At 71.8% G+C, this 57449-nt stretch carries 52 protein-coding genes and 4 pseudogenes (1 of these 56 running past the window's edge); 39 read left to right on the top strand and 17 right to left on the bottom strand.

The features are described 5' to 3' along the window. Both E4N62_RS18225 and E4N62_RS18220 read right to left on the bottom strand, forming a co-directional pair. Positions 1-621, bottom strand: the 5' portion of a protein-coding gene (locus E4N62_RS18225; protein ID WP_230215646.1) for a Clp protease N-terminal domain-containing protein. It extends 138 nt beyond the left edge of the window; 621 of the gene's 759 nt are visible here — the first part of the coding sequence; the start codon lies at positions 619-621; its stop codon lies beyond the left edge, outside the window. A gap of 185 nt (positions 622-806) precedes the next feature. After that, a complete protein-coding gene (locus E4N62_RS18220) occupies positions 807-1556 on the bottom strand; it encodes an ABC transporter ATP-binding protein (RefSeq protein WP_230215644.1) in 750 nt (249 codons plus the stop codon). Between the two features lie 301 nt (positions 1557-1857). Here E4N62_RS18220 and E4N62_RS18215 point away from each other — a divergent pair. After that, positions 1858-3095: pseudogene (locus E4N62_RS18215) on the top strand (DUF2786 domain-containing protein). A gap of 226 nt (positions 3096-3321) precedes the next feature. On the opposite strand, the gene E4N62_RS18210 reads toward E4N62_RS18215, so the two are convergent. The 4 genes and pseudogenes from E4N62_RS18210 to rpmB all read right to left on the bottom strand — a co-directional run bounded on the left by E4N62_RS18210 (position 3322) and on the right by rpmB (position 5448). Beyond that, a complete protein-coding gene (locus E4N62_RS18210; protein ID WP_230215642.1) occupies positions 3322-3885 on the bottom strand; it encodes a DUF4232 domain-containing protein in 564 nt (187 codons plus the stop codon). 270 nt (positions 3886-4155) lie between these two features. Further along, complete coding sequence (locus tag E4N62_RS18205; RefSeq protein WP_230215640.1) at positions 4156-4701, bottom strand: hypothetical protein; 546 nt, start codon at positions 4699-4701, stop codon at positions 4156-4158. Between the two features lie 191 nt (positions 4702-4892). Then, a pseudogene (gene rpsN, locus E4N62_RS18200) lies at positions 4893-5196 on the bottom strand (30S ribosomal protein S14). Between the two features lie 15 nt (positions 5197-5211). Further along, the gene (rpmB, locus tag E4N62_RS18195; protein ID WP_184905144.1) at positions 5212-5448 is read right to left on the bottom strand and encodes a 50S ribosomal protein L28; all 237 of its coding nucleotides are present in this window, start codon (positions 5446-5448) and stop codon (positions 5212-5214) included. Between the two features lie 61 nt (positions 5449-5509). Here rpmB and rpmG point away from each other — a divergent pair, with 61 nt between their 5' ends. The 5 genes and pseudogenes from rpmG to E4N62_RS18170 all read left to right on the top strand — a co-directional run bounded on the left by rpmG (position 5510) and on the right by E4N62_RS18170 (position 8317). Further along, on the top strand, positions 5510-5674 hold the full coding sequence (rpmG, locus tag E4N62_RS18190) for a 50S ribosomal protein L33 (RefSeq protein ID WP_033524681.1): 165 nt from the start codon (positions 5510-5512) through the stop codon (positions 5672-5674). Positions 5675-5681: 7 nt separating this feature from the next. After that, positions 5682-5924 (top strand): annotated as a pseudogene (locus E4N62_RS18185) (type B 50S ribosomal protein L31); the annotation flags it as partial. Positions 5925-6061: 137 nt separating this feature from the next. Beyond that, a complete protein-coding gene (locus tag E4N62_RS18180; protein WP_230215638.1) occupies positions 6062-7300 on the top strand; it encodes a GTP-binding protein in 1239 nt (412 codons plus the stop codon). A gap of 6 nt (positions 7301-7306) precedes the next feature. Then, positions 7307-7540 (top strand): 30S ribosomal protein S18, encoded by a 234-nt coding sequence (rpsR, locus tag E4N62_RS18175; RefSeq protein ID WP_184905141.1) that lies wholly within the window; start codon positions 7307-7309, stop codon positions 7538-7540. Positions 7541-8050: 510 nt separating this feature from the next. Next, positions 8051-8317: a DUF397 domain-containing protein gene (locus tag E4N62_RS18170; protein WP_193382079.1), complete on the top strand. Its 267-nt coding sequence runs from the start codon at positions 8051-8053 to the stop codon at positions 8315-8317. Between the two features lie 78 nt (positions 8318-8395). Here E4N62_RS18170 and E4N62_RS18165 read toward each other — a convergent pair whose 3' ends face one another. Further along, complete coding sequence (locus E4N62_RS18165) at positions 8396-8893, bottom strand: ATP-binding protein (RefSeq protein ID WP_230215636.1); 498 nt, start codon at positions 8891-8893, stop codon at positions 8396-8398. A 406-nt stretch (positions 8894-9299) separates the two neighbouring features. Between E4N62_RS18165 and E4N62_RS18160 the strand changes: the two genes are divergently transcribed. The 6 genes from E4N62_RS18160 (at position 9300) to E4N62_RS18135 (ending at position 15048) form a co-directional block, all read left to right on the top strand. Then, positions 9300-10163: a helix-turn-helix transcriptional regulator gene (locus E4N62_RS18160; RefSeq protein WP_230215635.1), complete on the top strand. Its 864-nt coding sequence runs from the start codon at positions 9300-9302 to the stop codon at positions 10161-10163. Between the two features lie 162 nt (positions 10164-10325). Further along, entirely contained in the window at positions 10326-11786 is a 1461-nt protein-coding gene (locus E4N62_RS18155) for an aldehyde dehydrogenase family protein (protein WP_230215634.1), read from the top strand. 124 nt (positions 11787-11910) lie between these two features. Further along, positions 11911-12459, top strand: coding sequence for a DinB family protein (locus E4N62_RS18150; protein WP_230215633.1), 549 nt, complete (start codon positions 11911-11913; stop codon positions 12457-12459). 25 nt (positions 12460-12484) lie between these two features. Beyond that, positions 12485-13126: a PadR family transcriptional regulator gene (locus E4N62_RS18145; protein ID WP_230215632.1), complete on the top strand. Its 642-nt coding sequence runs from the start codon at positions 12485-12487 to the stop codon at positions 13124-13126. 111 nt (positions 13127-13237) lie between these two features. Continuing rightward, positions 13238-14245, top strand: coding sequence for an ATP-binding cassette domain-containing protein (locus tag E4N62_RS18140; protein ID WP_230215631.1), 1008 nt, complete (start codon positions 13238-13240; stop codon positions 14243-14245). Continuing rightward, a complete protein-coding gene (locus E4N62_RS18135) occupies positions 14242-15048 on the top strand; it encodes an ABC transporter permease (protein ID WP_230215630.1) in 807 nt (268 codons plus the stop codon). The genes E4N62_RS18140 and E4N62_RS18135 overlap by 4 nt, the downstream gene beginning before the upstream one ends. 394 nt (positions 15049-15442) lie before the next feature. Here E4N62_RS18135 and E4N62_RS18130 read toward each other — a convergent pair whose 3' ends face one another. Then, positions 15443-16882, bottom strand: coding sequence for a glutamate decarboxylase (locus tag E4N62_RS18130; protein WP_230215628.1), 1440 nt, complete (start codon positions 16880-16882; stop codon positions 15443-15445). A gap of 228 nt (positions 16883-17110) precedes the next feature. Here E4N62_RS18130 and E4N62_RS18125 point away from each other — a divergent pair, with 228 nt between their 5' ends. Next, positions 17111-19165 carry a helix-turn-helix domain-containing protein gene (locus E4N62_RS18125; protein WP_230215626.1) on the top strand — a complete coding sequence of 685 codons (2055 nt, stop codon included), beginning with the start codon at positions 17111-17113 and terminating at the stop codon, positions 19163-19165. An 84-nt stretch (positions 19166-19249) separates the two neighbouring features. Here E4N62_RS18125 and E4N62_RS18120 read toward each other — a convergent pair whose 3' ends face one another. After that, complete coding sequence (locus tag E4N62_RS18120; RefSeq protein ID WP_230215624.1) at positions 19250-19591, bottom strand: hypothetical protein; 342 nt, start codon at positions 19589-19591, stop codon at positions 19250-19252. Between the two features lie 445 nt (positions 19592-20036). On the opposite strand from E4N62_RS18120, the gene E4N62_RS18115 reads away from it, so the two are divergent. After that, the gene (locus E4N62_RS18115; RefSeq protein ID WP_230215622.1) at positions 20037-20798 is read left to right on the top strand and encodes a MerR family transcriptional regulator; all 762 of its coding nucleotides are present in this window, start codon (positions 20037-20039) and stop codon (positions 20796-20798) included. 205 nt (positions 20799-21003) lie between these two features. Next, the gene (locus E4N62_RS18110) at positions 21004-21951 is read left to right on the top strand and encodes a DedA family protein (protein WP_230215620.1); all 948 of its coding nucleotides are present in this window, start codon (positions 21004-21006) and stop codon (positions 21949-21951) included. Positions 21952-22200: 249 nt separating this feature from the next. Here E4N62_RS18110 and E4N62_RS18105 read toward each other — a convergent pair whose 3' ends face one another. Beyond that, a complete protein-coding gene (locus E4N62_RS18105) occupies positions 22201-23922 on the bottom strand; it encodes a threonine/serine exporter ThrE family protein (protein ID WP_230215619.1) in 1722 nt (573 codons plus the stop codon). A 154-nt stretch (positions 23923-24076) separates the two neighbouring features. After that, positions 24077-24568, bottom strand: a complete 492-nt coding sequence (locus E4N62_RS18100) for an inorganic diphosphatase (protein WP_045562613.1) — start codon at positions 24566-24568, stop codon at positions 24077-24079. A gap of 85 nt (positions 24569-24653) precedes the next feature. On the opposite strand from E4N62_RS18100, the gene dacB reads away from it, so the two are divergent. The 11 genes and pseudogenes from dacB to E4N62_RS18045 form a co-directional block, all read left to right on the top strand. Further along, positions 24654-26297, top strand: coding sequence for a D-alanyl-D-alanine carboxypeptidase/D-alanyl-D-alanine-endopeptidase (gene dacB, locus E4N62_RS18095; protein WP_374117013.1), 1644 nt, complete (start codon positions 24654-24656; stop codon positions 26295-26297). A gap of 175 nt (positions 26298-26472) precedes the next feature. After that, a complete protein-coding gene (locus tag E4N62_RS18090; RefSeq protein WP_230215617.1) occupies positions 26473-27597 on the top strand; it encodes a zinc-dependent metalloprotease in 1125 nt (374 codons plus the stop codon). Between the two features lie 190 nt (positions 27598-27787). Further along, the gene (gene tilS / locus E4N62_RS18085; RefSeq protein ID WP_230215616.1) at positions 27788-28954 is read left to right on the top strand and encodes a tRNA lysidine(34) synthetase TilS; all 1167 of its coding nucleotides are present in this window, start codon (positions 27788-27790) and stop codon (positions 28952-28954) included. Positions 28955-29045: 91 nt separating this feature from the next. Then, positions 29046-29606, top strand: a complete 561-nt coding sequence (gene hpt / locus E4N62_RS18080; protein ID WP_215448309.1) for a hypoxanthine phosphoribosyltransferase — start codon at positions 29046-29048, stop codon at positions 29604-29606. A gap of 190 nt (positions 29607-29796) precedes the next feature. Continuing rightward, entirely contained in the window at positions 29797-31812 is a 2016-nt protein-coding gene (gene ftsH, locus E4N62_RS18075) for an ATP-dependent zinc metalloprotease FtsH (RefSeq protein WP_230215615.1), read from the top strand. A 200-nt stretch (positions 31813-32012) separates the two neighbouring features. After that, positions 32013-32618, top strand: coding sequence for a GTP cyclohydrolase I FolE (gene folE, locus E4N62_RS18070; protein ID WP_230215613.1), 606 nt, complete (start codon positions 32013-32015; stop codon positions 32616-32618). A 94-nt stretch (positions 32619-32712) separates the two neighbouring features. Then, on the top strand, positions 32713-33579 hold the full coding sequence (folP, locus tag E4N62_RS18065) for a dihydropteroate synthase (protein WP_184905105.1): 867 nt from the start codon (positions 32713-32715) through the stop codon (positions 33577-33579). Next, on the top strand, positions 33576-34079 hold the full coding sequence (locus tag E4N62_RS18060) for a nuclear transport factor 2 family protein (RefSeq protein WP_230215611.1): 504 nt from the start codon (positions 33576-33578) through the stop codon (positions 34077-34079). The genes folP and E4N62_RS18060 overlap by 4 nt, the downstream gene beginning before the upstream one ends. Positions 34080-34355: 276 nt before the next feature. After that, the gene (folB, locus tag E4N62_RS18055; protein WP_215448312.1) at positions 34356-34715 is read left to right on the top strand and encodes a dihydroneopterin aldolase; all 360 of its coding nucleotides are present in this window, start codon (positions 34356-34358) and stop codon (positions 34713-34715) included. Beyond that, positions 34712-35323, top strand: a complete 612-nt coding sequence (folK, locus tag E4N62_RS18050) for a 2-amino-4-hydroxy-6-hydroxymethyldihydropteridine diphosphokinase (RefSeq protein WP_230215610.1) — start codon at positions 34712-34714, stop codon at positions 35321-35323. The genes folB and folK overlap by 4 nt, the downstream gene beginning before the upstream one ends. Positions 35324-35442: 119 nt before the next feature. Continuing rightward, positions 35443-35910, top strand: a pseudogene (locus E4N62_RS18045) (DUF3180 domain-containing protein); the annotation flags it as partial. Between the two features lie 75 nt (positions 35911-35985). On the opposite strand, the gene E4N62_RS18040 reads toward E4N62_RS18045, so the two are convergent. Further along, positions 35986-37896 (bottom strand): phosphatidylglycerol lysyltransferase domain-containing protein, encoded by a 1911-nt coding sequence (locus E4N62_RS18040; protein WP_230215609.1) that lies wholly within the window; start codon positions 37894-37896, stop codon positions 35986-35988. 193 nt (positions 37897-38089) lie between these two features. On the opposite strand from E4N62_RS18040, the gene E4N62_RS18035 reads away from it, so the two are divergent. The 3 genes from E4N62_RS18035 to E4N62_RS18025 all read left to right on the top strand — a co-directional run bounded on the left by E4N62_RS18035 (position 38090) and on the right by E4N62_RS18025 (position 41311). Further along, complete coding sequence (locus E4N62_RS18035) at positions 38090-39214, top strand: esterase family protein (RefSeq protein ID WP_230215608.1); 1125 nt, start codon at positions 38090-38092, stop codon at positions 39212-39214. A gap of 328 nt (positions 39215-39542) precedes the next feature. Beyond that, positions 39543-40379 carry a hypothetical protein gene (locus tag E4N62_RS49475; RefSeq protein ID WP_374117012.1) on the top strand — a complete coding sequence of 279 codons (837 nt, stop codon included), beginning with the start codon at positions 39543-39545 and terminating at the stop codon, positions 40377-40379. After that, positions 40277-41311 (top strand): hypothetical protein, encoded by a 1035-nt coding sequence (locus E4N62_RS18025; protein WP_230215607.1) that lies wholly within the window; start codon positions 40277-40279, stop codon positions 41309-41311. The genes E4N62_RS49475 and E4N62_RS18025 overlap by 103 nt, the downstream gene beginning before the upstream one ends. A gap of 307 nt (positions 41312-41618) precedes the next feature. On the opposite strand, the gene E4N62_RS18020 is transcribed toward E4N62_RS18025, so the two are convergent. Continuing rightward, positions 41619-42956 (bottom strand): PH domain-containing protein, encoded by a 1338-nt coding sequence (locus E4N62_RS18020; protein WP_230215606.1) that lies wholly within the window; start codon positions 42954-42956, stop codon positions 41619-41621. 66 nt (positions 42957-43022) lie between these two features. After that, positions 43023-43538, bottom strand: coding sequence for a PH domain-containing protein (locus E4N62_RS18015; RefSeq protein WP_230215605.1), 516 nt, complete (start codon positions 43536-43538; stop codon positions 43023-43025). Between the two features lie 31 nt (positions 43539-43569). Here E4N62_RS18015 and E4N62_RS18010 point away from each other — a divergent pair, with 31 nt between their 5' ends. After that, entirely contained in the window at positions 43570-44730 is a 1161-nt protein-coding gene (locus E4N62_RS18010) for an NADH-quinone oxidoreductase subunit D (RefSeq protein ID WP_230215603.1), read from the top strand. A 37-nt stretch (positions 44731-44767) separates the two neighbouring features. Here the strand turns inward: E4N62_RS18010 and E4N62_RS18005 are convergent, their stop codons facing one another. After that, entirely contained in the window at positions 44768-45769 is a 1002-nt protein-coding gene (locus E4N62_RS18005) for an SAM-dependent methyltransferase (protein ID WP_230215601.1), read from the bottom strand. Between the two features lie 118 nt (positions 45770-45887). On the opposite strand from E4N62_RS18005, the gene E4N62_RS18000 reads away from it, so the two are divergent. Next, positions 45888-47090: a sensor histidine kinase gene (locus E4N62_RS18000; protein ID WP_230215599.1), complete on the top strand. Its 1203-nt coding sequence runs from the start codon at positions 45888-45890 to the stop codon at positions 47088-47090. Positions 47091-47165: 75 nt separating this feature from the next. Beyond that, on the top strand, positions 47166-47837 hold the full coding sequence (locus tag E4N62_RS17995; RefSeq protein WP_184905083.1) for a response regulator transcription factor: 672 nt from the start codon (positions 47166-47168) through the stop codon (positions 47835-47837). A 49-nt stretch (positions 47838-47886) separates the two neighbouring features. Here E4N62_RS17995 and E4N62_RS17990 read toward each other — a convergent pair whose 3' ends face one another. After that, positions 47887-49089 carry a DUF5937 family protein gene (locus tag E4N62_RS17990; protein ID WP_230215597.1) on the bottom strand — a complete coding sequence of 401 codons (1203 nt, stop codon included), beginning with the start codon at positions 49087-49089 and terminating at the stop codon, positions 47887-47889. A gap of 73 nt (positions 49090-49162) precedes the next feature. After that, positions 49163-50311 (bottom strand): low specificity L-threonine aldolase, encoded by a 1149-nt coding sequence (locus E4N62_RS17985; protein WP_230215595.1) that lies wholly within the window; start codon positions 50309-50311, stop codon positions 49163-49165. Positions 50312-50521: 210 nt separating this feature from the next. On the opposite strand from E4N62_RS17985, the gene E4N62_RS17980 reads away from it, so the two are divergent. The 7 genes from E4N62_RS17980 to E4N62_RS17950 all read left to right on the top strand — a co-directional run. Continuing rightward, complete coding sequence (locus E4N62_RS17980) at positions 50522-51478, top strand: Rossmann-like and DUF2520 domain-containing protein (protein ID WP_230215594.1); 957 nt, start codon at positions 50522-50524, stop codon at positions 51476-51478. Further along, complete coding sequence (panC, locus tag E4N62_RS17975) at positions 51475-52467, top strand: pantoate--beta-alanine ligase (protein WP_230215593.1); 993 nt, start codon at positions 51475-51477, stop codon at positions 52465-52467. The genes E4N62_RS17980 and panC overlap by 4 nt, the downstream gene beginning before the upstream one ends. A gap of 11 nt (positions 52468-52478) precedes the next feature. Beyond that, positions 52479-54233 carry an L-aspartate oxidase gene (locus E4N62_RS17970; protein WP_230216289.1) on the top strand — a complete coding sequence of 585 codons (1755 nt, stop codon included), beginning with the start codon at positions 52479-52481 and terminating at the stop codon, positions 54231-54233. A 5-nt stretch (positions 54234-54238) separates the two neighbouring features. After that, positions 54239-55222 carry a carboxylating nicotinate-nucleotide diphosphorylase gene (gene nadC, locus E4N62_RS17965; protein ID WP_230215592.1) on the top strand — a complete coding sequence of 328 codons (984 nt, stop codon included), beginning with the start codon at positions 54239-54241 and terminating at the stop codon, positions 55220-55222. A gap of 15 nt (positions 55223-55237) precedes the next feature. Beyond that, entirely contained in the window at positions 55238-56035 is a 798-nt protein-coding gene (locus E4N62_RS17960) for a type III pantothenate kinase (RefSeq protein ID WP_184905069.1), read from the top strand. 250 nt (positions 56036-56285) lie between these two features. Then, entirely contained in the window at positions 56286-57083 is a 798-nt protein-coding gene (locus E4N62_RS17955; RefSeq protein ID WP_230215590.1) for a hypothetical protein, read from the top strand. Positions 57084-57288: 205 nt separating this feature from the next. Beyond that, positions 57289-57449, top strand: a 161-nt coding sequence (locus E4N62_RS17950; RefSeq protein ID WP_230216286.1) for a BlaI/MecI/CopY family transcriptional regulator, incomplete at its 3' end; no start/stop codon positions are given.

Below are 57449 nucleotides of genomic sequence, written 5' to 3'. Positions count from 1 at the left end.
CTCCAGGAGGGCCAGGAGGATGTGCTCGGTGCCGATGTAGTTGTGGCCGAGGCGGAGGGCCTCGCGGAAGGTGAGTTCGAGGACCTTCTTGGCGTCGGCGCCGTAGGGGATGAGCTCGGGGACCTCGGCGGCGGCCGGCGGCAGGACGGAGGTGGCGGCGTCCCGTACGGCCTCGGGGGAGAGGCCCTGGGCGACGAGCGCCTTGGCCCCGAGCCCGTCCGGCTCGGCGAGGAGCCCGAGGACGAGGTGGGCGGGCAGCCCCTCGACGGCACCGGCGGCCTTGCCCTCGTTGTGCGCGGCCGTGACCACGTTCCGGGCGCGGGGGGTGAAGCGGCTGAAGCCCTGGCTGGCGTCGAGGTCGTTCTCGGCCTTCGGCACGAACCGCTTCTGCGCGGCCTGCCGGGTGACCCCCATGCTCCGCCCGATGTCCGTCCAGGACGCGCCCGAACGCCGGGCCTGGTCCACGAAGTGGCCGATCAGATGGTCGGCCACGTCACCGAGGTGGTCCGCGGCGATCACCGCGTCCTGGAGCTGGTCGAGCGGTTCCGGGTGCACCTTCTTGATGGCTTCGATGAGTTCGTCGAGACGGATGGAGGAGGTGACTCGAGGATTCGTCGTCATGTGTCAACCGTAGGTTGACACTCTTGCCCTGTCAACCCGAAGTTGACACCCGGTCTGTGCCGGCTACGCCCCTCACGCCCGCCGCCGCGCGAGAGGCCCCGTAAGGGGCGCGGGGAACGGCGCGCCCAGCCACACCCCACCCGCACACGCCCCCAACCGCACCCACCCCCACCCTCCCGGCTACCTCACCCCGGCGCTCGCCACCGCCACCACCCCACCCACTCCCCCGCACGCCCCCACGCACGCTCCAGTCCCGCCATCCGCGCGGCCACCGCCTCGACCGACGGCCGGACCAGTTCGCCGCTCACCCGTCCGTCGACCAGGAACACCACCCGGTCCGCGTACGACGCGGCCACCGGATCGTGGGTCACCATGACCGTGGTCTGACCCTCCCGGTCCGCCAACTCCCGCAACAGGCACAGCACTTCACGGCTGGTCGTGGTGTCCAGTGCCCCGGTGGGCTCGTCCCCGAAGAGAACGGCGGGCCGGGTGATCAGCGCGCGGGCCAGGGCGACCCGCTGCTGCTGCCCGCCGGACAGCTGTGCCGGCCGGTGTCCGGCCCGCTCGGCCAGCCCCACCCGGGCCAGGGCCTCGCGCACCGCACCCCGCGAGGGGCGGCGCCCGGCGAGCCGCAGCGGCAGGGCGACGTTCTGCGCGGCGGTCAGAGAGGGGAGGAGGTTGAAGGTCTGGAAGACGAAACCGATCCGGTCCCGGCGCAGCAGCGTCAGCCGCCTCTCGCTCAGCCCCGCCAGCTCCACGCCGTCGACCCGCACGGTCCCGCCCGACGGCCGGTCCAGCCCCGCCGCGCACTGCAACAGCGTCGACTTCCCCGACCCCGAAGGCCCCATCACCGCGGTGAAGGTCCCGACCCCGAAGTCCAGGTCCACCCCGTCGAGGGCGACGACGTCCCCGTAGGCCCGCCGCAGCCCCCGCACGCGTACCGCCGCGCCCCCGGCTCTCCGTGCCCAGCCCCATCCCCACCGGGACCGGCCGGACTCCGGCCCGTCCCGGCCGAGACCGTACCCACCCCTGCGGGACACCCTGCCTGCCTCCGCCGACACCCCTGCCCGCCTCCGCCGAGGCCCTGTCTCTCTCCACCGTGGTCATGCCCTCAGCGAACCGTCCGGGCCCCCGCCCGCGCACGACCCCTGGAGGGCGTCCTGGGGTGGGGCCAGCCCTACCCCGGCCGGAATCCCCGCACCGGAACCCCGCCCCACCCATGACACGATCGAACACGTGAGTACGACCAGCACGGTGGACCGCGCCTTCGAGGCCGCGCTCTACGCCGACACCGACGCCGCCCTCGACACCGGCGCCTCCCTGCTCGCCGCCGACCCGGCGGCCGACGCCGAACTGGCCCGGCGCGGGCGGGAGTTCGTCGCCGGGGCCTGGCGGCGGGCTGGCAGCCCGCCGACGTCGTCCGGTTCGCGCGGCGCGAGCTGGAGGGCGAGCACGTACGGCTCCTCGCGCGCCTCGTCGTCGAGGAGCACGAGTCCGCCGCCGAGGAGCACGGGGCCGCGCGGACGGGCGCCCGCCCCCAGCCTCCCGGTCCGCGCTGGGCAGCCCAGCTCGACGAGATCAGGGACCTCGCCGCGCACCCCACCCGCGCGGACCGCTTCTCACAGGCCACCACCGCCCTGGAGCTGCACCGCCTCCTCCTGCGCCTGCCCACCCTCGAACCCCTGGACCGCCCACGGGACGCCGGCGCGGCCAAGAACTCGCCCCACCCCGAGTCCCGCATGCTCAGCCGGATTCGCGCGCTCCTCGCGAAGGCGGAGGCGACCGGATTCCCGGAGGAGGCGGAGGCGCTCAGCGCGAAGGCGCAGGAGCTGATGGCCCGGCACAGCATCGACGAGGCGCTGCTCGCGGCCCGCGGGCACAGCAAGGACGCGCCCGGCGCGTGCCGGATCGGCGTCGACCCGCCGTACGAGACGGCCAAGGCGATCCTCCTCGACGCGGTCGCCCGGGCCAACCGCTGCGAGGCCGTGTGGAACGAGGCCCTCGGCTTCTCCACGGTGGTCGGCTTCGAGGCCGACCTGGAGGTGGTCGAGCTGCTGCACACCTCGCTCCTCGTCCAGGCCACCACCGCCATGACCAAGGCGGAGGCGGCCCAGCGTAAGGGCGGCCGCAAGCGGACCAAGACCTTCCGGCAGTCGTTCCTGGCGGCCTACGCCCACCGCATCGGCGACCGGCTGGCGGCGGTGGCCGAGGCCCAGGTCGCCGAGGCGCGGGCCGCCGAGGCGCGGGCCGCCGAGGCGGAGGCCGGGGGCACGGTTGGGGCAGCAGGCCCCGGCCACGGCCTGCTGCCCGTCCTCGCCGCCCGCGACGTGGCCGTCCACGACGAGTTCAGCCGGATGTTCCCGGACACGGTGACCACCCGAGTCCGAGGCGTCAGCGACCTCGCCGGCTGGCAACAGGGCGCGGAAGCAGCAGACCGCGCCCAGGTCAGGGCTCGCCCCCGGCTACCGGAATGACCCGGGTCGGCCACACTGCCCCGGAAGCCGGCGCCGGCTTGGGAACCGGCCCTGACTCGTGCCCCGCACCCGGCCTCGTGCTCCGCGCCTGGACTCATGACCCGACCAGGGCCCGGCCCGACCTCGGCACTGACGGGGGCCCCGTTCGGCCCCACGACTCAGTCGCCCGCCCGCAGGAACGGCCCCCACGACTCAGTCGCCCGCCGACATGCGTGGCAACGACAAATCAGTCGCCCACCGGCAGGAACGGCCCCACCGTCGCCTCCAACGTGCTCTCGGACTTCACCGCGACCTCGGCGTCCGGCCACTTGAAGCTGCTGACCTTGCTTTCGCCGGGCAGGGTCAGCTTCAGCTCGTCCACGGCGGCACTCTTCTCCGCGTCACCGGCGACCCCGCGCACGTAGGAGATGGAGAAGCTCACCGACTGGCCGCCCGCCAGCTTCACCTCGGTGTCCTCGGACGCGCCCTCCTGCGGCTTGAGCGCCCACGACTTGTCGCCGGCGAACAGATCGACCCCGGCGAGGCCCTTCAACGTGCAGGCCGCGTCGCCCTTGTTGGTGACGGTGACCGGGACGGCCCCCTCGTCCCCGGCGGCCGGTGCCGCACTGCTGGGCCCGAGTTCCAAGCCGACCCGCGCGGCCGTGCACGCGCCTTCTCGGGCGCTCTCGGTGGTGGCGGCGGCACCGGTCTTGCCGTCGTCCCCGCCGTCACCCCCGTCACTCCCGCTGCAGGCGGTCAGGGTGAGGGCCGCGAGAAGTGCGGCGGCGATGGCGGTCGGAGCGGTGCGCATGGTGTTCCCGGTGGAGTTCGTGGCTGTCACGGCACAGCCGGCGGCGATGTGAAAGTGCGAACGGGCCACCGAACCCGGAGGTTCCGCGGCCCATCCCACACATGATCTACGACCCGGCCGCCGAGCGAGGCCCATTCCACAGCCCCACATCCCGACCACCCGAAGACGACTCCACGGCCCCGGCTCGGACAGCTCCACGCCCCGGCGCTCGAAGTCGAGGCGTCCGTCCCCGCTCCTCCCGTCTCGCCCGGCCTCCCCGCCCGAACCGGCCTACGACCCCGCGCTCGCCGTGGGCAGATCCGTCGGCAGCCCGGACGGCATCGACCCCTCCGCCTTCCGGAACGTCTCCTCGCCGACGCCACCCTCCCAGGTGATCGTGAGGGACTTGGCGCTCACCTTGTCCACCATGCCCTCGGTGCGGTCGTCACTGCCGTCCTGGCACTTGAGGCTGATCATCTGCATGTTCGCCTCGTCGGAGACCTTGCCGCTGCACACCGAGGTGCCCACGAAGACGGCGACCTCCGCGCCATTGACGAACAGGGCGACCGGCTTGCCGCCGGTCGTGGCCAGCCAGTTGCCCTGGAGTTCGGTCTCGGCGCCGGAGGAGTCACCGGAGCCGCCGCTGTCCGCGCCGTCCGACGGCTTCGGGGCGGCGGACGACTTCTTGGTCCCGGAGTCGCCACCGTCGTCACTGCCGCCGCTGCACCCGGTCAGCACGAGCGCGGCCGTGAGCCCCGCCGCCGCGGCCACGACGCGTACGCGCCGGCTCGCGAAGGAAGCCCTGGTCGCGGGCCTTGCCGTCTGCGCGGTGGTCACCGTAGTCACTGGAGGTCTCCCAAAGCTGTGGCCGGATCCGGTCGCCGCGGCGACAGCGGCAAGCTACCAGCAGCGCCTCGGTGCCAGACGGCCGGGAACTGTGAGAACTCCGGGAAGGACGGGACGCCCCGGTACCCCTGGGGCACTCTGCCCCCAGCGGCAGGCAGGCCCAGGCCGCCCCGCCCCCACCCCTACCAGGAAGACTTCCGCACCCCGGCAGATACCCGCGTGCGCCTGCTCCCGCAGGCTCACCCGGGACAGCCCGAACTTGCGGAAGTGCCCTCGGGGGCGGCCGTCCACCTGGTCCCGGTTGCGGACGCGGGTCGCGCTGGCGTCGCGCGGCTGGGCGCGCAGCTCCCGCTGGGCGGCCTCGCGCTCGGCGTCCGAGGCGGACGGCCGCCGGATGATCTCCTTCAGCTCGGCCCGCCGCTCGGCGTACCGCGCGACGATCTCCCGGCGCTTCTCGTTCTTCGCGATCTTGCTCTTCTTCGCCATCGGCTCCTCAGCTCCTCAGATCTTCACGCCGCGCGCGCGGATCCGCGCGACCGCGGCCTCGACGCCGATGACGTCCACGGTCTTGATTCCCTTCGTGCTCAGCCGCAGCCGCACATGGCGGTTCTCGCTGGGCAGCCAGTACCGCTTGGACTGGATGTTGGGGTCGAAGCGGCGGGACGTACGCCGGTGGGAGTGCGAGATGCGGTTGCCGAAGCCGGGCTGGGCGCCGGTCAGCATGCAGTGGGCGGACAAGGTGATACACCTCTCTCGATCAGGTGGTGTAAATGGAATTCATTTTCAGTAAGGTAGCAGCATGGCACGCAACGAACTCCGCCCGGTCATCAAACTCCGGTCGACGGCCGGCACCGGCTACACCTACGTCACCCGCAAGAACCGCCGGAACGACCCGGACCGGCTGACGCTGCGCAAGTTCGACCCGATGGCGGGCCGTCACGTCGACTTCCGAGAGGAGCGCTGAGGCGCCGATGAAGAAGGACATCCACCCGTCGTACGGACCTGTCGTCTTCCGGGACCGTGCCGCGAACCACACCTTCCTCACCCGCTCGACGATGACGAGCGAGAAGACGATCGAGTGGGAGGACGGCAACACCTACCCGGTGGTCGACGTCGAGATCTCGAACGTCAGCCACCCCTTCTACACGGGCACCGCGCGCGTCCTGGACACCGCCGGCCGCGTGGAGAAGTTCCAGAAGCGGTACGGCGCCGGGAAAGCCGGAGCGGCCGGGCCGACCGGATCGATCGGTGCGACCGGCGCGACCGGCGCAACTGGCGCGACCGGATCGACCGGATCGGTCGGCACGACCGGCGCAGCTGACGCGGCCGGAAAGAAGCGAGGCTGACCGACGTGACCCAGCTGTCTGTCGCGATCGTCGGCGGGCTGCACGCCGACGCCCGGCGGGCCGCCGTCGAGGCGCTGCTCGCCGGGGTCCCGGGCAGCGTCGCGCTGCACCACGACCTCTCCACCGCGACCGACGGTCCGGACGCCAAGGTCGTCCGGACCGTCCGGGACGCGGCGGGCCTCATCTCCACCGGTGAGACCCCGCTCGTCAACGACTGCGCCTGCTGCGCGCTGCGCGAGGACCTCGTCCCCGAACTGGAGCGCTTCGCCGACGCGGGCCTCACCCGCCTCGCGGTCGTCGAACTCTGGGACTCGGTCGAGCCGAAGGCCATGGCCGAGGTGGTCGCCGCCAGCGGCCTGCGCCTCACCTCCGTGATCACGGCGGTCGACCCCGCCCTCCTGCTGCCCTACCTCGGCAACGGCGACGACCTGGCCGACCGGGGCCTCGCCGCCGCCACCACCGACCAGCGCACGGTCGCCGACACCTTCGCCCGCCAACTCGAATACGCCCCGGTCCTCGCCGTACTGGACTCTGAGGACGCGGACGACGAGGACAGGGCCCTTTTGTCCCAGCTCCACCCGACGGCCCAGCGGGTGCCCATCCGAAGCCAGGGGGCGCCCCCTGCTTTCCAGGGGCGCGGGGAACTGCGCGACCAGCCACGACGCACCCGCTCTCCGGAACGTACCGCCGCCCCCACGGCGCCCCCAGGTTCCCTGCTCGCCGCAGCGTTCGCCGGCTTCGACGTGGACGCCGCAGCCGCGGCCCAGCACCCCGCGTCCGCGCTCCTGCCCACCGACGCGGACGAACACGGCGTCACCACCCTGGTCTGGCACCGCCACCGCCCCTTCCACCCGGAGCGGCTCTACGAGGCACTCGAAGACCTCTGCTGCGCGGCGGCCCGCAGCCGCGGCAGGTTCTGGCTGGCCGAGCGCCCCGACACCCTGCTCCACTGGGACGCGGCCGGCGGCGCCCTGTGCGTGGAGTCGGTCGGCCCCTGGCTCGCCTCGCTCCCGGACGCCGCCTGGGACATGGTGCCCCCGGTCCGCCGGGCCGCCGCCGCCCTCGACTGGCACCCGGAACACGGCGACCGCTGCCAGCACCTCGTCTTCACCTCCCCGGGCCTGGACCGCGACGGACTCGAACGGCTGCTGGAGTCCTGCCTGCTCACCGACGCCGAGTACGCCGCGGGCCGCGCCGCCTGGGAACGGCTGCCGCGCCCCTTCGACACCTTCCTGGAGGTCTGAACCGCCATGCCCCGCAAGCCGGAGCGCAAGCCCGCCAAGTCCCGCCCCAATCCGCTGGACCAGGCGAAGATCACATACATCGACTACAAGGACACGGACCTCCTGCGCCGGTTCATCTCCGACCGGGGCAAGATCCGCAGCCGCCGTGTGACCCGTGTCACCGCGCAGCAGCAGCGCCAGCTCGCGCGGGCCATCAAGAACGCCCGCGAGATGGCCCTCCTGCCCTACTCCACGCGCTGAGCCCCTGCCCGACCTGATCAACGAATACCGCGCCACCCGCGCCACCCGCGCCATCTGCACCACCCGCACCACCTGCGCCGCAGGCGCCACCGGCACCACCGGCACCACCACCCCCACCCGGCCCCGGGAGGCTCCACGACCTCCCCGGGGCCGTCCCTTTTCCGCCATTCTGCGGACGCCGCCCTCCCCGCCCTGAACCGCCCGGTTCCGCACGCCGTACGGAGAGATGTAGCCCCGGATGGAACAGGATCGCGCCGCGCTACGTCTCTCTGGTGCTGTAACCGAGGAGACACCCCGCGTGCACGTGCATCCGCTCATGCATCTGCACGTGAACAAAGCTATGATCCGGGGCAGTTGACTGCTGCATCACTGGTGTCACTGGCAACACAGACACCACTGACACCACTGGCAACGCAGAAACCACTGGCAACGAAGGCATCACTGGCAACACCGCCACATCAGAGCCAACGCGCATCCAGCGCACTACTGCACCACCCCGGGGAGCGACCTGTGGACCACGACGTGTACGGCGTGGATGACGTGTACAACGGCATGGCCGCGACGGAGCTCACCGAGCTCCATGCGGTGGCCTGGCAGAAGAGCCGACACAGCAACTCGCAGGGCAACTGCGTGGAGTTCGCCCGGCTGCCCGGCGGTGAGGTGGCGGTACGCAACTCGCGCTTCCCCGACGGCCCGGCGCTCGTCTACACCCGCGCGGAGATCGAGGCGATGCTCCTGGGCGTCAAGGACGGGGAGTTCGACCACCTGGTCGGATAAGACCCGCTCGGCGGCGGGAAGTCGGCGGGCCCGACGGTGTGACACGCGTAGAACCGCGGCGCCGAAAAGCGCCGCGGTTCATCGACAGGCGGACTGGCGGCCCGGCACCGGCCCCACCTGGAACAGTGCCCACACCACCTTGCCGCTGAGCGCGCCGCCCAGCGGATGCCAGCCCCAGCTGTCCGCGAACGAGTCGACCAGGAACAACCCGCGCCCCGACTCCGCCGAGAAGTCCTCGGAGTCGCCCGCGACCGGGCTGTCGTGACTGGGATCGCGCACCGCGCACACCAGCCGCTCGGTCCAGCGCATCAAGTGCAGCCGTACGGGCGGGTCCTGGGCCGGGCACGCCCCGTTGCCGGTGGGCAGACCGTGCCGCAGGGCGTTGGTGACGAGTTCCGAGACCACGAGGCAGACGTCGTCGAAGCGTTCGTCCAACCGCCACTGGCCGAGCGTGCCCCGGGTGAACTGCCGTGCCTCGCGCACCGCTTCGTAGCGGGGCGGCAGCGCGCAGGACGCTGCGTCGGACACGGTCGCGGGATCAAGTGGCGGAAGTCCCTGCCGTAAGGGTTCGAGCATGGTCGATCCATTCGTCCCCATGCGAGGCACTCCCGGGAGTTCGCGGTCGTTGCGATGCAGCGGTGGCGCGGGACCATGGTTTCTGATGCGCACAGCAGATGCAAGGGCAGATGCACGTGCACGCGCCCGAATTGGACCTTCGCATACCGCTTGCTGAACATTTCTTCTGTCGCCTGAGTCCCTCCGAACAGGCCGCGCATGACGGCTTCCTGGCGACCTCCTGACGGTTTCCTGTGTCCGCGGGGTGTTCTTCGCGGCGCATCTCGGCCACATTCCCTTCTCTCCTCCGCCGTCACATCCGTCTCAGATGTTGAAGACTTTCCATTTCTGTAACCGGGCGAGTGCGGATCGGAGTGGTTTAGTGGCAGACTGCGGCCCCTGAAGAAGTTGGGGAGGCTGGACGAACGTGGGCGCCGGTGAATCGAGCGGGTCGGTGGTGAGGCGGATGCTGCTGGGCTCGCATCTCAGGCGGCTGCGCGAGTCGCAGGGGATCACCCGGGAGAAGGCCGGGTACTCGATCCGCTCCTCGGAGTCGAAGATCAGCCGGATGGAACTCGGCCGGGTCAGCTTCAAGACCCGTGACGTGGAGGACCTGTTGACCCTCTACGGCGTCACCGACGAGGCCGAGCGCACCTCACTGCTCTCCCTGGCGAAGGAAGCCAATGTCGCCGGCTGGTGGCACAGCTACTCCGACGTCCTGCCCAGCTGGTTCCCCACCTACGTCGGCCTCGAAGCGGCGGCCCACCTCATCCGCAGCTACGAAGTCCAGTTCGTGCACGGTCTGTTGCAGACCGAGGCGTACGCCCACGCGGTCGTCGCCCGGGGCATGAGGGGCGCGAGCGAGGCGGAGATCGACAAGCGGGTCGCCCTGCGGATGGAGCGCCAGAAGTACCTGGTGTCCGAGCGGGCCCCGGAGTTCCACTGCGTCCTCGACGAGGCGGCGCTGCGTCGGCCGTACGGCGACCGGGACGTGATGCGGGGGCAGTTCCAGCATCTGATCGACATCTCGGAGCGCCCGAACGTGACGATCCAGATCATGCCGTTCAGCTTCGGCGGTCACTCCGGCGAGAGCGGCGCCTTCACCGTGCTGAGCTTCCCGGAGTCCGACCTCACCGACGTCGTCTATCTCGAACAGCTCACCAGCGCGCTCTACCTGGACAAGGGCGAGGACATCGCGCAGTACGAGCGGGCGATCAAGCGGCTCCAGGACGACAGCCCGTCCCCGGCCGAGAGCAGGGACCTGCTGCGGGGGCTGATCCAGCTCTCCTGAGACTCCTTGGGACTCCTTGGGACTCCCTGGGGCACCTTCCGGTCCTCCCTGAGGCTCCCTGAGAGTCTTCACAGAGTCTCCCGAGTAGCTCTCAACTCCCTTTACCCACCAGTACGATGACGTGTGATCAATCTTGATCGATGCCGACTGATTGAGGATCACATGTCGTCCTACTTCACCGACCTGGCCCAGCAGTACATCGGCGGCGAGTGGCGCCCGGGCTCCGGCTCCTGGGACATCATCGACTTCAACCCGTACGACGACGCGAAGCTCGCGTCGATCACCATCGCCACGGTCGACGAGGTGGACGAGGCCTACCGGGCAGCCCAGGCGGCCCAGAAGGAATGGGCCGAGGTCAACGCCTATGCGCGTCGCGCGGTCTTCGAGAAGGCCCTGAAGGTCATCGAGGAGCGCGAGCAGGAGATCACCGAGGTGATCATCGCGGAACTCGGCGGCACGTACCTGAAGGCGGGGTTCGAACTGCACCTCGCCAAGGAGTTCCTGCGCGAATCGATTCAGCTGGTGCTGCGCCCCGAGGGCAGAATCCTTCCGTCGCCGATCGACGGCAAGGAGAACCGCCTCTACCGCGTACCGGTCGGCGTCGTGGGCGTCATCAGCCCCTTCAACTTCCCCTTCCTGCTCTCCGTCAAGTCGGTGGCCCCCGCCCTCGCCCTCGGCAACGGCGTGGTGCTGAAGCCGCACCAGAACACACCCATCGCCGGTGGCACCCTGGTCGCGAAGATCTTCGAGGAGGCCGGCCTGCCCGGCGGGCTGCTCAACGTCGTCGTCACCGACATCGCCGAGATAGGCGACGCCTTCATCGAGCACCCCGTCCCGAAGATGATCTCCTTCACCGGCTCCGACAAGGTCGGCCGTCACGTCGCCACCGTCGCCGCCGCGAACTTCAAGCGGACCGTCCTCGAACTGGGCGGCAACAGCGCCCTGGTGGTCCTGGACGACGCGGATGTCGACTACGCCGTCGACGCGGCCGTCTTCTCGCGCTTCGTCCACCAGGGTCAGGTCTGCATGGCCGCCAACCGCGTCCTGGTCGACCGCTCGGTGCAGGCCGAGTTCACCGAGAAGTTCGTGGCCAAGGTGACGTCCCTGAAGGTCGGCGACCCGAGCGACCCGAGCACGGTCATCGGCCCGGTCATCAACTCCTCCCAGGCGGACGCCCTCAAGTCCGTCGTCGAGCAGGCACTCGCCGAGGGCGCCACCGCGCTCGTGCACGGCTCCACGACCGCGAACCTGGTCGAGCCGTCCGTCCTCACCGACGTCCCCGCCGGCTCCGCCCTCCTCCAGCAGGAGGTCTTCGGCCCCGTCGTCTTCCTCATCCCCTTCGACGGGGAGGAGGAGGCCGTCCGCATCGTCAACGACACCCCGTACGGCCTCAGCGGCGCCGTGCACACCGGGGACATCGAGCGGGGCGTGCGCTTCGCCAAGCAGATCGACACCGGCATGTTCCACGTCAACGACGGCACCGTGCACGACGAGCCCCTCGTGCCGTTCGGCGGTGAGAAGCACTCCGGCATCGGGCGCCTCAACGGCGAGACCGCGGTGGACGCGTTCACCACCCAGAAGTGGATCTCGGTCCAGCACAAGCGGAGCTTCTTCCCCTTCTGACGGCTTTCCCCCATCTCTGAAAGCGCCGGGCCCTTGCGGACAGAACCTGACCGCAAGGGCCCGTAGTTTCGTCGTTGTCAGAGGGGCTCACCGGAGCCCCCGGCCCGACGAGAGGCAGACGGTCATGGTCATGCACGTGCGCGCGGAGGAGACGGTCGACGAGCGCGGGGCGCTGCTCGCCTTCCTGGCGGAACAGCGCGGCGGCCTCCGCCGTTCGGTGCTCGGACTCACCGACGAGCAGGCCTCCAGCCGGCCGAGCGCCAGCGAACTCTCCCTCGCCGGGCTCCTCAAGCACGTGGCCGAAGTCGAGCAGTGGTGGGTCGCCAAGGCCAGGGGCGAGGAGCCGGCCGTCCGGCGGGACCAGTCGAACTGGCACGAGTGCTTCACCCTCGTCCGCGACGAGACCGTGGAGTCGCAGCTCGCGTACTGGGAGAAGGTCGCCGCCGAGACGGAGTCCTTCCTGCGTACGGTGCCCAGCCTCGACGACACCTTCGAACTGCCGAACGAACCGTGGTTCCCGCCGAACGAGCGGGTCTCCATGCGCTGGCTGGCCCTCCACCTCATCCGCGAGACCGCCCGGCACGCCGGTCACGCCGACGTCATCCGCGAGTCGCTGGACGGCGCCACCGCCTTCGAGCTGGTGGCGAAGGCGCAGGGTGCGAACGGGGGGTGACGTCCGGTGGTTCTACGCTGGGCCCATGTCAGCGATCCGTCTTCTCGTGCTCGGCGCGGTGCGCCAGCACGGGCGGGCCCACGGCTACCAGGTGCGCAACGACCTGGAGTACTGGGGCGCGCACGAGTGGTCCAACGCCAAGCCCGGCTCGATCTACCACGCCCTGAAGCAGATGGCGAAACAGGGACTGCTGGTCGCACACGAGACCGCCCCCTCCACGGCCGGCGGGCCGCCCCGCACGGAGTACACGATCACCGACGTCGGCACCGAGGAGTTCTTCGCGCTGCTGCGGGAGTCCCTCGCCACCTACCACCAGAAGCCGGACGTGCTCTCGGCCGGGCTCGGCTTCATGGTCGACCTCGACCGCGCGGAGGTGCTCGGCCTCCTGGAGGAGCGGGTCAAGGCCATCGGTGCCTGGCGCGAGGGCATCACCGAGTACTACGCGCCCGAGCAGGGCCCGGCCCAGTTCGGGCACATCGGCGAGATCATGAACTTCTGGCTCGACTCCGCCGACAGCGGCGCCGCGTGGACCCGCAGCCTCATCGAGCGCATCCGCGCCGGCGCCTACACCTTCGCGGGGGAGGGTGAGCCGTTCGTCGGCGTCCTCGCGGAGGGCCAGGACAACCCGTACGCGACGGGGGAGCGGCACCCGGGGGACGACCGCTAATCAAGTTTGACCACCCGACTTCACAAGGGTTACGGTCGTGGCCGTAGTCAACTTTGACTACCTGAGGGGGTGTGAACGGTGAGGCGGACATCGACCGACAGGGAGGTCCCGATGGCGGCGGACGCGGCGATCACTGTCGAAGGGGCGCGCAAGAGGTACGGCGGCAGGAGCGGCAAGGACGACAGGAGGAACGAGGGCGGCAAGGGCGGCAAGGTGGCCCTCGACGGACTGGACCTCCACGTGGCGCGCGGCACCGTGCACGGAGTGCTCGGGCCCAACGGCGCGGGCAAGACGACCCTGGTCAGGATCCTGGCGACCCTGCTGCGGCCCGACGCCGGCCGGGTCGAGGTCGCGGGGCACGACGTGGTGGCGCACGCACGGGAGGTGCGCTCCCGCATCGGCCTGCTCGGCCAGCACGCCGCGCTCGACGAGGAGCTCGGCGGCCGGCAGAACCTGGAGATGTTCGGCCGCCTCTACCACCTGGGCGCCCGCCCCGCGCGCGTACGGGCCGACGAACTCCTGGAGCGGTTCGGCCTCGGCGACACCGGCCGCAAGGCCGTCAAGCAGTACAGCGGCGGCATGCGGCGCCGCCTCGACCTCGCCGCGTCCCTGATCACCGAACCGGAGGTGCTCTTCCTGGACGAGCCGACGACCGGCCTCGACCCTCGCGGCCGCACCGAGGTCTGGGACTCCGTCCGCTCCCTGGTCGGCGGCGGTACGACGGTCCTGCTCACCACCCAGTACCTGGAGGAGGCCGACCAACTCGCCGACCGGATCTCCGTGGTCGACGGCGGCCGGGTCGTCGCCGACGGCACGGCGGACGAGCTGAAGCGCCTGACCGGCGGCGACCGCATCGACATCGTCCTGCGCGAAGCCGATCAACTGGGCGCCGCCGCAGCTCTGTTGCCGGCCCCCGAGGACGACATCACGCTCGACGCCGACCGCCGCCGGCTCAGCGCCCCGGTCACCGACCGCATGACGGCCCTCACCACGGTCGTGCGCGCCCTCGCGGACGCCGGTATCGAGGCCGAGGACATCGCCCTGCGCCGCCCGACCCTGGACGAGGTGTTCCTGCACCTCACCGGGGACGACCGTACGAAGGAGGCCGTACGCGCATGACCACGACGACGGCGACGACAGCGACAACCGCGCACACGGGTGTGGGCAGGCACGCCCTGACCGACTCCTGGACCATGACCCGCCGCGAACTCGCCCACTGGGCACGGCAACCGGTGCAGATGCTGGTCGGGCTGGTCTTCCCGGTGATGCTGCTGCTGATGTTCGGCTATCTGATCGGCGGCGGCCGCGGGGTGACCGGCGACTACCTCGACTACCTGGTCCCCGGCATGCTCGCGCTCACCATGGCCTTCGGCCTGGAGGGCACGATGCTCGCCGTCACCCAGGACCTCAACAAGGGGGTGATCGACCGGTTCCGTTCGATGCCGATGGCCAACGGGGCGGTCCTGGTGGGCCGTTCGGTCGCGGACATGCTCCAGTCGGCGGTGGGCCTGGCCGTCCTCATGGCCGTCGCCCTCGCCCTCGGCTGGCGCGCGCACGGCGGCCCCGCGGCCTTCCTCGGGGCGGTCGGTCTGCTGCTGCTCTTCCGCTTCGCGATGCTGTGGATCGGCATCCACCTGGCGATGCTGGCCGGCCGGCCCGAACTCCTCACCGCCGTACAGATCCTCGTCTGGCCGGTCGGCTTCCTCTCCAACGCCCTCGCCACGCCCGCCTCCATGCCCGACTGGCTCGGCACGGTCGTCGACTGGAACCCGATGTCCCACACGGCGACGGCCGTACGCCACCTCTTCGGCACCCCGGGCGCCGAAGCCCCCCACCTCTGGACGGCGATCGCCTGGCCCTTGGCCCTCCTGGCGGTCTTCTTCCCCTTGGCGGTACGCAGGTTCGCCCGCCTGAGCAAGTGATCGCACGGACCGAAAAGGCAGGGGCGTAGCCCCGCCTTTTCAGGGGCGCGGGGAACTGCGCGACCAGCCCCCACCGGACGGACGTCTGGGGGTCGAAGGGGCGTAGCCCCTGGAGGACGGGACGGGTACGGGACGGGTAGGGGCGGCGGGGGCGAGAATCCCGGCCGCACCACCCCGTGGCCCTAGGGCGTGTTTCGGAAGTCCCTTCTGCTCTGCGTCGCCCGGCACGCTCCCCCGGTCTCGGCTGGCGCTCGACCGGGAGGTACCCCCACCGCCGCACCGGACGAAAGGCCAAGTACACCCAGTACGAGGCCTTTCGTCCGGCGCGCCGAGAGCACGCACCGGACGCCGCAGAGCCGCCCTTCGGGCGACGAAGGGACTTCCGAAACACCCCCTAGTGGTGAAACCCCGTCGCCGCCCCCTTGTCCCGCACCGCCGGCCCCGACTGCCGCCGAAGCTCGGGCAGCAGCTGCCCCAGATCCTCCAGGAACAGCTCCGCGAGATCGGTCGTGAACCCGTTCCGGCACACCACCCGCAGCACGGACAGGTCCTCCCGGTTCTCCGGGAACGTGTACGCGGGCACCAGCCACCCCTTCTCCCGCATCCGCCGCGCCACGTCGAAGACGTCGAACGCGGTGACCCCCTCCTCCGTCGTGAAGGCGAACACCGGCAACTCGTCACCCCGGGTCAGCAGCCGGAAGTCCCCGAACTTCGCCACCTCCTCCGCGAGCCCGGTCGCCACGTCCCGCGTCGACCGCTGCACGGCCCGGTACCCCTCCCGCCCGAGCCGCAGGAACGTGTAGTACTGCGCCACGACCTGCGCCCCCGGCCGGGAGAAGTTCAGCGCGAACGTGGGCATGTCCCCGCCCAGGTAGTTCACCCGGAACACCAGCTCCTCCGGCAGCTCGGCGGCGGAGCGCCAGAGCGCCCAGCCCACCCCCGGATACACCAGCCCGTACTTGTGCCCGGAGGTGTTGATCGACGACACCCGGGGCAGCCGGAAGTCCCAGACCAGCTCCTCGTCGAGGAAGGGGGCGACCATGGCCCCGGACGCCCCGTCGACATGTACGGGCACATCCAGACCGGTACGTTCCTGGAGGTCGTCGAGGGCCGCGCACAGCTCGGCGATCGGCTCGTACGACCCGTCGAAGGTGGAACCGAGCACGCCCACCACCCCGATCGTGTTCTCGTCGCACAGCGCCGCGGCCGCCGCCGGATCGAGATGGAACCGGTCGCCCTCCATGGGCACCTGCCGCGCCTCCACCTCCCAGAAGTTGCAGAACTTGTCCCAGCAGACCTGGACGTTGACCCCCATGACCAGGTTGGGCCGGGCGCCCGCCGACGGGTAGCGGTCGGCGTTCCGGTTCGCCCACCGCCGCTTGAGGGCCATCCCGGCGAGCATGCACGCCTCGCTGGACCCGGTGGTCGAGCAGCCGACGGCGGCGGCCGGGTCCGGCGCGTTCCACAGGTCGGCGAGCATCGCCACGCACCGCCGCTCCAGCTCGGCCGTGCGCGGGTACTCGTCCTTGTCGATCATGTTCTTGTCCCGGCACTCGCTCATCAGCACCCCCGCCTGGGGCTCCATCCAGGTGGTGACGAAGGTGGCGAGGTTCAGCCGTGAGTTCCCGTCCAGCATGAGCTCGTCGTGGACGAGCTGGTACGCCGTGGAGGGGGGCAGCGGCGCCTCGGGCAGCCGGTGCTTGGGCGGGGCCTCCGTCATGCCGCCCACCGGGTTGGCCTGGCCGTAGAAGGGGTTCACGGCGAGCCGGTGCCCGTCGTGCCGGTCGCGCCCGGCGTCCTGCGGGGCGTCGCTGTCCCATCGGTGCAGTGGCATGCCTTCGACGGTAGGTCCCCTGCCGGGGACGCGCACCTCACAGATGCGCGGAAGGGGTGCGGGTGGGCTGTGAGGATGATGTGTCGGTCGTATCGTCCGTCCATTACGCTGCCGAACGCACACCACGTATGACAGGACGCATGCCAAGACGTACGACAAGAGCGAACAGAGCAGGTGGAGTTGAGCGTCCCGCGCACCCACGTGCGTGACCGGGGAGGGACGGCGCAGTTGCCCACCCTTGACTATCTGATCAATGAGCGGCAGCAGCTGCGGCTGAGGTTCCTCCAGCCGGGCCACGCCTCCCGCCACGGCGCGACCCGGGTCACCGAGGTCGTCGCCAGGCCGCTGACCGAGGCTCCGCACACGCTCGGCGACCTCGCGGCCGACACCCCGTTCGAGGACGGGACGCTCTTCCTGGTCACCATGGACACGCCCCGGCCGACCCCGGCCCACCTGCGCGCGCTCGACCACCTGATCCGGCTCCTGGACCGGCGCAAGGCGGCCGGCCTGGTGATCGGCACCCCTGGGCACGACCTGCGCACCCTCCCCGACGCCACCCTCACCGCCGCGAACCGCCTGGAACTGCCCCTGCTGGCGACCTCCGCCGAGACCACCGCCTGGGCCCACGTCAACGAGGACCTGCGGCTGCGGCGCGCCCAGTTCGCGGAGCGCCAGGTCCAGCACCTCGACGGCCTCCTCAACCGGCTCCCGGCCCGTCTCGCCGACCCCACGGCCGCGCGGCGCATCGCCGACTGGCTCTCGGTGGCCCTGGACGCCGAGGTCCTCGTCAGCTCGGCCCGGCGCGGCGTCCTCGCGGCGGCGCCCGACAGCGCGCCCGCCGGCCTGGCCCACGCCGTCATCACCAGCGCGCACGGCGCACGCGAGGCGCACGACGGCGCCATGCACACCCGGATCGTGTCGATCTCCCCAGGCTCCCCGGGCTCCCTAGGCTCCCCAGGCTCCCCAGGCTCCCCGGGCTTCCCGGGCGGCGACGACGAGGTCCGGCTGGCCATCGCCACCCACGAACCCTTCGACCGCGCGGCCACGGCCCTGATCCAGCACGCGGCGAAGCTCCTCGGACTGTGCGACCAGGCCCGCCGCGAGCAGCTGGCCAGGACCCGCACCCCGCGGGCGGTGCGGCACGCCGCGTTCCAGCTGCTCATGCGCGGAGAAACGGTTCTGGCACAGGTGGTCTACACGGGCGCCGCACAGGCCCTGCTGGACACCGACACCGCCCGCGTCTTCGTCGTCGACACCGGACCACAGGAGCGCGAGGCCACCCTCATCTGGTGCGAGCGAACCCTGGCCGAGCAGGCGATCGTGGCCCCGTGCCCGGGCAAGCCGAAGCACATCCTCATCCTTGACCCCGCCCGCGAGGGCGACCGGGTCGAGTCGGTCCTCAAGGAGATGATCGCCGCCCGCGAGGGCCATCTCATGGGCCAGAGCCGACCGCACGCGCTCGCCGAGACCGCGGTCGGCTATCTGGAGGCCCTGACGGCGGTCGGCGACGCGGCGGGCACCCCGCACCGCGTCCGGCTGGGCGGCTCCAAGGCCAAGTTCGCCCCCCTGCTGCCCAGACGGGAGGCGAAGGCCTGGGCGGCGGCCCTGATGGCCCCGCTCCTGGACGACTTCCCCGGCCGCGGCGACGAGCGGAAGCTGCTGCTGGAGACCCTCCCGACCGCCCTCAGCTTCAAGCACACGGAGGCCGCCGGCGGCCTCGGCGTCCACCGCAACACGGTCACGCAGCGTCTCAACCGGGCCGGGAAGATCCTCTCCCTGGACCTCCGGGGCTCCGCCAACGACCGCGTCCTGACGCTGCTCGCCCTCGACATCCTCGCCCTGCCGGACCCCGACCCTGGCCCGGACCTGGACCTGGACGCGCCCCCGGGGACCGACACCCCTGCCTCACCGCACCCGGACACCCCCGCCACGCCACCCGACTTCGCGGCGCTGATGGCGGCCGCGGCCGAGGACTGCGGCACCGCCGCCTGGGCGGAGGAGCGCCTGCGCCCTGTACGGGCGGATCAGCGCGACCTCGTCGAGACCCTCTGCGTCTGGCTGGAGAACAACCTCAGCACCAGGGAGACCGCCCGCGCCCTCGGCCTCTCCGAGGCCACCGTCCGCAACCACACCCGGGACGCGGCGGGCGTGCTCGGCATGGACTTCTCCACCAAGATGGTCGGCATCACCGACACCGACGTGGTGACCGTGGCCGACATCGCCCTCGCCCTGCACGTGCTCCTGGGCCGCCCGGCCCTGACCCAGCCGCCCCGCGGCTCCTGAGCGACCGGCCCCCGGCACGACCGGCGCCTAAGACCGAAACCCGCGCACGTCCCCAAACACGTGCGCGGGTTGCCCAGGGGATCCTCACGCCGGTACGGGCGCCCGCCACAGGACGAGTTGGGCGCCCTCGGCGCCGGCGCGCGGGTGGTGCACATGGTGCGCCGGGCGCATCCACAGCCGGCCCGCCCGGTGCTCCGTCCCGTCCTCGTCGATGATGCTGCCCGCGACGATGTGGGCGGCCTCGGCGAAGTCCCCGTGCACACAGGCCTGGCTCGGCGCGTTCGGCGGCCACACCACGAGATGGGCGGTGAGCCCGGCGTCGTCGCCCGCGAAGAGGGGCACGATCGTCAGACGGTCGCGGTCCACACCTTCCAGCGCCGTGCCGAGGTCGGCGAACGAGGTGTCCCTCTTGTCGGTCTGGTTCAAGACAGTCCCTCCGCTGGGAACTACGGGGTCGGAGGAGGCGACGGCGGCCGTCGACGGAACGCCTGGCCCGCACCCCCGTGACGGGCCGGGCGTTCTCGTCCGCGGACACCGCGCGGGCGGTGGCCTGCGTCGTCCGGTACCACCTGGGGAGGAAGGCCCCGGACGACGCGCGCTCAGCGTAGGAAGTGCGCCGGGCCGCGAGCCATTGCACAAGTGCACGGTCCACGCGCCCCGGCTTCGCGTTGTGCACAGTGAGCCGCGTGTGACGTGTCGCCAGTGCGTTTCACCAGCCCCGAGCCTTGCGGAAGTGCACGGTCCGCTACGGCCCGGCGCTGACCGCCGGAGGGCCACTGCCCGGCCCCGGCGGTCGGTGAGCACAAAGAACTTGCACCTAACGTCACGTGAGGACCGAGCCTGGAACACGACCGACAAAGGAGCGGAAGCCATGAGCCACACCGTGGGACAGGTCGCGGGCTACGCCGGGATCACGGTGCGCACGCTGCACCACTACGACGAGATCGGCCTCCTCGTACCGAGCGAGCGCACCCACGCGGGCCACCGCCGCTACGCCGACGACGACCTCGACCGGCTCCAGCGGATCCTGTTCTACCGGGAGCTCGGCTTCCCCCTCGACGAGGTCGCGACCCTGCTCGACGACCCGGATGCGGACCCGCGGGCGCACCTGCGCCGCCAGCACGAACTGCTGACCGCCCGGATCGAGAAGCTGCGGAAGATGGCCGCGGCCGTGGAACACGCCATGGAGGCACGCAGGATGGGCATCAACCTCACCCCCGAGGAACGGTTCGAGGTCTTCGGCGACAAGGATCCCGAGCAGTACGCGGAGGAGGCGGAACAGCGCTGGGGCGGCACGGAGGCGTACGCCGAGTCGCAGCGCCGCACCGCCGCCTACACCAAGGAGGACTGGAAGCGCATGCAGGCCGAGGCGGCCGCCTGGGGCGCGCGCTACGACGCCCTGATGGCCGCCGGCGAGGAGCCGACCGGCGAGGCGGCCATGAACATGGCCGAGGAGCACCGGCAGCACATCGTCACCTGGTTCTACGACTGCCCGTACGAGATGCACCAGGGCCTCGGCGAGATGTACGTCTCCGACGAGCGCTTCACGGCGTTCTACGACGCGATGCGCCCGGGACTCGCCGAACACCTGCGGGACGCGATCAACGCGAACGCGGCCCGCAAGCGCCCCTGACCGCGCCTCCGCCCGCCCCGCTGACCACACGGCTTGGTCTCAGTGCGGCCACAGGGCACTCTGGGGGAACCCGTGGAACCTAGTGGGGTGACCGTGCGTTGATAGCTTTGGTCACCCCTATGGGTCCCACCGCCTGTGCGACCCGCCGTCGTGGGTCCCCGCCCACAGGCGTTCCCTCTTCCTCACCCCCCAGGAGCCCGGAACCGTGCAGACGATCGCCCTCGGACCGAGCTGGCTGGATCCGGACTACCTGCTCAATTCGTTCGGCATCTGGGGCCTGCTCCTGATCGTGTTCGCCGAGTCCGGCCTGTTCTTCGGGTTCTTCCTGCCCGGTGACTCGCTGCTCTTCACGGCCGGCCTGCTGATCACCACCGATCAGCTGGACTTCCCGCTCTGGCTGGCGATCGTGCTGATCTGCGTCTCGGCCATCCTGGGCGACCAGGTGGGGTACATGTTCGGCAAGAAGGTCGGCCCCGCCCTCTTCAACCGCCCCGACTCCCGCTTCTTCAAGCAGGAGAACGTCACCAAGGCCCACGAGTTCTTCGAGAAGCACGGTCCGAAGTCCCTGATCCTGGCCCGCTTCGTGCCCATCGTGCGGACGTTCACGCCGATCATCGCGGGCGTCAGCGGCATGCGGTACCGCACGTTCATCGTCTTCAACATCGTCGGCGCCATCCTCTGGGGCGCGGGTGTCACGCTCCTCGGCTCCTGGCTCGGTCAGATCGAGTTCGTGCACAAGAACATCGAGGCGATGCTCATCCTCATCGTCCTCATCTCGGTGCTCCCGATCATCTTCGAGCTCCTCAAGGCGAGGAAGGCGAAGAAGAACCAGCCCCAGCAGGCCCCGCAGCAGCACTCCGCCGCCGCCCCGGTCATGGACGACGCGACGACCCAGCTCCGCCGCATCCCGTCGACCGACCAGCCCCGGCAGCCGTCGTACGACCAGAACCAGGGCTACGGCAACCAGGCGCACGACCACCAGGGTTACGGCCACCAGGGCCACCACGGCCATCAGCAGCAGGGCTACCAGGAGAACTACGGCTACCAGCAGCCCCCGCAGCAGCCCTACGCCCCGCAGTACCCGCAGGGCGGTCAGTACCCCCAGAACCGGAACCAGCAGGGCTACCAGGGCCAAGACCACCCCCGGTACTGACAACCACGGTCCCGCGCCCCGCTTTCAAGGGGCGCGGGACCGTGTCCATGTGCGGCTCCGCCGCGTGGGCGCGATCAGTCACCATCGACCCGCAGCCGCCAACACCCAGCAGACCCCGAGCTATTAGGCACCGGCGCTAGGGCGTGTTTCGGAAGTCCCTTCGTCGCCCGAAGGGCGGCTCTGCGGCGTCCGGTGCGGCGAGAGTGCGTGCCGGGCGTCGCAGAGCAGAAGGGACTTCCGAAACACGCCCTAGAACCCCCGCGTCCGCTTCGCCGCCTTGCGGCCCGCCCGCGCGGCCCCCGGCAGGAACAACCGGAACAGCTCGGATCCCAGGTTCACCCCGATCGCGATGGCCATGGCCAACGCCGCGGCCTTGGTGAGCGACACCAACCCCGCGTCCACATCGTTCTGCGCGAAGGCCAACAACCCGAAATACGTGGCCGACCCCGGCAACAGGGGACCGATCGCCGCGGTCGTATAGGGCAGCGCGGAAGCGAACCGGTACCGCGACAGCAACTGTCCGAACAGCCCCACCAGCCCCGCCGCCACGGCGGTGGAGGCCACCGGTGAGATCCCGCCCGCCTCGTGCATGGCCCCGTACACCGCCCAGGCCACCCCGCCGTTGAGGGTCACCGCCAGCACGGTGGATCGTTCCTGCTGAAGCAGCAGGGCGAACGTCAACGACAGCAGCATCGACGCCCCGAGCTGCAACAGCGGCCGGTCCGCGCTGCCGAGCGCCGCGTCCGGGTTCAGCTCGGCGCCCAGCTTCACACCGAAGTACAGAACCAGCAGCACCCCCACCACGATGCCCACGAAGAGGTACATGACCTCCAGGAGCCGCGCGGAGGCGGTGATGTAGAAGCCGGTCAGCCCGTCCTGCACACCCGCCACGAGCGCCCGCCCGGGCAGCAGCGCGAACAGCCCACCGGTGATGACGGCGGACGCCTTCACGTCCACGTGCGCCACGGTCAGCGCCACCCCGATCGCCGCCGGGGGCATCGCGGCCACCAGGAACTGGTAGAACTCCGGCAGCCCGCGCCCGGAGCACAGCCACGCCAGCCGGTCGCCGAGCATCGCGCCGAGCGCCGCCGCCACGAACACGACGACGCCACCGCCGACCAGCACGGACGCGGCCCCCGCCAGCAATCCGCTCGCCAGGGTCAGCGTCCAGCCGGGATACGGGTGCCGGTTGCGCCGTATCTCCGCCAGCCGCCGGTACGCCTCCTCCAGCGAGATCGCGGTCTCCGGGTCGCTGAGGTCGTCCACCAGCCGGAAGACGGCCGCGAGCCGGTTGTAGTCGGTGGCCCGGCGCCGGACGATCCTCGACGCCGTGACCGGGTCGTCCACCAGCGACGGCTGGTAGGTGACCGACAGCTGGGTGAAGGTCACCGTCGGCTCGCAGCGGTCGAGGCCGTAGGACCGGCACACGGCGAACATCGCCGCCTCCACGTCCTCCGCGCCCTCGCCGCCCGCCAGCAGCAGCTCGCCAATCCTCAGGGTGAGGTCGAGCACACGGGGCACGGCGGGCCCCGTGTCGCCCTCCGCGCGCGCCGACGGCTCCGGCGCGGGCCGCTCCGCCACCGGCATCCGCAGCATCGTGCGCATCCGGTCCTGCCAGGGCACGTCCTTGGTCAGACTGACGGTCGGGATCCCGCCGGCCGGTGTGAACGCGACCGGCGCGTGCCGCGTGCTGTAGGTCCGCGGCACGCTGAACGCGGACCCCTCGTGCTCGTCCGGGACCCCCTCGGGCGGCGCCAGCCCCTCCGGCAGCGCGAACTCGGAGGTCGTCTGCGCCTCGGCCTCCGCTCCCGCGGGCGGCACGTCCAGCCCCGCCGGGATCGCGAACTCCGAGGTCACCGACGCGTCCCCGTCGATCCCCAGCGTGAACCCCACCGGCGCGAAGGCACTGCCCGCCTCGTCCGACACCGGCTTGCGGTCCTCCACCGGCCCGCCGTCCCCGGACTCCGTCACTCCCACTCCGCCGCGCTCCCTGTACGACACCTCAGGTACGCCTCAGTATGCGCACCGGCACTCACGGATACGCGAACGGGCCACGCGGCCCCTCCTGGGGACACGCGGCCCGTTCGCGGAATCGATCGGCAAGACAGCCGAAGCTCAGGCGGGGTCAGTGACCGCCCTGCTCCTTGAAGCGCTTGTACGACTTCTCGACCTCGGCCTCGGCGTCGGCGCGGCCCACCCAGTCGGCGCCCTCGACGGACTTGCCGGGCTCCAGGTCCTTGTAGACCTCGAAGAAGTGCTGGATCTCCAGGCGGTCGAACTCCGAGACGTGGTGGATGTCACGCAGGTGCTCCTGGCGCGGGTCCGTCGCCGGGACGCACAGCAGCTTGTCGTCGCCGCCGGCCTCGTCCGTCATCCGGAACATGCCGATCGCACGGCACTTGATGAGGCAGCCCGGGAAGGTCGGCTCGTCCAGGATGACCAACGCGTCCAGCGGGTCGCCGTCCTCGCCGAGGGTGTTCTCGACGAAGCCGTAGTCGGTCGGGTAGGCGGTCGAGGTGAAGAGGCGACGGTCCAGGCGGATCCGACCGGTCTCGTGGTCCACCTCGTACTTGTTCCGCGAACCCTTCGGAATCTCGATCGTGACGTCGAACTCCACCGGTGACTCCTCCATGATCAACACATAGTTCTGGTGGTTAAGTGTCCCTCACGCAGGTGTGTGATCGCGAAAGGGGCTGGTGGTCGTGCGGGAGCCGAAGGTCTGGCGGGCCGCGAGACCGCGTGTGGTGCGGGTGGTGCACGGCGTGAAGCCGGGGATCGTGCGCGTCACACGCGCCGTGAAGCCCGGTGCCGCGCGCGTCGCACAGGCGGTGAAACCCGGCGTCGTGCGCGTCACGAGCGCCGTCACGGCACGTTCTTCGCAGCTCACGAGGAACACGAAGAAGCTCACGACCCTCCAGTTCACCGCCGGCGCGGCCACCCTGGGGCTGGTGTTCTCGGCCGGGGCGGTGGCCGCCGCCGGACCCTGGGACTCCTCCGGTCAGCGTACGGCCGAGCGCGACTGGGCGGCATCGCGCGAAGGCCAGGGTGGCGCAGATCACGGACGTAGTTCCGGTACGTCGTCCGGTACGGCGGCGGGGGCGCCCAAGCCCGCGCCGAGCGCCCCCTCCGTCCTGGCCGGCCTCGGCGGCGCCTCCGGCGCGGGCTCGGCGCCCGACTCCGCAGCCCTGGCTGCCCTCCTCGACCCGTTCCTGAAGTCCCCCGTCCTGGGCCCCCGCCGGGCGGCCTCCGTCGTCGACGTCGAGACCGGCGAGCAGCTGTACTCCCAGAACGCGGAGGAGGCCCTGACACCGGCCTCGACCACCAAGATCGCCACGGCCGTCGCGGCGCTCTCGGCGGTGGGTCCCGACCACCGCCTCCAGACCCGCACGGTCCTGGACCCCGACTCCGCCGAGGTCGTCCTCGTCGGCGGCGGCGACCCCACCCTCACCGCGCACAAGGACACCGAGGGCTACGCGAGCCTGCGCACGCTCGCCGACCGGACCGCCGACGCCCTCGACAAGCGTCACCTGAAGGAGATCACCCTCACCCACGACGTCTCCCTCTACGAGGGCCCCGAGCAGCACACCATCGGGAGGAACGGCAACCTCGCCCTCGTCGTCCCGCTGATGGTCGACGAGGCCCGCCTCGACGACTCCTCCAGCGGCAGCGCGGACCGCGACCCCGACCCGGCGGGGGACGCCACCGCCGAGTTCGCCGACCTCCTGGAGGAGCGGGGCATCAAGGTGAGGACGGAGGGCGACGCGGCGGCCCCGAAGAACGCGAAGGAACTCGCCGCGGTCTCCTCCCCGCCGCTCGCCACCCTGGTCGAGCGCATGCTCACCAACAGCGACAACGACATCGCCGAGGCCCTCGCCCGCCACGTCGCGCTCGCGACGGGCGAACAGCCGAGCTTCGAGGGCGGTGCGGCGGCCATCAAGAAGGAACTGAAGAAGCTCGAAGTGCCCCTGAAGGGCGTCGAGTTCGCGGACGGCAGCGGCCTCAGCCGGGGCAACGCGCTGACCCCGCCCTCCTCACCGCCCTGCTCGCCGAGTCGGCGGCCCCGACCACCCGAACTCCGCCCCGTCCTCACCGGTCTCCCCGTCGCCGGCTTCACCGGCACCCTGCGCACCCGCTACCCCAGCGACGCCACCGGCACCGGCATCGTCCGCGCCAAGACCGGCACCCTCAGCAACGTGAACACCCTCGCCGGCACCGTCGTAGACGCCGACGGCCGCCTCCTCGCCTTCGCCTTCCTCGCCGCGGAAACCCCTCTGGGAAACACCGACCCGGCCAAGAAGGCCCTGACGGACGCCACCTCGACCCTGGCAACCTGCGGCTGCCGGTGACGGGGAAAGGCACGGGCGCAGCCCCTGTGCTTTTTCAGGGGCGCGGGGCTGTGTCGATATGCGGCTCCGCCGCGTGGGCGCGAGAACCCCACCCACCCGCACGTACCCACCACCCCAAGGCGCCCCACACCCTACGGCCTGCCCCCAGCGGCAGGGCTCCCGTACGGTTGACAACATGACTCGTATCGGTGGTGCCGAGATGGTCGACTGGAATCTCGCGGTGGCGACCGCGACCCGGCTCGTGCGGCCGGGCCCCGAGGTGAGCCGCGACGAGGCCAGGGCCATCGTCGCCGAGCTCCGCCGACACGCGAAGGCCTCGGAGGAGCACGTCCGCGCCTTCACCCGGATGCTCCCCGACACGGCCGACGACACCCCCGTGCTCGTCGTCGACCGCCCCGGCTGGGTCCGGGCCAACGTCGCCGGCTTCCGGGAACTGCTGAAGCCGCTGCTCGACAAGATGCAGGAACGTCGCGGCAACACCCCCGGCGGGGCCGTCCTCGGCGCGGTCGGCGGCAAGGTCACCGGCGTGGAGCTGGGCATGCTCCTGTCCTTCCTGGCCTCCCGGGTCCTCGGCCAGTACGAGACCTTCGCCCCCGCGACCCGCGACCTGCCCGCAGGCGAGAACGGCGGCGGCCGACTCCTGCTCGTCGCCCCGAACATCGTCCACGTGGAGCGCGAACTCGACGTGCAGCCCCACGACTTCCGCCTCTGGGTCTGTCTGCACGAGGAGACGCACCGCACGCAGTTCACCGCCGTCCCCTGGCTGCGGGACCACCTTGAGGGTGAAATCCAGTCGTTCTTGGGGGAGACGGAGGTCGACCCCACGACTTTCCTGGAGCGCATCAGGGAGGCCGCCCAGTCACTCGCGGGTGGCCGGCCCGAGGGGGAGGTCGGCGACGACGGTCACTCGATCGTGGAATTGGTGCAGACCCCTGCCCAGCGCGAGATCCTCGGCCGGCTCACCGCCGTCATGTCCCTTCTGGAGGGCCACGCCGACTTCGTGATGGACGGCGTCGGTCCGGCCGTGGTGCCCTCGGTCGCCGAGATCCGCGAGAAGTTCCAGCAGCGCCGCGCGAAGGGCGCCTCCCGCCTGGACCAGGCGCTGCGCAAACTGCTGGGTCTGGACGCCAAGCTCAGGCAGTACAGGGACGGCGAGCGGTTCGTACGGGCGGTCGTCGAACAGGTCGGCATGGACGGCTTCAACCGCGTCTGGACCTCCCCGAACACCCTGCCGACCAAGGCGGAGATCGCCAAACCGGCGGACTGGGTCGCGCGGGTGCATCGCAAGGCGGAGTCGTGAGCCGCGCGCGAGCGTGGTGAACGTGTCCGGCCGACGGCAGGCGAACGCCCCTCCAATCACCCGTCCGAGGGACCGTGAGCGAGGGGTAGGCGTGCAATGCTCGGGGAACCGCCCGGTTCTGTCACCATCTACACACTCTGAGTGACCGAGCTCGGGCTCACCCCCGACAATTTCATGAAGGGAACCGGACATGGGTCCCCACCCCGCGGTCGCGGCGATACGCCTGGCGGTCCGCCGCGTACTCCACGACCTCCTCACCGAACACCACACGAACACCACCCCGCACGCGCCCGCCCGCGCGCTCCCGGGCGCGCCCTCCGACCCGGGCGCACCACCGGTGCCCACGCCCCCCACGGCCGTATCCCCTGCGGCTGTGCCCGTCGAGGTGAGGCGCGGCAGTTCCGCGCGCCCGGGTGCCTCCCGCCCGGGATCCGCCGCATCCGAGAGCCCGCTCGTGCTCGTGGCGTGCTCCGGCGGCGCCGACTCCATGGCGCTCGCCTCCGCCCTCGCCTTCGAGGCACCCAAGCTCGGCGTCCGCGCCGGCGGCATCACCGTCGACCACGGTCTGCAGCCCGGCTCCGACCTGCGCGCCGAGGAAGTCGCCCTGCGCCTGCGCGAACTCGGCCTGGACCCGGTCGAGTCCGTCGCCGTCACCGTCGGCCGCGACGGAGGTCCCGAGGCCGCCGCCCGGGACGCCCGCTACGCCGCCCTGGACGCCGCGGTCGAACGCCACGGGGCCGCCGCCGTCCTCCTCGGCCACACTCGCGACGATCAGGCCGAGACCGTCCTCCTCGGGCTCGCCCGAGGTTCCGGCATCCGCTCCCTGTCCGGGATGGCCGCGGTCTCGGGGGCCGACGGCCGCTACCGCCGCCCCTTCCTCCAGCTCGACCGGCAGACCGCCCGCAAGGCCTGCATGGTCCAGTCGCTGCCCGTCTGGGACGACCCGCACAACGCCGACCCCGCCTACACCCGCTCCCGGCTCCGCCACGAGGGCCTGCCCGCCCTGGAGAAGGCGCTCGGCAAGGGCGTCGTCGAGGCCCTCGCCCGTACGGCCCAGCTCTCCCGGGACGACGCCGACGCCCTCGACACCTGGGCCCGCCAGGCGGAGGCCTCCGTCCGCGACGCGGCGGGCCTGCTGGAGTGCGCCAAGCTCTACGCCCTGCCGCCCGCCGTGCGCCGCCGGATCCTGCGCCGGGCCGCCATCGAGGCCGGAGCCCCGGCGGGTTCCCTCTTCGCCCGGCACATCGAGGAGATCGACCGTCTCATCACCGGCTGGCGCGGTCAGGGAGCCATCAATCTCCCCGGCCGGGTCGTCGCCCAGCGGCAGGGTGGCAGACTGGTGATTCGGCAAGGCTGAAACCGGACGCCGACGGGGCCCGCGCGACGGGCCCCGAGCCCCCCGCAGGGGACGCGGGCGTCCGGGGCGGGCCCTGGGACGACCGAAAGTGATGCGGGTGGACGCGAAAGACATGGGCACCGACCTCAAAGAGGTGCTCATCACCAAGGAAGAGATCGACGCGAAGCTGGCCGAGCTGGCCGCGAAGATCGACACGGAGTACGCGGGCAAGGACCTGCTGATCGTCGGAGTCCTCAAGGGCGCGGTGATGGTCATGGCAGACCTCGCCCGGGCGCTGTCCACCCCGGTCACCATGGACTGGATGGCCGTGTCCTCCTACGGCGCGGGCACCCAGTCCTCGGGTGTGGTGCGGATCCTCAAGGACCTCGACACCGACATCAAGGGCAGGCACGTCCTGATCGTCGAGGACATCATCGACTCGGGTCTGACCCTGTCCTGGCTGATCTCCAACCTCGGCTCCCGCGAGCCCGAGTCCCTGAAGATCTGCACCCTGCTGCGTAAGCCCGACGCCGCCAAGGTCGCCATCGACGTGGAATGGGTCGGCTTCGACATCCCCAACGAGTTCGTCGTGGGCTACGGCCTCGACTACGCCGAGAAGTACCGCAACCTCCCGTTCGTCGGTACGCTCGCGCCCCACGTCTACGGCGGTTGAACCGATTCCGGCTCATTCCCCGTAAGACGCTCGGGAACCCCAGCGGGTTTCGCGCCGTTGGAGCATGCGAGGACGGGATTGCGAGCAGTCCCCTGCGGCTTCGGGTGACAATGCTGGGGTACCGTCCGAAGAACAGTCTTTTATCAAACTCACTATGGCAGGAGGGACGGGGCGACACCGCTCCGTATGGATGGACGTGAAGCGATACTTCCGTGGGCCAGTCATGTGGATCGTGCTGGCCGTCCTTGCCGTGGTCGTGTTGATGCAGGTCGTCGGCTCGTCCGGCGGCTACAAGACGGTGGACACCGGCCAGGTGGTCCAGGCGATCAATGACAACAAGGTCAAAGAAGCCAAGCTGACCACCGGCGAAGAGTCGACCATCAAGGTTCAGCTCAAGGACGGCCAGAAGATCGAGGACAGCTCGAAGATCCAGGCGAGCTACATCGGCGACCAGGGCGTCACCCTCGCCAACACCCTGCAGGACAAGTTCCAGAACAAGCAGATCCCCGACGGCTACACGGTCTCCCCGACCAAGCAGAACGCTTTCGTCGGCATCCTGCTGTCTCTGCTCCCCTTCGTCCTCATCGTGGTCGTCTTCCTGTTCCTGATGAACCAGATGCAGGGCGGCGGCTCCCGGGTCATGAACTTCGGGAAGTCCAAGGCCAAGCTCATCACCAAGGACACCCCGAAGACGACGTTCTCCGACGTCGCCGGCGCGGACGAGGCCGTCGAGGAACTCCACGAGATCAAGGAGTTCCTGCAGGAGCCGGCCAAGTTCCAGGCCGTCGGCGCCAAGATCCCCAAGGGTGTGCTGCTGTACGGCCCGCCCGGTACGGGCAAGACGCTCCTCGCGCGCGCCGTCGCCGGCGAGGCGGGCGTCCCCTTCTACTCGATCTCCGGTTCCGACTTCGTCGAGATGTTCGTCGGTGTCGGTGCCTCCCGGGTCCGTGACCTCTTCGAGCAGGCCAAGGCGAACGCCCCGGCGATCGTCTTCGTCGACGAGATCGACGCGGTCGGCCGCCACCGCGGCGCCGGCCTCGGCGGCGGTCACGACGAGCGCGAGCAGACGCTCAACCAGCTGCTCGTCGAGATGGACGGCTTCGACGTGAAGGGCGGCGTCATCCTGATCGCCGCCACGAACCGCCCGGACATCCTGGACCCGGCGCTGCTGCGCCCCGGCCGTTTCGACCGCCAGATCGCGGTCGACCGCCCGGACATGCAGGGCCGGCTGGAGATCCTCAAGGTCCACCAGAAGGGCAAGCCGGTCGCACCCGACGTCGACCTCGGCGCTGTCGCCCGCCGCACCCCCGGTATGACGGGTGCCGATCTCTCCAACGTCCTGAACGAGGCCGCGCTCCTGACGGCCCGCAGCGACAAGAAGCTGATCGACAACCACATGCTGGACGAGGCGATCGACCGTGTGGTCGCGGGCCCGCAGAAGCGGACCCGGATCATGTCGGACAAGGAGAAGAAGATCACCGCGTACCACGAGGGCGGACACGCCCTGGTCGCGGCGGCCTCTCCCAACTCCGACCCGGTCCACAAGATCACGATCCTGTCGAGAGGCCGTGCCCTCGGCTACACGATGGTCCTGCCGGACGAGGACAAGTACTCGACCACCCGCAACGAGATGCTCGACCAGCTCGGGTACATGATGGGTGGCCGCGCCGCCGAGGAACTGGTCTTCCACGACCCGACCACCGGCGCCGCGAACGACATCGAGAAGGCCACCAACCTGGCCCGCGCGATGGTCACGCAGTACGGCATGACCGAGCGGCTCGGCGCCATCAAGTTCGGCGGCGACAACACGGAGCCGTTCCTCGGACGTGAGATGGCTCACCAGCGCGACTACTCGGAAGAGGTCGCCGCGCTCGTGGACGAGGAAGTCAAGAAGCTCATCGAGAACGCGCACAACGAGGCCTGGGAGATCCTGGTCGAGAACCGCGACGTCCTCGACAACCTGGTGCTCCAGCTGCTGGAGAAGGAGACGCTGGGCAAGGATGAGATCGCCGAGATCTTCTCCGCCATCGTCAAGCGTCCGGCCCGGCCCGCCTGGACCGGCTCCTCCCGCCGCACCCCGTCGACCCGTCCGCCGGTGCTCTCCCCGAAGGAGCTCGCACTGACGAACGGCACCAACGGCGCGGCACCGGCGATCACCACCAAGGCGCCCGCAGAGGCGACCCCGGAGGAGAGCACGGAGAGCTGACGCCCCACCGATGAGAACCGGCCACCGGGAGCATGCCGCTCCCGGCCCCAGCCGCCTCGTCAGGCCCGGAATGATTGCCGCGCCCCCCTGGTTCTAGCCTGGGGGGCGCGGCATTTCGTATGGCCGAAAGAGGGCCGCAAGAAGGCCGAGGACGAGACGCGTCATCCGTACGTGTCACAGGCTCAGGAGCGAGGCACGACATGACCGACCCCGTGACGCTGGACGGCGAGGGCACCATCGGTGAATTCGACGAGAAGCGCGCCGAGAACGCCGTACGGGAACTGCTGATCGCCGTCGGCGAGGACCCCGACCGCGAGGGCCTGAGGGAGACGCCGGCGCGGGTGGCGCGGGCGTACAAGGAGATCTTCGCGGGGCTGTGGCAGCGGCCGGAGGATGTGCTGACCACCACGTTCGACCTGGGTCACGACGAGATGGTGCTGGTCAAGGACATCGAGGTGTACTCGACCTGTGAGCACCATCTCGTGCCGTTCCGGGGCGTGGCGCACGTCGGGTACATCCCGTCCACCAGCGGCAAGATCACCGGGCTGTCGAAGCTGGCGCGGCTCGTGGACGTCTACGCCCGGCGTCCGCAGGTGCAGGAGCGGATGACGACGCAGATCGCCGACTCGTTGATGGAGATTCTGGAGCCTCGCGGGGTGATCGTGGTCGTCGAGTGCGAGCACATGTGCATGTCGATGCGGGGCATCCGCAAGCCCGGCGCGAAGACCATAACGTCGGCGGTGCGCGGCCAGCTCAGGGACGCGGCGACCCGCAACGAGGCGATGAGCCTCATCATGGCCCACTGACTCCCGGTGGCCCGCTGACTCCCCGATGGCCCGCCGGCGCCTCGGTGCCGGGAGCGCCGGACCACGGCCGCGCGCGGGGGCCTAGGCTTGACGCATGAGCAAGCAGAACCGGCGTGGGTGGGTGGCCGGATTGCCCCGATGGGACCGTTGTGCGGTCATGGGTGTCGTCAACGTCACCCCGGACTCCTTCTCCGACGGGGGCCGCTTCTTCGACACCACGGCGGCGGTCAAGCACGGCCTGGACATGGTCGGCGAGGGCGCGGACCTGGTGGACGTCGGCGGTGAGTCGACCCGTCCCGGCGCGCCCCGGGTCGACGAGGCGGAGGAACTGCGCAGAGTCGTCCCGGTGGTGCGAGGGCTGGCCTCCGAGGGCGTCACCGTCTCCGTGGACACCGTGCGCGCGTCCGTGGCGGAGCAGGCCCTCGCCGCCGGCGCGGCGCTCGTCAACGACGTCAGCGGCGGGCTGGCCGACCCCGCGATGATCCCGGTGGTCGCCGACGCGGGCGCCCCCTTCGTGGTGATGCACTGGCGCGGCTTCCTCCAGGGCGGCAACGTGAGGGGCGTCTACGAGGACGTCGTCGCCGAGGTGCTCCAGGAGCTGCACGCGCGCGTGGAGGCCGTCCTGGAGGGCGGAGTCGCGGCGGACCGCGTCGTCGTCGATCCCGGCCTGGGCTTCTCCAAGGACGCCGAGCACGACCTCGCCCTCCTCGCGCACCTCGACCGGCTGCACGGACTCGGGCACCCCCTGCTGGTCGCCGCCTCCCGCAAGCGGTTCCTCGGCCGGGTGCTGGCGGGCTCCGAGGGCGCCCCGCCGCCCGCGCGGGAACGGGACGCCGCGACGGCCGCCGTGTCGGCGCTGGCCGCACAGCAGGGCGCCTGGGCGGTCCGGGTGCACGAGGTCCGCGCCACCGCCGACGCGGTCCGGGTGACCCGCGCCATCGAAGGGGCCCGTGAGCGGTGAGCGCTCCCCACCTCGACGTCGAACAGGTCGAACTCGCCAACCGGGCCTTCTACGAGGCCCTGGAACAGGGCGACTTCGAGACGCTCTCCGCGCTCTGGCTGGCCCCGGCCGACGTGGGCGTGGACGAGGAGTACCACGACCCCGCCGAGACCGGTGTGATCTCCTGCGTCCATCCCGGCTGGCCGGTGCTCACCGGGCGCGGCGAGGTGCTGCGGTCGTACGCGCTGATCATGGCGAACACGGAGTACATCCAGTTCTTCCTCACCGATGTGCACGTCTCGGTCACCGGGGACACCGCGCTCGTCACGTGCACCGAGAACATCCTCAGCGGCGGCCCGGCGCCGGACGGCGGTGACGAGTTGGGGCCGCTCGTGGGGCAGCTGGTGGTCGCCACGAATGTGTTCCGTCGCACACCCGACGGCTGGAAGCTCTGGTCGCACCACGGTTCCCCGGTCCTGACGGAGTCCGACGACGACGAGGGCGAGGAGTCGCCTTCCTGAGCGGAGTCACCCTCCCGAGGGGGCCGGTGGCCCGCAGGGCCCAAGGGGTGATTGGGAACCCGGGGGCGCGGGTAGGGGCGGCTTCCGACCCGTGAGCCGTCGCGTTCCCTGGGGCAACGCTCGATGAACCCTGTCCATACGGAAGTGGAATCGAGTCCTCCGGAGGGTGAGCGCTGTCAGTGCCCGCAGGTAGATTCGAAGGTGGCCGATGTGCCGACCGTGTTCGGACGACACGGAGGACATCGGCCGTTCCCGACGACTGCAGGAGTGATTCGCGTGGATCGTGTCGCGCTGCGCGGCCTACGGGCCCGTGGGTACCACGGGGTGTTCCCGGGTGAGCGCGAGGAGGGCCAGACCTTCGTCGTGGACCTCACGCTCGGGCTGGACACCCGGCCGGCCGCGGCCGACGACGACCTGGCGAAGACCGTGCACTACGGGATCGTGGCGGAGGAGGTCGTCGCCATCGTCGCGGGCGAGCCGGTGAACCTCATCGAGACGCTAGCCGAGCGCATCGCCCGGGCGTGTCTGCGGCATGAGGTGGTCCAGGAGGTCGAGGTCACCGTCCACAAACCGAACGCGCCGATCACGGTCCCCTTCGACGACACGACCGTCACCATCACCCGGAGCCGAGTATGACCGCGTTCTTCACCGGGGGTCAGAGCGACCCGACCGTCCAGCCGGTGCCGGCCTCCGTCGTGCAGAAGGTGGACGAGGCCGACACGACCCTGCACAACCCCCGCCGGGCGGTGATCTCCATCGGCTCGAACCTGGGCAACCGGCTGGAGAACCTCCAGGGCGCCGTCGACGCCCTGGAGGACACCCCGGGCGTCCGCGTCAAGGCCGTGTCGCCGGTGTACGAGACCGAGCCGTGGGGGGTGGCGCCGGGCAGTCAGCCCTCGTACTTCAACGCGGTGGTGGTGCTGAAGACGACCCTGCCGCCCTCCTCGCTGCTGGAGCGGGCCCAGGCCGTGGAGGAGGCCTTCCACCGGGTGCGGGACGAGCGCTGGGGCGCGCGCACGCTGGACGTCGACATCGTGGCGTACGCGGACGTCGTCTCCGACGACCCGGCCCTGACCCTGCCGCACCCGCGGGCGCACGAGCGCGCCTTCGTCCTCGCGCCGTGGCACGACGTGGAGCCGGAGGCCCGGCTCGCCGGCCGCGGCCCGATCGCCCAGCTCCTGGGCGGCATCACCCGCGAGGGTGTGTCGCCCCGCGCCGACCTGGAACTCCAGCTGCCCGAGTAGTCGTTAAGGTCTACCGGGTCGGGATCATCCCCGACGCCGTCGGGACCACCGGCCGGGCCGACCACCCGGCGCCCGTGGGCCCGGCGTCCGTGGACCATCGGGCTCGTCGAAGGGGCATCGTGAAAGAGCTGCGCATCAGGACGCTGGCCGCGGTGTTCGTGGTGGCGGGGGTGCTGTCCTGGGCCGGGGCCCGGCTGTGGAACTCGGTGGACACCCTGCCGAGCGTCCCGCTGGCCGCCCCCATCGTGCTCGCGCTGATCGCCGCCGTCCTGACGGCCACCGCGCTGTCCCTGCGCAGTCGGCTCAAGGCCCAGCGGGAGCGCCGGCCGGAGGCCAAGGGCGTCGATCCCCTGATGGCCGCCCGCGCGGTCGTGTTCGGCCAGGCCAGCGCCCTCGTCGCCGCGCTCGTCGCCGGGATGTACGGCGGCGTCGGCGTCTTCCTCCTGGAGTATCTGGAGGTCCCGGCCCGCCGCGACCAGGCCATCTACGCCGGCTTCTCCGTCCTCGCGGGCATCGCCGTCATAGTGGCGGCCTTCTTCCTGGAGCGAGTCTGCAAGCTCCCGGAGGACGACGACACGGGCGGCGGGCGGCGCGGGCGACGTAACGCGACCGGGCGCCGCAGGGCTGGGGGCGGGCGGCCCGTCGCGCGTGGGCCGCACCGTTCACGCCGCGCTGCGCGCCGAGTGTTCCGCCGAGCGCATCGTGTGGGCGCAGGGGGCCGGAGCCTTCGCGCGGCGCCGCAGCAGGCGGGGCAGGGCGAGGTCGACGAAGCCCTCGGCCTGCATGGCGGCCAGGCCGATGCGCGGGAGGTCGCGGGAGGCGGCGTAGACGACGAAGCGCGGTTCCCAGCGGGGGCGGAACTTGGCGTTGAACTTGTAGAGGGACTCGATCTGGAACCAGCGGGAGAGGAAGACCAGCAGGCCGCGCCAGGCGCGCAGGACCGGGCCCGCGCCGATCTTCTCCCCCCGGGCCAGGGCCGAGCGGAACATCGCGAAGTTCAGGGAGACCTGCCGGACGCCCAGGCGGGGGGCGGCCTGGAGGCCCGCGACGATGAGGAGTTCGTTCATGCCGGGGTCGGCGGAGCGGTCGCGGCGCATCAGGTCCAGGGAGGCGCCGTCCGGGCCCCAGGGCACGAAGTGGAGGACGGCCTTGAGGTCGCCGTACGGGCCGGGGACCTCGTCGGCCTTGTGGGCGGTGGCGATCAGGCAGTCCCCGTCGGCCGGGTCGCCGATGCGGCCGAGGGCCATGGAGAACCCGCGCTCGGTGTCGGTGCCGCGCCAGTCCTCGGCGGCGCGGCGGATCCGGTCCAGCTCCGCCTCGCCGAGGTCACGGACACGCCGTACCCGGGTCTCGTAACCCAGCCGCTCGATGCGCTTCACCATTTGACGCACGTTGCGCATCGCGCGTCCGGTGAGGGAGAAATCCGCGACGTCCACCACCGCCTCGTCGCCCAGTTCGAGGGCGTCCAGGCCGGTCTCCCGGGTCCAGACCTCCGCCCCTGTCTCCGAACAGCCCATGACGGCCGGGGTCCAGGAGTGGGCCTTCGCCTCGTCCATGAAGCGTTCGATCGCGCCGGGCCAGGCCTCGACGTCGCCGATCGGGTCGCCGCTGGCGAGCATCACCCCGGAGACGACGCGGTACGTCACCGCCGCCTTGCCGCTGGGGGAGAAGACGACCGCCTTGTCGCGGCGGAGCGCGAAGTGGCCGAGCGAGTCGCGGCCGCCGTGCCGGTCGAGCAGGGCGCGCAGCCGTGCCTCGTCGTCGTCGGTGAGGCGGGCCGCCGGATGTTCGGGGCGGAAAGCCAGGTAGACGGTGGTGATGGCGGTCAGCAGACCGAGGGCGCCGAGGGAGAAGGCCACCGTCCAGGACGTGCTGCCGGCGTAGTCGACCGGGCCCTCGAAGCCGAACAGGCCGTAGATGACGTGTTCGAGCCGGTCGGCGAGGCTCGGGTCGCCGACCATGCGTCCGGGGTGCGCGCTGACGACGACCAGACCGAGGGCGATCGAACCGGCGCCCATCAGCACGAAGTTGGTGAGTGCCCGCCAGCGGCTGGTGGGATCGGGCAGGGCGCGGAACTCGTCGCGGTGGCGCAGCAGCGGGACGAGCAGCGCGAGCGAGACGAGCACACCGACAAGTGAGTGGCGGTAGGTGAACTGGGCGATCGCCCCGGCCGGGAGCAGGACCACGGCCGCCCGCCAGGCCCGTCGCTTGCGCCGGCGCAGACCGTGCGCGAGGAGCAGCAGCAGGACGCCGACGCTCAGGGAGAGCGCCGCCGCGAACGGGCCGAGCGCGCCGGGGAGCACCTCGGCCAGGGCGTGCATACGGCTGTTGCGGAAGCGGGGGAACACCCCCGCGGCGATGTCCACGAGCCCGACGAGTGTGCAGGCCCTGGCGACCAGGGCGGGTACGGCCTCGGGGCGCGGGCCGCGCGGCACTCCGCGCAGCACGCGGCGCAGGATGCCCGGCACCGCGCCCGGCACCGCGCCCGGCGCCGCGCCTGGGCGTGCGTCCTTCGGCTGCCGGTCGGCGCTCGGCGCGAGTCGGTCCGACCGGATCGGAACCCCACCCGACATTTCCCCATCTGTCCTGACAGACATCGCATCCCGTAGTTCCGCGAGAGAGCTTGGATCCGGTGCCTTTTCCGGCATCCGGCGACATTGCGCCCTCTAGGACGGTGGCTCGGCGGGGGAGGTTCACTCTCCATCGGAAAGCTGAACCAAAGGGCAGGGAAAGACAAGGAAAGAAAGGTCGGCGGGGGACAACCCGATGGGTCTGACGAGCAACAAGGTCCTGGTGTTGGCGGTGCTGTCCGCGGTACTGCTGTTCGTCGGCACGGTGTGGCTGTGGCCGCGGCTGGCCCGGCGCGGATGGCGAGCGGTCGGCGGTCGGATCGTCGTCCTGCTGGCCACACAGGTCGCCGTCTTCGTGTCGGTCGGCCTGGCCGCCAACCAGGCCTTCGGGTTCTACGCCAGCTGGGCCGACCTTCTCGGCCGGGAGACCGGGCAGGGGGTGGTCGTCGACCACGACGGGGCCGACACCGGGGGCCCGTTGCGGGTCGTCGACACCCAGCCGGTGAACGTGGCCGGGGGCGGCAGTCCCGCGGTCGGCGGCCAGATCCAGAAGGTCGAGATCGTCGGCCGTACGAGCCGGATCGCGAGCCCGGCGTACGTGTATCTGCCGCCGGAGTACTTCCAGCCCCGGTACCGCACCCGCACCTTCCCCGCCGCGGTCGTCCTCACCGGCTACCCGGGCACCGCCGAGGCGCTGATCAAGGGGCTGCACTTCCCGCAGACGGCCCACGCGTCGGCCCGGGACGGGAAGGCTCAGCCGATGATCCTGGTGATGCTGCGGCCGACCGTGGCGCCGCCGCGCGACACCGAGTGCGTGGACGTGCCGGGCGGGCCGCAGGCCGAGACGTTCTTCGCCCGGGATCTGCCGGACGCCGTGGGGCGTCACTACAGGGTCGGGAAGAAGCCCGGCAGTTGGGGCGTCATCGGCGACTCGACCGGTGGCTACTGTGCGCTGAAACTCGCCATGCACCATCCCCGGGTGTTCGCCGCCGGCGCGGGCCTCTCGCCGTACTACAAGGCGCCGATCGACCCGACGACGGGCGATCTCTTCCAAGGGAACAAGACGCTGCGGAACGAGGCGGACCTGTTCTGGTATCTGAAGCACCGTCCGGCGCCGGACACCTCTCTGCTGGTCACCAGCAGCAAACAGGGGGAGACCAACTACAAGGCCACGCTGAAGTTCATCGAACAGGTGAAGGAGACGCGGCCGACGCGGATCTCGTCGATCATCCTCGACAGCGGCGGGCACAACTTCAACACCTGGCGCCGGGAGATCCCGGCGACGTTGCAGTGGATCAGCGGGCGGTTGAGCGACCGGTGAAGTGGGCCGGGGAGGGTGGCTGACGCCGGGTGGTCGTGCGCCGTCGAAGGGCTGGTCGGTCACGGTGCGGCGACGGGTCGGCGACGAGTTCGGTAACGGTTCGGCGGCGGGTCCCGCAATTCGCGGAATTCACCGGCGAGGAAAGAGACGGATGCGGCCAAGACGTATCCGGATTCAATGAGGTTGATCCAGAGGAGGAGCCGCCGGTGGGCGCATTGCGGCACCGGCGGTGAGGAACCTTGTGAGGGCTTGTGAGAGGTGAGAGGGGCGGCTGAGTTTTTGCGTCCCGGGGCACCATCATTCGCCTACGCGCGGTAAGTTTCTGGCCATGCCACGTGGACGTCACCGCCATTCACCGCCTCTGCACAGGCTGCTGCCCCCCACGGCGATCGCAGGCGTCTCGCTCGTCTGCGCCCTTGGGCCATGGATGTTCTCCGAGCCGGCGGTGCTCCGGGTCACCGCCGCCGTCGCCGCGGCGACCGCGGCCGTGGGCGCGGCGGTCATGCGCCGCTGGGACGTGGAGGCCGGCAAACGCGTCGCCGACCTCACGCGCGCGCGGGCGAGCGACGAGTGGCGTCACGAGGAGAAGGTCGCCGAACTGGAGACCGACCTCGACGAGTCCCGCGAGCTGCGCACCAAGCTGGAGCACAAGCTCCGCGCCAAGCGCACCGAACTGGCCAACCTCCGCAACGAGCACGCCGCGCTGTTGCGGCGCTACGCCACGGCCGAGACCGAGCGGGCCAGCGCCCTGGAGGGCCGCCGTCTGCTGGAGATCGAGACGACCGCCCCCGAGGACGCCCGGGCGTTGCCGGCGGCGGGTGCGGACGCGGGCGACGGCGACGGCGACGGCGGAACCACGGCGGCGTCCCGGACCTCGACGGTGCCGCCGCAGGGGACTCCCGCGCCGGGGGCGCCCTGGGCCTCGTGGGAGACGGCGTCCAAGGCCGCGGCGGAGAGGGCGGCGGGGCAGGGCGGGAAGGGCGGGCGGGTGCCGGTGGCGGCGCCGACTCTGGTGCGGGTGCTTCTGCGGGGCGGGCCGAGGCCGAGGAGGAGGGCTCGGGGGTGGAGAAGTCGGCGTCCGCGGTGTTCTCGCCGGCCGGTTCGTCCCTCTTCCTGCGCGCGAACTCGGCGTTGGACCGGATCATCACCCAGCGGGGCTCGGTGAAGGGCACGGAGGACGCCGGGGCCGCCGCCGAGTCCGTAGTGGCGGGGGACGTGGACGAGTTCACCGATGAGCGTGCTGGTGAGGGCGTCGGCGAAGCTGCTGACGAGTCCCTCGGTGGGGCTGTGGACGACTTGGTCGACGGACCGGAGGACGGCACGGTCGGCGAGCAGAACAGTGAGACGGTCGAGACGTCTGCCGAAACCAGCCAGTCGACCGAGCCCACTCAGGCCACCGCCGCGCCCGGCCCGGCCACCGAATCCGCCGAGCCCGCCGCATCAGCCGCATCAGCCGAATCCGCCGACGGGACGGTCAGCGGCGAGGGCGACGTCAAGGGCGAGGGGGCGAAGGGTGGTTCCCCTAAGGGGCCTTCCCCCAAGGGCGATCCGGACGGGCCCACGGACGGGGGCACCCGGCAGGGACGTTCCGCCGAGGTGGAGGAGGAGCCCGTTCCGGTGCTCACCGCCGAGGAGGGCGACGCGGTGGGGAAGTCCGTGGCGACCCGGGGACATGAGCGCGCCGCCGGCGGCCCCGTACCCGTGGTCGCCGCACCGGCCGGCTCGACGGGGGTGGGGGAGCTGACCCGCGTGGAGCCCTCGGGGCGTGTGGAGCCGGTGGTTCCGTCGGTCGGTCACTTCACGGTGCCCACGGCCGTGGCGGTCGTCCCGGCGGCGCCGCGGCGGCGGACGGCCGTCGAGGGAGGGTTCGACTTCTTCGGTATGCAGAAGTCGGCGGAGGCCTTGGAGGCCGTGCAGAACGAGGACCTCGCCGACGTGGTCGGTCAGGAGGCCCTCGCGCTCCACAAGGCCGAGTCGGAGGCGCAGTTCAAGCGCGCCGACGAGGCCTCCCGGGGGATCGGCCAGGTCATCGACCTCACGGCCCACGACGAAACGGAACAGATCGACGTACAGGGTCTCCGCACAGCGGCGTCCTGACCACCGATCACGCGCCTACCTCCGGCCGCCCGCCCCTCCCGGCGGGCGGCCGCACTGTTTTGTCCGGCAGTCCGGCAGTCCGGCAGTCCGGCAGCCAGGCCCTCCCTACCCATCCTCGCGGGCGGCCGGGGCCCGGCCAGTCCCCGTCACCTGCCCCTGCCCCAGTCCTACCTGCGGGCAGTCGTGCCGTTGGGGCGGCACGGGTGGGCGCAGGCGGTGCCCGGCGAGCGCCGGTGAGCGGGGACGGCCCCCGCCCGGCCCAAGCCGTGGGTCCCCGGTCAGGCTGAGCTGCAGGAATCGCCCCGCCCTACACCATCCACCGATCCGGCAACGCCTCCCGCCGTCCCGTGCGGGACCGTTCCGCCTGGGCCCGCAGCAGGTCCGCCGCCTCGGCCGCGTCCCGCAGTCGCGCCGTCACGGTCTTGTTGGCGCCGGTGTCGACGTGGACGTCGGCGAGCCCCTTGTAGCGCTGCCAGGGCCCCTGCGACAGCCGCACGCTCTGCACCTTCGCGTGCGGCACGAGATCGAGCCGGCGGCGCAGCAGCCCGTGCCGCGCCGCGAACACCGCGTCGCTCACGGCCAGCCCGTACCCCCGCCACCACCACGGCACGCACCACCGCGCACGCCCCGGCGGCCGTACGAGCGCCGTGGCGTCCGGCACGCTCACCCCCGGCAGCACCCGCGCGATGACCGACTCGGCCACCTCACGCGGGGCGACCGGCAGCAGGACGGAGTTGGTCGAGCCCGCCACGTCCAGCTCGACCCGGACCCACCCGCGGCGCCGCCACAGCAGCGGTTCGACGATGCGCACCGTCTGCACACGACCGGGCGGCACCGTCTCGTGGGTGCGGTCGAGGAGCCCGTGGTCGATGCGGAGCCCGTCCGGGGAGTCGCCGACCGTCCAGTCGTACTCCCCGACGAACCGCCCCACACTGCTCGCCCCGGCCGCACCGAGCAGCGGCAGCGCGGTCGCGAGGACGCTCCACACGCTCTCCGTGGCGAACCACAGCACGGACGGCACGACGACCGCGGCCACCAGGGTCCCCCAGGTCGCGCCGGTCAGGACGAGGGACACGGCGAGCACGCCCGCCGGGACCTTCAGCAGCTGCCGTACGGGCGCCTCGCCCACCTCGTGCGCGGTCTCCGGCGCGAAACCGGCCGCGCGGGCCAGGAGTTCGGCCCGTAGCGCGCCGGCGTGCGCCTCGCCGAGATAGGCCAGCTCGTCCTTCTTGTCGGTGCCGACGACGTCGAGTTTGAGTTTGGCGACGCCCGCGATCCGGGCCAGCAGCGGGCGGGTGACGTCGATGGCCTGAATGCGTTCGAGACGGATGTGGGCGGTGCGGCGGAACAACAGGCCGGTACGGATGCGCAGTTCGCTGTCGGTCACCGCGAAGTGGGTGAACCACCAGGTCAGGAAGCCGTAGAGGGCGGCGGCCGGGACGAACACCGCGAGCCCGATCAGCAGGGTCGATGTGTCGAGCCGCATCAGCTGCCGCTGTGCTCCGTCCGGATCGTGCACTCCCCAGCCGATCAGCACGGCCACCGGCGCCCAGGCCCGCCGCAACGGCGTCACGGGATGCAGCCGATGTTCGACGACCGGCTTCTCCGCCTCCACCGCGTCGTCCCCCCGCCCCGGGGCGTCCACCTTCCCGGGGCGTCCACCCGCCCCGCGTCGTCCCCACCGCGCCGTTCGCCTCCTGTGCCGGCACCGTCACAGCCCCGCCGATCGGGCCTCGCCCAGCTGCGTGAGGTGGTCGCGCAGGCGTTCGGCCTCGGCCGGGTCGAGGCCCGGGATGCACGCGTCCGTGGCGGCGGCGGCCGTGTGCAGCTGCACGCTCGCCAGGTTGAAGTGCCGCTCGACGGGACCGGAGGTCACCTCGACCAGCTGCATGCGCCCGTACGGCACGACGGTCTCCTCGCGCCAGAGCACACCCCGGCTGATCAACAGGTCGTCCGCCCGTTCGGCGTACCGCCACGACCGCCAGTTGCGCCCCAGCATCGGCCAGCCCCAGAGCAGCAGCGCCAAGGGCAGGAGCGCGAACGCCGCCCAGGGCGGACCGGCCAGCCAGCCCAACAGGAAGGCCGTACCGACGGTGATCGGCACCAGCCACACCACCAGCAACAACCGCCTCATCCGCAACAGCCCCGACGGCAGTCCGGTCCAGACCGGCTCGTCCTCCGCCCGCCCCGCGCCGTCTGCCAAGGTCCCCACACTCCCCGTCTCCATTCCGCCAGCGTACGTACGACAGACTGTGTCCATGACTCCCCCGACGGAGACCCGAGAGACGACGGTCGGTATCGGCGGTGCCGCCGAGAGCACGGACATGGTGCTGAACATCGGCCCGCAGCATCCGTCCACGCACGGTGTGCTGCGGCTGCGGCTGGTCCTCGACGGCGAGCGCATCCAGCACGCCGAGCCGGTGATCGGCTATATGCACCGGGGCGCGGAGAAGCTCTTCGAGGCGCGCGACTACCGGCAGATCATCATGCTGGCCAACCGCCACGACTGGCTCTCCGCATTCTCCAACGAACTCGGCGTCGTCCTCGGTGTCGAACGCATGCTCGGTATGGAGGTTCCGGAACGCGCGGTCTGGATGCGCACGCTCCTCGCCGAGCTGAACCGCGTCCTGAACCACCTGATGTTCCTCGGCTCCTACCCGCTGGAGCTCGGCGGCATCACCGCGGTCTTCTACGCCTTCCGGGAGCGTGAGGAGCTCCAGACCGTCATGGAGGAGATCTCCGGCGGGCGCATGCACTACATGTTCAACCGGGTGGGCGGCCTGAAGGAGGACCTGCCGGCGGGGTGGACCGCTCGCGCGCGTGCCGCCGTCGCCGATGTCCGCTCCCGCATGGACGTCTTCGACGACCTGGTGCTCGGCAACGAGATCTTCCGGGGCCGCACCCGGGACGTGGGCGTCCTCCCCCCGGAGACCGTGCACGCGTACGGGGTCAGCGGCCCCATCGCCCGCGCCTCCGGTGTCGACTTCGACCTGCGGCGCGACGAGCCGTATCTGGCGTACGGCGATCTCCAGGACGTCCTGAAGGTCGTCACCCGTGACGAGGGCGACTGCCTCGCCCGCTTCGAGTGCCTGCTGGAGCAGACGCACAACGCCCTCGCCCTCGCCGACGCCTGCCTGGACCGTCTCGCCGAACTCCCGCCCGGTCCCGTCAACCAGCGGCTGCCGAAGGTCCTCAAGGCCCCCGAGGGACACACCTACGCCTGGACCGAGAACCCCCTGGGCATCAACGGCTACTACCTCGTCAGCAAGGGCGAGAAGACCCCCTACCGCCTCAAGCTCCGCTCCGCCTCGTACAACAACATCCAGGCCCTCACGGAACTGCTGCCGGGGACGCTGGTGGCCGACATGGTGGCCATCCTGGGCTCGCTGTTCTTCGTGGTGGGGGACATCGACAAGTAGCCGCTCGCTCCCCGGCCCGCGCTCCCTGCTCCCCGCCCTACGCGAGCGGGTCCGGGATCCCGACCGGCTGCAGGAGCCAGCCGAAGTCGCCCAGGCCGCCCGGCGCGGTCAGCTCGGCGGCCTCGCCCGCGCCCGCCAGGGCACGTACGTACGCCGCCGGGTCGGTGGTCGCCAGGGACAGCGGCGGGCGCCCGCCGGTGACCCCCAGGGCGCGCAGGGCCTCCCGCTGGGTGAGCAGCCGGGCCCCCGGCAGCGCGCACGCGTCCAGCGCCACGTGCGCGGTGATGTCGCACGACCCGTCCGGGACCGGCGCGGTCTCCCGCCCCTCCCGGAACCCGGTGAGCGTCCCGAAGGGCGGCCGGGAGCCGGCGAGGTGCGCGTAGTCGACGGCGACGGCCAGCCCCCGCTCGACGCCCGCCACCGCGGCGGCCCACGCCCGGTCCCGGGGCAGCCCGACCTCGGCCCGCAGCCTCTGCTCCGGGGCGAGCGGCCACCACCGGTCCAGCCACTCGGCCTCGGCCCCGCCGACGGGCTCCCCGAGCGCCTCGCCGCCGTCCTCCCGTACGAGCACCAGCCGTGGCACGCCCGCCGCGTCCACCTCGACGACGTCCACGGGCACGTTGTCCAGCCACTCGTTGGCGAACAGCAGCCCCGTGACGCCCCCCGGCGGTTCGGCGACCCACTCGATGCGGTGATCCAGTCCGGGCGGCCGGTCGGCCACTTCGACGGCGTACGCGCGCGTGCGTCCCGCCACGTCGGCGGGCAAGGCCTCCAGCACCCCCGCCACCAGCTCCCCGCGCCCGGCCCCCATGTCCACGAAGGCCAGCTCGCCGGGCCGCCCCGCCCCCTCGTCCACGCGACACAGCAGCCGGGCCACGGCGGCGGCGAACAGCGGGGAGGCGTGCACGGAGGTCCGGAAATGGCCGGCCGGCCCCTCCGGCCGCCGGTAGAAGCCCTCCGGCCCGTACAGCGCCTTCTCGGCCGCCGCTCGCCAGGGCCGCGCCTCGTCGGGGGCGGGAGTTCGTAGGCGATTCGTCACAGCGTCAGGCTAAGCGGAACGGACAACAACGCCTCCACCTTGGGGAGTACATGCCCCCGTCACGGATCGGCCCTCCGGTTGACCCCGGCACACCGCCCGCTTCCCTACGCTGGGTTACGTGCAGCGCCTCTATGACTTCCTCCGCCGACACCCGACATGGGTCGACAGCTTCTGGGCCGTCGTCCTGCTCGGGGTGACCCTGGCCGGCGGAGCGATCGACCCGGACTACGCGCGTGACATGAACGAGACCGCGTTCGTGGTGATCACGCTCGTGCTCTGTCTGTCGATCGCCCTGCGGCGCCGTATGCCCGAGAAGATGCTGATGCTGGCCGCCGCGGCGGGCATCGCGCAGTTGATCCTCGACGTGCCGAGAATCCCGGCCGACTTCGCGATGCTCGTGGTCATCTACACGGTCGCGGCGAACGGCGCCCGCTGGGCCTCCTGGTTCGCCCTGGGCGGCGGCCTGTGCGCGGCGTCGCTGGGACAGCTGCGCTGGACCGATGACGACACGAGCACGATGGGCAACGCGGTGCTCGCGCTGTTCCTGACCGTGCCCTTCGCCCTGGCCTGGGTGCTCGGCGACTCGCTGCGCACCCGCCGCGCGTACTTCGCTCAGCTGGAGGAGCGTGCCGCCCGGCTGGAGAGGGAGCGCGAGGCACAGGCCAAGGTCGCGGTCGCCGCCGAGCGCGCCCGGATCGCCCGTGAACTGCACGACGTGGTTGCCCACAACGTGTCCGTGATGGTCGTCCAGGCCGACGGCGCCGCGTACGTCCTCGACGCCGCCCCCGACCAGGCGAAGAAGGCCCTGGAGACGATCTCCTCCACCGGCCGCCAGGCCCTCGCCGAGATGCGCCGCCTGCTGGGCGTGCTGCGCACCGGTGAGCACAAGGAGGTCGGCGAGTACGTCCCGCAGCCCGACGTCGAGCAGATCGACGACCTGGTCGAGCAGTGCCGGGTGGCCGGGCTGCCCGTCGACTTCAAGATCGAGGGCACTCCGCGCCCGCTGCCCAGCGGGGTGGAGCTGACGGCGTACCGCATCGTCCAGGAGGCCCTCACCAACACCCGCAAGCACGGCGGCCCGAACGCCGGGGCGAGTGTCCGGCTGGTCTACTTCGACGACGGCCTCGGCCTGCTCGTCGAGGACGACGGCAAGGGCGCGCCCCACGAGCTGTACGAGGAGGGCGGCGCCGACGGCCAGGGGCACGGCCTCATCGGGATGCGTGAGCGCGTCGGTATGGTCGGCGGCACGCTGGACGCGGGCCCCCGCCCCGGCGGCGGCTTCCGGATCAGCGCCCTGCTGCCCCTGAAGCCCGCGCACTGACCCGGCCGTGCCGGCCGCTGACACCGGTAGACCCGACACCCGTAGACCCGACATCTGTAGACGGAAGAGGACCCGATGGCGATCCGCGTGATGCTCGTCGACGACCAGGTGCTGCTGCGCACCGGGTTCCGGATGGTGCTGGCGGCCCAGCCGGACATGGAGGTCGTGGCGGAGGCGGGCGACGGCGTCGAGGCCCTCCAGGTCGTGCGGTCGACCGAGGTGGACGTGGTCCTCATGGACGTCCGTATGCCGAAGCTGGACGGCGTCGAGGCCACCCGCCGTATCTGCGCGGAGCCCGAGCCGCCGAAGGTGCTCATCCTCACCACCTTCGACCTCGACGAGTACGCCTTCTCCGGGCTGAAGGCGGGCGCCTCCGGCTTCATGCTCAAGGACGTGCCGCCCGGTGAGCTGCTGGCCGCGATCCGTGCCGTGCACAGCGGCGACGCGGTCGTCGCGCCCTCCACGACCCGGCGGCTGCTCGACCGGTTCGCCCCGATGCTCCCGGGCACCGGCTCGGAGCCGAAGCACAAGGAACTGGAACGGCTCACCGAACGTGAGCGCGAGGTCATGATCCTCGTCGCGCAGGGCCTCTCCAACGGCGAGATCGCCGCCCGCCTCGTCCTCTCCGAGGCCACGGTCAAGACCCACGTGGGCCGCATCCTGACCAAGCTGGGCCTGCGCGACCGCGTCCAGGTGGTCGTCCTGGCGTACGAGACGGGGTTGGTGCGCGCGGGGGGACACGGCTGAGACGGCCGGCCCACGGCCCTCCGGTTCGCCCGTGCCGCCGTGCGTCCGGCTATCTGAGCATCCCCTCCAGGAAGTCGCTGCCCAGCCGGGCCACCACCGTCACGTCCAGCTGGTGGAGCACGTAACGGCCCCGGCGGCGCGTCGTGAGGAGCCCCGCCTTCTTGAGGACGGCCAGGTGCCGGGATATCTCCGGCGGGGTCATGCCCAGCATCTGGGCCAGCTCTCCCGTGGTGTTCGCGCTGCGGGCCAGATTGCGGCACAGGCGCATCCGGACGGGGTGGGCCAGCGCGGTCATGCGCAGGGCGAGCTGGTCCACGGAGGGCGGGGTGGCGGGCTCGGCCGCGCTCACCGGGTACTGGATCACCGGCTGCCAGCCGAACCGGTGCAGGACGGTGAGATGGGGCCGCCCCAGGCTGGTCGGCACGAGCAGCAGGCCGCCGTCACCGGTGTGCGTACGGCCTTCGACCAGTTTGTCCACGACGATCCGTCCCGCCGCCCCGTCCCGCCCCGCCGCACCGCCCCGGCCGCCCGGACCGTCCGCGGTGTTCCTGCCGTCCGGGTCGTCCGTGCTGTTCCGACCGTCCGGGCCGTCCAGGGTCAGTGACGGCGAGACGGCCCCCAGCGCCTCGGCCAGCCCCTTGTGCCGCAGCAAGTCGGTCTTGTGGCGGGCGTCCGCCGCGAGCGGGTGGCACAGCCGGGACCAGGTCTCGGCGAAGAAGGCCGCGTCGCAGTCCTGCAGGAACTGCCGCAGCCAGGCCCGCACCCCGGGCGGGTCCGCCAGCAGCCGCCCGGCGAACCGCACTTGCCGAGGCCCGCGCGCGGCGGCCAGCTCCAGGGCACGGCGCCGCATCTCCGCGTCGGCCAGCGGACCGGGCCGCGGCGAGTCGTAGGCGTACCCGGGGGAGCAGACGAACTCCAGCCCGGCGTCGACGAACTGGTCGTCCGTCAGTTTGTCCAGCAGATCGAGGTCGTCGGCGAGTGTCGTACCCGGGAGGGTGTCCCGGCCGGGGATCCCGGCGAAGGGGAGGAACAGGTCGGAGAACGACGTGCGCCACAGAAAGTCCGCCTCGGACATCCGGTCGGCGAGATGCGGGTCGAGCCGGGCGGTCACCCCCGTCACCCAGCCCTGGAGCCCTGGGTGGTGTCCGGGCTCGGACAGCACGTGCAGCGCCATGCCGAGCTCGGCCAGCGGGGAGGGCACGACGGCCACCTTCTCCCGCCGCAGCCCGGTGATGTCGATGCGCACACTCATGGCCCCATGGTGCCCCCGACCACTGACACCGCCCCTCCACCGCCTCGGTCCCCCAACCCCGCGTCCGGCAGGTCTATTCGCGGGCCACCTTCTCCACGAGGCCCACGAAGTTTGCCACGGCCGCCCGGACGTCGTCGGCCGTCCACTCCAGCGCGGCGGCCCGTACCTCGATCTCCGTGACGGCCAGTCCGGGCCCGCCCAGGTCCCACGGGCGGGCGAAGAGCAGCGCGTCCGTCTGCTCGCCCTGGCGCACCGAGGCCTCCGCGACGACGTCGACCTCGTACGGCAGCCAGACCTGGAACTCGTGGGTGTGCGGCTCCTCGGGGTGCACCCGGGCCCACGGCACCCCCGCCGCCGCGAACCCCTCGCGCAGCGCGGCCGCGACCACGCGCGCGTGGCGGACGTACTCCGGCAGCCGGGGCAGTTCGCGCTCCAGGCCGACGAGGGCCGACAGGGCGGTGGGGAACTGCTGGAAGAGCTGCCCGCCGTACCGGTGCCGCCAGGCCTTCGCCTCGTCGACCAGCGTCCTCGGGCCGGCGATCGCGGCGCCGCCGTAGGCGCCCAGCGACTTGTAGTACGACACGTAGACGCTGTCGGCGAGGGCCGCGATCTCGTCGACGGGGCGGCCGAAGTGGGTGGTGGACTCCCACAGCCGGGCCCCGTCGAAGTGGACCACCGCCTCCCGCGCGCGTGCCGCCTCGGTGACCTCCTCCAGCTCCTCCCAGGAGGGGAGCAGACAACCGGCCTCCCTGAGGGGCAGTTCGAGCATCAGCGCCCCGAAGGGCTCGTCGAGATCGCGTACCTCCTCGGCGGTCGGCTGCCTCGGCTCGCTCGTCAGCCGGACCGGGCGCAGCCCGCTGACCTGGCTGAACGCGTGCCGCTCGTACATCTCGGGGTGCGAGAGGGCGTGCAGGGCGACGGCGGGGTTCCCGGTGCGGGCGGCCCAGCAGCGCAGTGCCACCTGCTGGGCCATCGTGCCGGTCGGGAAGAACGCGGCGGCCTCCATGCCGAGCAGTGCGGCGGTCCGCTCCTCCAGGGTCTCGACGACCCCGTTGCCGTACATGTCGGAGGTCCGGTCCAGGTCGTACACGTCACCGGCCGTCTCCAGCAGCGCCAGGCGTTCCCGGACCGTGGCCAGCGCACTCGTCCGGGCCAGCACGCGCCCGGCCGCCCGGTGCGCGACCTGCCGCCGCTCGTACCGCTTCATCGCAGCATCACTCATCCTGGGATCATCCCCTCGGGCCGTCCGACCCGGCACCCGGTTTTGGAGCCGAACCGGCCACATGTCGAAGCACTCCGCCCCGACCTGCGGAAACGGCCCGCGGCCGCCCACAGGCTGTGGACAACCGAACGCCCCTCGAACCAATCGCGTTAACATGACGAGAAATCGTCCGGTACCCAGAGCGGACTGGAACGGGAAGGCCACCACCGAGTGAGTACATTCCAGCAGCCAGAGCCGAAGGACCGCCCCGCGCGGCTCGCCGTCGGTGTGGTCGGCGCCGGCCGGGTCGGTCCCGCGCTGGCGGCGTCGCTCCGGCTCGCGGGTCACCGGCCGGTGGCCGTCTCCGGCGTCTCCGACGCGTCCCGGCGGCGCGCCGCCGAACTGTTGCCCGGCGTCCCACTGATGTCCCCCGCCGAGGTGCTGAGCCACGCGGACCTGGTCCTGCTGACCGTCCCCGACGACGCCCTCCCGGGGCTGGTCGAGGGCCTCGCGGAGACCGGCTCCGTACGGCCGGGGCAGCTCCTCGTGCACACCTCCGGGCGGTACGGCGCGAAGGTGCTGGACCCCGCGCTGCGGGCCGGGGCGCTGCCGTTGGCGCTGCACCCCGCGATGACGTTCACGGGGACCGCGGTGGACGTGCAGCGGCTCGCCGGCTGCTCCTTCGGGATCACCGCCCCGGACGAGCTGCGGCTCGCCGCCGAGGCGCTGGTGATCGAGATGGGCGGCGAGCCCGAGTGGATCGCCGAGGAGAACCGCCCGCTCTACCACGCGGCCCTCGCCCTCGGCGCCAACCACCTGGTGACCCTGGTCGCCCAGTCCATGGAGCTGCTGCGCACGGCCGGGGTCACCGCCCCCGACCGCATGCTCGGCCCCTTGCTGGGCGCCGCCTTGGACAACGCCCTCAGGTCCGGTGACGCGGCCCTGACCGGCCCCGTCGCGCGCGGGGACGCCGGCACGGTCGCCGCGCACGTCGCGGAGCTGCGCGCGCACGCACCGGCCGCCGTCGCCGGATACCTGGCGATGGCCCGCGCCACGGCCGACCGGGCCCTCGCCCACGGCCTGCTCAAGCCGGAGCTCGCCGAGGACCTCCTCGGGGTGCTCGCCGGCGGGACGAGCGGGACCACCGGAGCGGACGGATCCGACGGCACCGAAGGGGACGCCCGATGACCATCACCGTGCTGCGCACCGCCGACGAACTGCACGCACGCGCGCGTACGGGACGCCGGGCCGTCGTGATGACCATGGGCGCCCTGCACGAGGGCCACGCGACGCTGATCCGCAGCGCGCGCGAGATCGCGGGCGACACGGGCGAGGTCGTCGTGACCGTGTTCGTCAACCCCCTCCAGTTCGGCGCCGGCGAGGACCTCGACCGCTACCCGCGCACCCTCGACGCCGACGTCAAGCTCGCCGAACAGGCGGGCGCGGACGTGGTGTTCGCCCCGTCCGTGGAGGAGGTCTACCCGGGCGGCGAACCCCAGGTCCGGATCACCGCCGGGCCCATGGGTGAGCGCCTGGAGGGCGCCTGTCGCCCCGGGCACTTCGACGGCATGCTCACCGTCGTCGCCAAGCTGCTCCACCTCACCCGCCCCGACGTGGCGCTCTACGGCCAGAAGGACGCCCAGCAGCTCGCCCTGATCCGCCGCATGGTCCGCGACCTGAACTTCGGCATGGAGATCGTGGGCGTCCCGACGGTCCGCGAGGCCGACGGGCTGGCCCTGTCCAGCCGCAACCGGTACCTGTCCACGGAGGAGCGTCGCACCGCCCTGGCGCTCTCGCAGGCCCTGTTCGCGGGCCGTGACCGGCACGCCGCGCAGGAGGCGCTGCGCGCCCGCGCCCGTGAGGTGCCCGCCACGCGCGCGCGTGCCGAGGCCCTCAGCGCGATCGGCGAGTCCCGCGCCGCCGCCGACGCGCACGCCATGGCCAAGTCCGCTCCCGGCGGCCCGGCCGCCGTCCGCGCCGCCGCCCGTCTGGTCCTCGACGAGGCCCTGCGCATGAAGCCGCCGATCGTCCTGGACTACCTGGCCCTGGTCGACCCGTCGGACTTCACCGACATCCCCGACGACTTCACCGGCGAAGCCGTCCTCGCCGTCGCGGCCCGGGTGGGGACGACCCGGCTGATCGACAACCTCCCCCTCACCTTCGGAGCCGCCTCGTGACCACCACAGGCATACGCCCGCCCGTCGCCCACCACCACCCTCGAACGGGAGCGCTTCGCGCTCGCCCCTTCCTCCACGCACCCGCACCGGGCTGGTCCATCGACGCCGACGTCGTGGTCGTCGGCTCGGGCGTGGCCGGCCTCACCGCCGCGCTGCGCTGCGAGGCCGCCGGCCTGTCCACGGTCGTCGTCACCAAGGCCCGCCTCGACGACGGCTCCACCCGCTGGGCCCAGGGCGGCATCGCCGCGGCCCTCGGCGAGGGCGACACCCCCGAACAGCACCTGGACGACACCCTGGTGGCCGGCGCGGGCCTGTGCGACGAGGAGGCCGTACGCATCCTCGTCACCGAGGGCCCCGACGCCGTACGCCGGCTGATCGCCACCGGCGCCCACTTCGACGAGTCGGAGGAGGGCGGCCTGGAGCTGACCCGCGAGGGCGGCCACCACCGCCGCCGCATCGCCCACGCGGGCGGTGACGCCACCGGCGCCGAGATCTCCCGGGCCCTCGTCGAGGCCGTACGCGCGCGTGGTCTGCGCACCGTCGAGAACGCGCTCGTGCTCGACCTGCTGACCGACGCCGCCGGCCGCACCGCCGGAGTCACCCTGCACGTCATGGGCGAGGGCCAGCACGACGGCGTGGGAGCCGTGCACGCCCCTGCGGTCGTCCTCGCGACGGGCGGCATGGGCCAGGTCTTCTCCGCCACCACCAACCCCTCGGTGTCGACCGGCGACGGCGTGGCCCTCGCCCTGCGTGCGGGCGCGGAGGTATCCGACCTCGAATTTGTCCAGTTCCACCCGACCGTGCTGTTCCTCGGCGCGGACGCGGAGGGCCAGCAGCCCCTGGTCTCCGAGGCCGTTCGCGGCGAGGGCGCCCACCTGGTCGACGCCGACGGCGTCCGCTTCATGGTCGGACAGCACGAACTGGCCGAGCTGGCGCCCCGGGACATCGTCGCCAAGGGCATCATGCGCCGCATGCAGGAGCAGGGCGCCGAGCACATGTACCTGGACGCCCGGCACTTCGGCGCGCACATGTGGGAGCACCGCTTCCCGACGATCCTCGCGGCCTGCCGCGCCCACGGTCTCGACCCGGTCACCGAGCCCATTCCGGTCGCCCCGGCCGCCCACTACGCCTCCGGCGGTGTCCGCACCGACTCCCGCGGCCGCACCACCGTCCCCGGCCTGTACGCCTGCGGCGAGGTCGCCTGCACCGGTGTCCACGGCGCCAACCGGCTCGCCTCGAACTCCCTCCTGGAGGGCCTGGTCTACGCCGAGCGGATCGTCGCCGACATCGCCGCCGCCCACGCCGACCACGGCCTCCACGCGCGCGTGCCCCAGCCCGCCCCGCACGCGGAGCAACCCGCGCACCCGCTGCTCGCCCCGGAGATACGGTTCGCGATCCAGCGGACCATGACCGAGGGCGCCGGCGTGCTGCGCTCCGAGGCGTCCCTGGCCACCGCCGCGGCCGCCCTGGACCGGCTGCACGCCGAGGCCCGCGACGCCCTCGCCGAGAACGGGAAGACGGCCGAGCCGGGCGTGGACACCTGGGAGACGACCAACCTCCTGTGCGTGGCCCGCGTCCTGGTCGCCGCCGCCCGGCTGCGCGAGGAGACCCGCGGCTGCCACTGGCGCGAGGACCGCGCCGAGCGCGACGACACCGCCTGGCGCCGCCACATCGTCGTACGGCTGAATCCGGACCGGACGCTCGCCGTACACACCACGGATACCGCAGACTTCCCCCCGACCCGGCAGCACCAGCAGGAGCAGTGACAGACGTGAGCACTCCCGACCTTCCCCTCGCCCAAAGCGGCGGCTGCGGCGACGGCTGCGCCTGCGGCGCGGACGACGGCCTCAGCGAGGAATACCTGGAGTGCGGGCTCGATCCCGCGCTCGCCCAGCTCCTGGCCGACGCCGGGCTCGACCCCGTGGAGGTCGAGGACATCGCCAATGTCGCCATCCAGGAGGATCTCGACCACGGCGTGGACGTGACCACGGTCGCCACGATCCCCGAGGACGCGCGCGCCACCGCCGACTTCACCGCCCGCGAGGGCGGCGTCGTGGCGGGCCTGAGAGTCGCCGAGGCGGTCCTCTCGGTGGCCTGCTCCGACGAGTTCGAGGTCGAGCGGCACGTCGACGACGGCGACCGCGTCGAGGCCGGCCAGAAGCTCCTCAGCGTCACCGGCGCCACCCGTGACCTGCTCACCGCCGAGCGCAGCGCCCTGAACCTGCTGTGCCGCCTCTCCGGCATCGCAACCGCCACGCGCGCGTGGGCGGACACCCTGGAGGGCACCGGGGCCAAGGTGCGCGACACCCGCAAGACGACGCCGGGGCTGCGTTCCCTGGAGAAGTTCGCGGTCCGCTGCGGCGGCGGGATCAACCACCGCATGTCCCTGTCGGACGCGGCCCTGGTCAAGGACAACCACGTGGTCGCCGCGGGCGGTGTCGCCCAGGCATTCAAGGCCGTGCGGGAGATGTTCCCCGAGGTGCCCATCGAGGTCGAGGTGGACACCCTGCACCAGCTGCGCGAGGTCGTCGACGCGGGCGCCGATCTGATCCTCCTGGACAACTTCACGCCGCTGGAGTGCGAGGAGGCCGTCTCGATCGTCGACGGCCGCGCCCTCCTGGAGGCCTCGGGCCGGCTGACCCTCGCCAACGCGAAGGCGTACGCGGACACCGGCGTCGACTACCTGGCCGTCGGGGCCCTGACCCACTCGTCCCCGATCCTGGACATCGGCCTCGACCTGCGCGCGGCCGAGTAGGGACGGGGGCCGGTCATGCTGCTGACGATCGACGTGGGCAACACCCACACCGTCCTCGGACTGTTCGACGGCGAGGACATCGTCGAACACTGGCGCATCTCCACGGACTCGCGCCGCACCGCCGACGAACTGGCCGTCCTCCTCCAGGGCCTCATGGGCATGCACCCGCTGCTCGGCGAGGAGCTCGGCGACGGCATCGACGGCATCGCGATCTGCGCCACCGTCCCGTCGGTGCTGCACGAGCTGCGCGAGGTGACCCGCCGCTACTACGGCGACGTCCCCGCCGTCCTCGTCGAGCCCGGCGTGAAGACGGGCGTTCCGATCCTCACGGACAACCCGAAGGAGGTCGGCGCCGACCGCATCATCAACGCCGTCGCCGCCGTCGAGCTGTACGGCGGGCCGGCCGTCGTCGTGGACTTCGGTACGGCGACGACGTTCGACGCGGTCAGCGCGCGCGGCGAGTACGTCGGCGGTGTCATCGCACCCGGTATCGAGATCTCCGTCGAGGCGCTCGGCGTCAAGGGCGCACAGCTCCGCAAGATCGAGGTCGCCCGGCCCCGCAGCGTCATCGGCAAGAACACGGTCGAGGCGATGCAGTCCGGGATCGTGTACGGGTTCGCCGGGCAGGTCGACGGCGTCGTCAGCCGCATGGTCCGCGAACTCGCCGACGACCCCGCGGACGTGACGGTCATCGCGACGGGCGGGCTGGCACCGATGGTGCTGGGCGAGTCCTCGGTGATCGACGAACACGAGCCGTGGCTGACGCTGATCGGGCTCCGGCTGGTGTACGAGCGGAACGTGTCGCGACTGTGAGCGCCTGGGGGTGTTCGTCGGGTGCGGGTGGGTGGGGCTGGTCGCGCAGTTCCCCGCGCCCTGAAAGAGGCCTACGGCCCTTCGGGGTGAAAGCACGGGCGCAGCCCTGCTCTTCAGGGCGGGGAACTGCGCGAGAAACCCACCCACCCGCACCCGCAACGCACCCCTCGCGCCCCCACCCGGGTGGAACCGTCGGCGCCACGCCCCCTCATCACATCCGTTTTGTCTGATTAGCGCGTATCGTCGCCGCATGCCCACGCCCCACGGAACCCGCGGCGGCATGGCGTTCGGCGCTGAGGAGCTGCGTGTGCTCCGCCGTGCCCTCGCCCTCGCCCTCAACCCCAGTCCCGTCTCGGCGGAGGAGGTGCAGGACTGCCTCCGGCTCGCCGAGTCCGTCGACGAGGCGGCCCGCGAGGACGCCCGTCTGAGGGCCTTCCTGCTGGCCGACCTCGCCCGGTACCGCGCCGCGCTCCCCGGCACCGTCACGGGCTACGCGGCACTCCTGACGCAGGCCCTGGACACCGGGTACCGCCCCCACCGGACGACTCGCCGCCTGCGCCGCCTGCGCGGCAACCCGCCGCCGCTGCCTCGAGCGCTGCTGCCCGCTCCCCGCTGCCCAGGACGTGCGCGCCCGTTTCGAGGGCGCGCGGCCGTCTCGGCCGTCGTCGTCCCTGCCTCGCGCTCCGCCTCCGGCCGCTCACGGCTCCGGCTCACCGCTCCGGGCGGTCTGGCGGCGCGGGACAGCCACACGCGCGCCGCCGGAGAGCCCGCCCGGCCGCCCCGCCCGGCCGTCCTGCCTCGCGGAGCCGGCCGAGCCCGCCGACAAGCCCGGCCCGGTGCCCCGCCCCGACGCCCCGCGCCCGGCCCGCCTACTCGTCCCCACCCCCCGGCGAGGTCTTCCCGCCCAGCGGAAGCCGCCCGCCCCGCCCGCGAACCCGCCCCAGCAGTTGGCCGCCGTCTAGCCCTGGCTACCCTGGACATGGACTACGTCTCCGCGCGCTGCTGCCCCCTGATGGCCGTGCTGTTCATCAGTTCGTCATCAGGGTGATCGTGAAGACCCAGGGCGGTCCCAACAAGGCCAAGGAGGAGGTGGTCGACGCGGCCCTCGCCCGCGCAGAGAACACCCGCCAGGCTTGGCGGCGACTCCCGGACCACCGGCGCCTGACGCGTATCGCTCCCGCCCATCGGCGTACGACTCGTGTTTTTCGAGTCGTACGCCCTTTGTTCCCCCGCTCCGGATAGTGTGCGGAACTGTGCCTCGCCCATTGGGAGAACTCGAAGACGCCGTCATGACGCGGGTGTGGAAGTGGAACCGCCCGGTGACAGTTCGGGAAGTCCTGGAAGACCTTCAGCAGGAACGGTCCATCGCGTACACCACCGTGATGACCGTTCTGGACAATCTCCATCAGAAGGG

The organism is Streptomyces sp. MNU76 (assembly GCF_020982545.1).
GTDB lineage: Bacteria > Actinomycetota > Actinomycetes > Streptomycetales > Streptomycetaceae > Streptomyces.
The sequence above is the reverse complement of the archived record's forward strand: the minus strand, read 5'-3'. Positions and strand labels throughout refer to the sequence as shown.

Bases quoted from the DNA above. Each gene is read 5' to 3' on its own strand.
- E4N62_RS18150 (WP_230215633.1), top strand. From the start codon at position 11,911: ATGGTCATGCACGTGCGCGCGGAGGAGACGGTCGACGAGCGCGGGGCG.
- E4N62_RS18165 (WP_230215636.1), bottom strand. From the start codon at position 8,893: ATGCTCGAACCCTTACGGCAGGGACTTCCGCCACTTGATCCCGCGACC.
- E4N62_RS18115 (WP_230215622.1), top strand. From the start codon at position 20,037: ATGAGCCACACCGTGGGACAGGTCGCGGGCTACGCCGGGATCACGGTG.
- E4N62_RS18155 (WP_230215634.1), top strand. From the start codon at position 10,326: ATGTCGTCCTACTTCACCGACCTGGCCCAGCAGTACATCGGCGGCGAG.
- ftsH (WP_230215615.1), top strand. From the start codon at position 29,797: ATGGACGTGAAGCGATACTTCCGTGGGCCAGTCATGTGGATCGTGCTG.
- folE (WP_230215613.1), top strand. From the start codon at position 32,013: ATGACCGACCCCGTGACGCTGGACGGCGAGGGCACCATCGGTGAATTC.
- E4N62_RS18145 (WP_230215632.1), top strand. From the start codon at position 12,485: ATGTCAGCGATCCGTCTTCTCGTGCTCGGCGCGGTGCGCCAGCACGGG.
- E4N62_RS18090 (WP_230215617.1), top strand. From the start codon at position 26,473: ATGACTCGTATCGGTGGTGCCGAGATGGTCGACTGGAATCTCGCGGTG.
- rpsR (WP_184905141.1), top strand. From the start codon at position 7,307: ATGCCCCGCAAGCCGGAGCGCAAGCCCGCCAAGTCCCGCCCCAATCCG.
- E4N62_RS18015 (WP_230215605.1), bottom strand. From the start codon at position 43,538: ATGGAGACGGGGAGTGTGGGGACCTTGGCAGACGGCGCGGGGCGGGCG.
- E4N62_RS18040 (WP_230215609.1), bottom strand. From the start codon at position 37,896: ATGTCGGGTGGGGTTCCGATCCGGTCGGACCGACTCGCGCCGAGCGCC.
- hpt (WP_215448309.1), top strand. From the start codon at position 29,046: ATGCGGGTGGACGCGAAAGACATGGGCACCGACCTCAAAGAGGTGCTC.
- folK (WP_230215610.1), top strand. From the start codon at position 34,712: ATGACCGCGTTCTTCACCGGGGGTCAGAGCGACCCGACCGTCCAGCCG.
- E4N62_RS18210 (WP_230215642.1), bottom strand. From the start codon at position 3,885: ATGCGCACCGCTCCGACCGCCATCGCCGCCGCACTTCTCGCGGCCCTC.
- E4N62_RS17990 (WP_230215597.1), bottom strand. From the start codon at position 49,089: ATGAGTGTGCGCATCGACATCACCGGGCTGCGGCGGGAGAAGGTGGCC.
- E4N62_RS49475 (WP_374117012.1), top strand. From the start codon at position 39,543: ATGCCACGTGGACGTCACCGCCATTCACCGCCTCTGCACAGGCTGCTG.
- E4N62_RS18135 (WP_230215630.1), top strand. From the start codon at position 14,242: ATGACCACGACGACGGCGACGACAGCGACAACCGCGCACACGGGTGTG.
- E4N62_RS18140 (WP_230215631.1), top strand. From the start codon at position 13,238: ATGGCGGCGGACGCGGCGATCACTGTCGAAGGGGCGCGCAAGAGGTAC.
- E4N62_RS17955 (WP_230215590.1), top strand. From the start codon at position 56,286: ATGCCCACGCCCCACGGAACCCGCGGCGGCATGGCGTTCGGCGCTGAG.
- tilS (WP_230215616.1), top strand. From the start codon at position 27,788: ATGGGTCCCCACCCCGCGGTCGCGGCGATACGCCTGGCGGTCCGCCGC.
- E4N62_RS18130 (WP_230215628.1), bottom strand. From the start codon at position 16,882: ATGCCACTGCACCGATGGGACAGCGACGCCCCGCAGGACGCCGGGCGC.
- E4N62_RS17995 (WP_184905083.1), top strand. From the start codon at position 47,166: ATGGCGATCCGCGTGATGCTCGTCGACGACCAGGTGCTGCTGCGCACC.
- rpmG (WP_033524681.1), top strand. From the start codon at position 5,510: ATGGCACGCAACGAACTCCGCCCGGTCATCAAACTCCGGTCGACGGCC.
- panC (WP_230215593.1), top strand. From the start codon at position 51,475: ATGACCATCACCGTGCTGCGCACCGCCGACGAACTGCACGCACGCGCG.
- E4N62_RS17960 (WP_184905069.1), top strand. From the start codon at position 55,238: ATGCTGCTGACGATCGACGTGGGCAACACCCACACCGTCCTCGGACTG.
- E4N62_RS17985 (WP_230215595.1), bottom strand. From the start codon at position 50,311: ATGAGTGATGCTGCGATGAAGCGGTACGAGCGGCGGCAGGTCGCGCAC.
- folP (WP_184905105.1), top strand. From the start codon at position 32,713: ATGAGCAAGCAGAACCGGCGTGGGTGGGTGGCCGGATTGCCCCGATGG.
- E4N62_RS18010 (WP_230215603.1), top strand. From the start codon at position 43,570: ATGACTCCCCCGACGGAGACCCGAGAGACGACGGTCGGTATCGGCGGT.
- E4N62_RS18035 (WP_230215608.1), top strand. From the start codon at position 38,090: ATGGGTCTGACGAGCAACAAGGTCCTGGTGTTGGCGGTGCTGTCCGCG.